The organism is Cutibacterium modestum, from assembly GCF_008326345.1.
Classification (GTDB): Bacteria; Actinomycetota; Actinomycetes; order Propionibacteriales; family Propionibacteriaceae; genus Cutibacterium; species Cutibacterium modestum.
In genome coordinates this window covers 1-55,899 of record NZ_BJEN01000005.1, presented here as the reverse complement: position 1 = coordinate 55,899, position 55,899 = coordinate 1, and the positions used below count along the sequence as shown (strand labels likewise).

Here is a 55,899-nt window from a genome sequence, read left to right as displayed (position 1 = left end):
CCGCGACGGATCTTCTGGTATGGCTTGCGGGGAGACCTCATAGAGATCATTATGGCCCATCCGATGGGTGATATGCGGCTCAACACACCGTACTGCACAGTTCTCAGCTCGGTTTGGTGTCTGTACTTCCTTCATACCCTTGAAGGTGTGAAAGAGAGCCGCGATGTGCGGAACGGCCCCCAAAATTTTTTCTCAGCTGTGAGGACGGGCTGCCTGCAGCCCGTCCCAGGTCTCGAACAGGACTTTCCCGTCAATAGTGAGTGGCTCGGCCTGGTCGACCAACAGGCGCAGCACCTTCAATTGCTCGCTGGATACAACCGGGCGTAGGACAATAGTAGTGGGCGTCCATCACCTCGATCGTGAGCATTCAATTTGTGGGGATCCATTCCGGGCCACCTGAACCGAGCCTCGGCCAAGGCCCGATTTGAAGTCAATGGAGCTAGTAGCCGCTGCGCAGATGTCAATGAGCCATAGTCAGAATCATTTGTTCTATGTCACGAGCGCCACTTCGGTGGTGGTGGGGCCCATCCCTCAAGATCGGCCATCAGCTGATGTATGGTATCGGCGATCACGAGCGAGGCGCGGTCCTCAGGGCGGACGAAGCCTTCGATGGTCATGTGGTTGAGTAGCGCGGTCAGCGGTGCCCAGAAGGTCGAGTCGTACAAGGCCACGGGTTTGCTGTGTACACCGAGCTGCTGCCATGTCCATGCTTCGAATAGCTCGTCAAGGGTTCCGCCGCCGCCGGGTAGCGCGACGAACGCGTCAGCTAGGTCACTCATCCGCTGCTTGCGCTCATGCATAGTCCGCACTACCTCGAGGTGAGTCAGACTAGGATGGGCGATCTCCCCGTCCACCAAGTGCTGCGGCATCACTCCGATCACAGCGCCGCCAGCAGCGAGGGCCGCATCAGCAACAGCACCCATCATCCCGACCTTCCCGCCGCCATAAACCAGGGTGATCCCGGCGTGTGCGAGACCCCGGCCCAAGGCGGTTGCTTCGACACGATAATGAGGGTCGGTTCCATCCTTCGCACCCGTGAATACAGCGACCGACCGGATACGGCGCCGCAGCCACGGGATGACTGCCTCGACCAGCAGCGGGGCCAGGTCCTCAGGCAGGGCGTCGACACTCCAATCGAGCCAACGAATCTGCTCGATCTCAGCAGCTGGCTCACTCACCGCAACCGGGGTGTGGGTGAAAATCGTCGCTACCACCTGATGGCCGGCCTCATTCGCTGCTCGCGTGGTGAACACTCCCACCCGACGCAGGTCGTCGGAAGACAATGCGACGCCGAGCTCTTCGTGCACTTCCCGGACTACTGCCTGACGCGAGTCCTCGCCGGGCTCCGGCTTGCCGCCTGGCAGCATGAATGCCTCGGCGCCTCGTTTACGGACAGTGAGAAGCCGCCCGTCAGAATCTTGGACGATGACAGCACTGACCACGATCGAAGGCATACTCACGCTACCCATGCTAATGATCCGTTGCACCAGTACGCGGCCGGAGCTCCACCGGGGTGGATGAAGTTCTTCAGACGCAACGGGCTGGTCGATCCAGTCCTCGAGTCGTGCGACATCGTCGTAGATGAGGATAACTAGCTCCATGAGGAGGCCAGCTGGGTCAACACCGAATCATCATCCAGCAACGAGGATCATCAGCATCGTCGAGCGCCCACGAGTACAAGATGTGCTCTACGGCGTAACCAACAGCGTCATCAGTAAGGTTGTCGCGCCGATAATGTTTACGAGCCGAGGCCGAGCCACTGGTTAACCGCAGCACGGATCGCGTCAGAACGCGTGGTCAATCCTTCGTCATGGGCTCGTTGTGACAACGCCTTGAGAGTGTCCGCGTCGAAGCGCACAGGGACCACAGTGCCCGGGCCCCTCCCCACCGGTGGGCGACCACGTCGAGACGGCGGAAGCATGCTGAGGTCATAACCAGCTTCTGCTTCATCCGCCCATGCTTGTATCTGACTGTCGGCCACCGGTTCTCCATGCAACAGATGCTCACCCACACTCATATCGTATACGATTGGTGAAGTTATGGCTCCCCTATGGCGCATCGTGGAGCTGGGTGCGGACCGGACACGCCATATACCATTTTTAATTCCAGTCGAAGAGTCTGTATTCCCTTCACACTTTTGAAGGTATGAAGAGGCCCCGATATGCAGGGCGGACCCAAAATTTTTCTCAGCTGTGAGGACGAACTGTCTGTAGCCTGTCCCAGGTCTCGAACAAGATTTTCCCGTCGATGGTGAGCGGTTTGTCTTGGTCGGCCAGCCAGCCGCCTATCTGGTCAACGATCCACGCGGTGTCGGCACCGATCGGATTCCAGCCCCGCATCTCGATGCCACGCCACCCTCGCATCGGCATCCCTAAGGTTGCTACCCGCCGACCGGCTACTACAGCCACCGTTTGCCCGTCAGGAGACCACATGGCCCGCACGGAGGGGATGAGTTCTGCTACCAGTTCCACCGGTTCCATCCATGGCGGGTCAACCTCGGGCATGTCGACCATGTTTCCTGCCCGGCAGGTGCGGGCAGGCCAGGCCATCCGTCGGCGCCACCACCACACTGCGGCGGCTACCCAGGCCACCCATCCGGCTCCCAATACGGCCACAGCCCACGGGTGTCCCCACAGACAGGCGGCACCGATCAAGCCCCACCCCAGCCAGCCGATCCCGGCCATGATGGCCTGTACCCCCGTGATCGCCGCGAGCCATGTCACTGCGGCCACGACCGGAACCGAGGTCATCCACCACGAACCTACGAACCCGGGAGAGGGGGCGAGGGCCTCCAACGCCTCATGCCAGCCGATCCCGGCCTCGACCCCGGCGGCGGCTACCACGATCGCGGCGAGCGTGCCGGGCCGGGTGTGGCGTAGCTGCGGGGTGGCATCGATGAAGGAGACACTCCACGACCACGAGGGGGTCAAGGGGTCGACGGTGTTGTCTGGGGCCTCTACGTCGGGGTCGCCTTCTCCCGCCAGGGCGGCATCATAGGAGGCGCGGGAGCCCGGGTCAGACAACACTTCCCAGGCGTGCTGGGCGGTGGTGAACGCCTGGGGGTCGCCGCCGGCATCGGGGTGGGTCGCTTTCGCGGCGAGGCGCCATGCCGTCTTGAGCTGGGTGTCGGTGGCGTCGGGGGCAACCCCTAACACCTCGTAGAGGGTGGGGCTATCGGGGGTCATCGGTGGGTGACAACCGACTCCAACTCGCCGACCGGAAGCATCTGCCCACCGGCCTTTTCAATATGGACTGACCCGGTGTGGCCCAGCACCGACCACGTCACATCCCACGACGTGATCGCGGTGACCTTGTAGCCCTCTGGCGGGGCTGCCTGCTGATAGGTGTAGCCGCACGTTGGGGAGGGGGTGCCCGGCTCCACCGACGGACTCCAGGGGGTCGTGGCGTCGCAATGGACGGTGTGGCCGTCGCCCATATCAAACGACAGACCGTTTCGTTTGGCGCTCAACGAGACAATCTGTCCCATAAACGTGATCGATTTGTGCGTGGTGGCGGTGGGATCATCAACCGACAGCCACAACGCCTGGCCCACCGCCGCCGAATGCCACTGATTCAGACTCGGGTCAGGGGCAATGACCGGTCGGGCACCGGGCAGGGTCATCTTCATGGCCGCATGGCGTCCCAGCCAGGCCGGGTCAGGGATCGCACTGGCCTTACCTGACGGATCCGTCCGGCATTTCTTAGTGAAATCGGCTTGCCCGCTGGCACGTTCAGCGGCAGTCATATGCGCCGATTCGGAACTATCAAGAAAAGACTTCATCATCTGACACTGATAGTTAGCCGCCGAGGCATACCCGGCATGAGCAGCCCACGCATCAGCCTGCGACAACCCATCAACAGACGTAGCCTCGCCCGGGCCATCATCATGATTCTTCCCATCACCGCCCCGATCCCCCGAGCGAGTATGAGCCCCAGAATGAGGATGGTTCCACACATCTACCCGCACGTCATAGCCAGGACCATTCGTGTCCGTATGGCTACTGAAGTTTTCGTCGTCTGCGAGGGCGGTCAGGGGCATGGCGGCGAGGGCCAGGCTCAGGAGGCCCGCGGTGATTACTTGACGTCGCATGAGGGGACCTCCACTCCGTTACGTGCGATCATTTTGACGGTGCCCTTCTTGTCGCGGGCATACCAGCTATCGAGATGGATGATGCGTCCATGGTCAGCTTCTCCGTGGCGGTCCACAGTACGGATAGAGCGGCCGTCCTCGCAGGACTCCAAAGCGATAGCAGCCTCAGGATAGGTGGTATCACCCTTCTTCTCCCGTACTGCCGTGATTTTTGGGGCCCCTGACTTCCATCGGATGCCTAGGTTGTAGACCTTGCGGTTGAAGATCATGTAGTTCTTGAGGGCTTGGCCGGAGGCGTAGTTGGTGAGCATGAGCGGGGCCGGCTCACCAGGGGCCAGGCCTCCCATCTTCTCCACCTCGAAGTTATTGATGTAGGCGGTGCGGTAGACCTTTTCGGCCTCGGTGACGCTGACGGCCCCCGCTGACGGCGTTGGGGTTGCTGAGGATGATGCCGATGTTGTAGTGGAGGCACTCGGTGTCGGCGTGGGAGCCGACGTTGATCCTGCCGAGTGGCAGCCGGTGAGGGCTGCTACCGCGATGAGGGCAGTGCCGATACCAAGACGATAATGGTGCATAGGAACCTTCCTGATAGGGATGAGTGCAGGAGATCATGACGCTCTCCTGCGTGTATGGGTAATAACGGAGTCGATGATCCGGGTGGTGTCGGCGCTCAAGTCGACACCCAGCCGTCGCGCGGTAGCCGACAGGTGATCGACCAGCTCGGAAACCTTGTCCATGTTCCCGGCCTGGTATTCGGTGCGTAGACACCCAGCCACCAGGTCCTCATGATCGGGAGACACCAGTAGCCCTTGGGTTAGCGCCCAGCGGGCCAGCCCCAGGTCCCCGGCCTCCAGAGCCCGATCCGTCACCTGGAGAGCAGCATCGACGATGCGGGCTTCCACGTGGTACATCGATGCCCGGAACTGGCGAAGATCCGAGTCAGGAACGCCGGCGAAGACCCGTCCGCGGCCCAGTTTCAAAATGGCCACCAGAGTAGCCGTCTCAGCGGTGTTGATACCCCGCCCGGCCAGGGCGGCGTCGATCAAATCCACATCAGTGACGATCCGGTCATCGAGCCGGTAGCCATGCGTGGCCGCCGGCATGTAAGCCACCCCGGCCTCATCGGCCCCCAACCAGTGTCGTAGGTGTGTAGCAATCGAGCGCACCGTCGCACCTGATAGACCCAAATCGTCGGCGATAGTTGCCCCTGATACTCCCGGATGCTCAGCGATGTAGAGAGCTAGCTGCTGGCAGCGCCACGGGGAGCGCCCGGCGGTTCCGGTGGTACCGGTGATGTTGGGGTGGCCGATGATTGATAGGACGGGGTGGCCTGAGTTCAGCGGGTCGATGTCGTCGATGGGGAAGGGGGTATCGGTGCCGGGTTGGTGGGCATTGACACGAACCTGGTCGGTGGGTTCGTCGGCGTTGAGGGCCTGGTTGGCGTCGTCGATGATGGTGTCGATGTCGACGCTGGATAGGTTGATGTCGCCGGTCAGAGTGGTTAGGCGGATATTCGGGCGGGTGTGCCTGCTGATGGCAGTCTTATCTTCGTCGTCCTGGCTGGTGTTTGGTTTGATTTCGGTGTTGTGGTCCCACCAGCTGGCAGGTTCGTAATCGTCGTCAGCGGAATTGGCTAACAGTTCGACCACGCGGCCGTAGAGGTCTGGGGAGAGGGTTTGGGGGTGGACATGCCAGCCGAGAGGGGCCAGCTTGGCGACTAGGGGGTCCCCTGCCAGGGTCAGAGACCATTCGTCTGGGCTGGTGTGGCTGGTTGTTACTGCAGCCACCGCCACTCGGGGAAGGGCTTCGATGAGGTTGGCGAGCCGGTTGCGGTGGTCTTCGGTGAGGTCGGTGTCGAGGAGGATTACTTCGGCGTCGAACCCGTCGGAGATAGCGGGGTCGGCTCGGTGAGCGGTGAGGGGGCTTTCCTCGGTGAGGATGCGCCGCTGGTCGTTGGCGCGAGCTTCCAGGGTGTTTAGGAGGGCGTCAACGTCGGCGGCGCGGGTCAGGGTCGCAGATCCTAACGCCTCTTCTAGGCCTGGGCATATTTGGCCGACCAGGGTGATGTTGACCTCGTCGGACCAGTCGCAGGTGGCTAGTTCTACAGCGATGGCGGCGAGGGCTGTGTCGACTTGGTCGTCATCGGCGATCAGGTGTAAGGTCCCTGCGGCTTCCAGGTCGATAAGAATATGGGCGCCGTCGTCGTCGCGTCCCAGCGTGACCAGAGATGGCCACGGGGCTGCCTGGTCGTCGTCGGCGTGGGCTAGCAGGTCGTCGATCCGCTCGGCGGTCAGGGTCCACACCGATCCGTCGGCGGTTAGGTCTACCGCTTTGGGATGGTCGGGGGTGGACGCCGATAGCAGCAGGTCGATTCGGTCGTCGTCGATGCGGGCAGCCAGCAGGGGTGGCAGCGGGTGCCCGGTGTGGTGGCACCATGCGCCGATCGCGCGGAGCGCCTGGTCGAGGCATGTGATCGTCAGAGTGTCGGTTGCCCTGGTGCTGCGTAGCGCTATCTCAGCGGTTTGGGCGTCTGGGCTGGGCAGGGTCATGGCCGTGCCGCGGGGCTGGCGGGTGAATCGGGTCCGGTAGCGGCGGTTAAGGGTGGTGACCAGCCCGGCGACGAGCACGAGTCCGACGCTGGCGGTCAGCCCCACCTGAACCGGGGACAAGGCCTCCTCGTCACTAATAGCGGCGACGGTGGCTGGGCTGGTGGGGTGCTTGTCGCTGGTTGAGTGGCCGGCAGAGGAGACGGCCGGGGCCTTCGGGTGAGCTGGAATAGACGACGTCGGGGCGGGCGCAGGTGTGGCCTTATGGACAGGCGCAGTCGCGGATGCGGGGACCACCGCGGCATTCGGCGTGTGGACCTTCGGATGGGTTGATGTTGGGGCTGTGGCGTGGTGGAGAGGCCCGGGGATGATGAGTTTTTGGCCCACGGCTAGATCGGAATGGGCGTCGATACCGGAAGCCTCGGCGATTTTATGAAACTGGGAGCCGTCACTGTAGTAGTGCTCGGCGATCTCCCACAGGTACTCCCCCGCCTGGACCGAATGAACCGCGGCTGTGTTTTCGGGAACTGGTAGGACCAGTTTTTGGCCGGCTTTCAGTTCCGAGTGCGGGTCGATACCGGAGGCCTCGGCGATACGACGGAAGTGGGAGCCGTCACCGTAGTAGTGTTCGGCGATCTCCCACAGGTAGTCGCCGGGCCGCACCGTGTGAGTCTTCCAGATCTTCGGAGCCCCGGGGGTGTGAGGGCCATGACTGTTATGGGTGGTAGCCGCGTGGGCTGGGGCCACCTGGGCGGTAACCGCCACATGGGGGGCCTCTGCGGCGTGAGCTATCGACGTGGCCGCCGGTGCGGCCGCGAACGCGGCAATAAGGAGACCGGCAGCCACGCGGGGTACCACGCGGGGGCCAGGCATGTGCAACCGAAGTCGACGCCCCGAGGCCATCGTGACCGCCTCGGCTGCCACGGCCAGGGTAAACCACGCCCAGCAGATCCAGCCGATGAGGCTGACCAGCCACACCAGCACAGACCCGGTCATATCCGGGGTCGTTAGCAGATGCCGTAGATGAGCCCACGACAGACCCGAAGGCATCAGTGGGGCGCCCGCAACCGCCAGCCCGATCGGTAGGCCGACGATCACCACGCATAGCGCCACCAGGGCACGGATACGACGCATCACTGTCATGGACGTTCTCCCGGTCCTACAAGCTGGGCATGAGCCTTCCCGTGCCCGGTCACCTGGCTGATTCCGATCGCCGACAGAAACAGCGTCGGCCGGCTCTGAGACGTGGTCACCGTGATGGTCACCCCGCCCACCTGCACCGATCCACTCACCCCGGCCGCAGACAACGCCTGTCGGGCCGCCTGGACAGCCGCGGCCGCACCGTCGCGGCCGGCCAGTTGCGGGGTTGCTGCCGCATCGGTTCCAGCGCGGGTCGCCGCCACCGCAGCATCCTGAGCCGCCTGGGTTGCTGAGATTTGCCGGGACCCGTCAAAGACCAGACCGGCCACCACCAGGATCACTGGCACCATGAGCAGCATCCACACCGACGCCGAACCGCCGCCACGCTCATCCATCTCAGCCTCTCCTTTGCCGGTAGGTGTCTACCGGGGCCGCCCCTGTCGCGTGCACCGTCCGAGACCCGAACCCGGGTCCTAGCGAAGTGACACACGTAACCGTGGCGTATACCGTGCCCGCCTGACCGGCAGGACGGGTGAACACTGAGGTGTCGACGCTCACACTTCGCGGTCGCCGCCTGGACTGCCGCGGACTGAGCCGACTGGCCCTCACGCTCTAACGACGCCGCCCGGGCCGCCGCCCCCGCCGCGCCCCTCACCGCATCCTGGGCCATCGACATCCGGCCAATGGCTGCGACAAACCCGATGACCACTAGCGCAATCGGCGCCCACATCAGCACCTCGACGCTCAGACTCGCTCCACCGCGCTCGCTGCGCCTCATGACAGACGCTCCTTAGGCATCGACGTCGTTGACGACACAGCCGGCAGATGCAACCCCAACATCGATGGGGCCCGACCCGAGACGGTCACCGTGACGGTGGCCCCGTCATCACTGACCGATATCCGGGTATCACGCACCCCGCCATGACTGGTGATTCTCTCGGCTGCCTCCTGCGCCGACCCCGGATCCGGGTGGACGACACGCTGAGCCTCCGCGGCGCTTTGGGCCGCAGCGAGGGTCGACTGATGGGCGTGATACCACAACCCGATCTCAATCCCGCCGAATGTCATCAGCATGATCGCCGGCACCAGCAGCAGCATCCCCACCGACGCCGAACCACCACCACGCTGATCGGTCCTCACCTTGTCTCGCATCACTTAGTGAGGCATCTTCGACTTGATGAACGCCGTCACCCCGGCGCCCACAGCAATCACCGCCACCACGATGACACCAATCCAAATTAATGTCTCCACGGTGGAACTACCACCACCACGCTCGTCAACAACCCGGGAGCGCAGGTGTGCGGCTAGCCAGGTGATCTGGTTCTTGGCTAGGTCGAGATCGGTCATTATGAGTTCTCCTTCACTTTCGATTTCGATGTGATCGGCATTGTGGTGCCTATGGCCGTCATTATGGATGATTCTTTCGTGGTGTGGGGGCTCGACACGATGCCGATTTATCCGGTTGTGATGAGGGTGAGGGCGGCTGCTCCTAACAAGATGAGCATGACCGAGCCTGCTTGCAGGACTGTCCACAAGCCGAGGCGCTGGGTGATGGTGGTGGATTCCTGCTGGAGGCGCAGCAGGTAGGCGTCGCGCAGCTCGGCGACCCGGGCGCGGAAACTGTCGACCAAGGAGGCGCCTTCTTCTTGGAGGCGGGCGATGGAGACCACATCGGTGAGTTCGGGCAGTTTGATGTCGTCGGCTAGCCGGTCTAGCCCGTTCCACGGGTCGACGTTCTCGAGGGCGGCTCGATTCAGGACTTGACGGATTTGGATGAACAGTGGGGCATCCGAGACATGCGCCGCATTGGTGAGTGCGTCGACGGAGGTTTCATTGGCTAGCCGCTCCAACACGACTAGGTCGATGAATACCAGCAGTGCCTCGAACGAATCATCGTTGGTTGGTCCGGTTGCAGCCTTCAATCGTGCTGCTGGCAGCATCCATCCGGCGCCAGCTAACGCTACACACAGCGCCGCAGGGATGAGCAGGCTTGGGAAATTCGCCCCTACCGCGATGGCTATCGCGTTGAGCAGCCACGGCAGGATCGCCCCGGCCAGCGCGCTCATCAGGCGGCGACCGTAGAACGCCTCGGGGGTGGTGCCCTGGAGGCGTAGTGCGGCCCGCATAGCTGGGGACACCGACAGATGGAACGTGCGGGTCACGCTGCGACCTAGCCGCCCGATTCGGGTCTGGTCGATCTGTTCGTCGACGCTTGAGGTGCGACCTGACACCACCTCCAGGGCGGCTACCAGATCAGGGCCTGGGGCAGGCCGGAACGCTGCTGTGATGACCAGCAGTCCGACGGTGACAACGGCTCCGGCCAGCAGAGACAAAGCAGTGGTGGTCATCGGGTCCTCCTGACCATGATCCGCGTACGACGTCGCGGCCGCGCCATCCGATACATCTGCACTAATGCGGTGACATACATGACCACCGCCGCGGTGACCAGAACCTGACCGGGAGGGGTTGCCAGTGGGGCCAAGAACGAGCGCCCAACAACCAGCAGTACCCCGAACATGGCGATCGTGACCAGCGTGATCTGGCGCACTGCGTTGCGCGGCTTGGACCGTTCAGCCTCCACCTGCCGCAGCACTTTTAACCGCTGCTGAATAGTGCCAGCAATAGCCTTTAATGTCACCGATGCGCCCCGCGGGTGAGTGGCTGCTAATGCCAGCGAGGCCAGCACCGCGTCAGCCTCAGATGAGTCCAGCTCGTCGGCCATCCGCTGGAACGCCTCCCTCGGCTCCATCCGGCCATCGAGGCGCGACACCAGTTGATCCACCGCCCCGGCGATCAGCTTCGGGGCCCGCGGCCGTGAGATCCGCACCGCTGTGATGATGTCTCGCCCCTGTGGCAGCACCGCAGCGACCTGACGCACCCAGCGATCCAACGCCTCCATCAGCGGGATGTCGGTCGGCGGGGCCGCCCCCAGCAGGGTGGGGGCCAGCAGCACGATGATGGGGCCCAGCGCCAGCGCAGCGACCCAGCCAGTGAGCACAAACAGCACGACGCCGACGAGAACAGCCAGCCCCCAGCGCAGGTCCCGGCGGCGCCCGGCCGCTCCTGTGGGACGGTGGGTGAGCCGAGCCCACCTTTGGGCCGGGCTCAGCGGGGCCCCAGGTCGAGGCGGCGCCGGGACCAGCCCGTCGATGGCCAGGATCAGCCCTAGCCCGGCCATGATGAGGGCGCTGGTTAGTGCGGGAGTGTTCATGAGTGGGCCTCGCAGTAATCCAAGTCGCGGGCGAAGTGAGACAGCTCGTCGGCGGCCGATCCGGGCATGAGCGGGGTCAACGGCTGACCGGTCCACGCATCGGCCGTGTACACCTCGCCGAGACTGGGAGTTGTCGCATCGCCAGGCGAGACTGACCGGATCTGCTCAACGAACCGCAGCCGGGTCCCGTCAGGCAGGTCACGCCGACGCACGAAGACGATGTAGTCGATCGAATGACCGATCTGGAGCATGGCCTGATCCAAATTGTAGACCGGGCCCATCGAAATCATCTGGGCCAGTCGAGATGGCACCTCCGAGGCCCGCGGAGAATGAATGCTACTCATGGTGCCCGTACCCGACTGCATGGCCTGAAACATGGCCGAAGCCTCGTTGCCGCGCACCTCACCGACGATGACCCGGGTCAACGCTTGGCGCAGACTAGGCGGAATGAGCTGGGCAATCTCGATGGCGCCATGCTGGGTTCCGGTGGCTGGATCAATCTCGCCGTTACCGTCACGGGCGAACAGCACCAGCGTGTTCTGTCGGCCTGGCATCAGATGAGCGAACAACTCCTGATCGGTCTCCAGGGTGGCAAATCGTTCCCGCATCGGGATGGCGTGGATGAGTGCCCGCAGAAATGTTGTCTTGCCTGCACCCTGCTCACCGGCGACCACGATGGACTTGCCGGCTTGCACCGCCTGGTCCAGGAACCGGGCCACCTCCAGCGGCATCATTCCGCGCTGGGACAGATCCCCCAGGCTGATGTGGGTCAGCAAATGCTGGCGGATCACCACCGATGGCTGTAACGACACTTCCGCAGAGATCGCGTGGATGCGGAATTTCTGCTGGTGCATGATCGTCACATCAGTATGGTCGGCGTCGAAGGCACGCCGCGGGGTCGCATTCCTCGCCATTCGGGCGATCTGGGATTCCAACTCGGCATCCGAATCAGCCACCGGCGGCAACGTCGACCGGGAACCATCGTTGTGATCGACGATCACCTCGTGATTACCCACTACGACGATGTTTTCGGCGTCGCTGATTTCGAACAGCGGCTGCAACCGCCCCATCCCGAACAACTGATCCCACACGGCCTTGCGGTAGCCCTGACGCACCAGGTCAGGCCAGGTCTCCCCTACGTCGATCTGACGCCGGTCAGCGTAGGTGGCTACCGCCGACGCGATAGCAGGTTCGGCGATGGCCTGGCGCATGTCCAACGTCGCCAGGCCCTCATGAGTAGCACTCCACCGGGTGATCTCGGTCTCAATCTCATCCGTGGCCGTACTAGCCAGTTCCGCAACAACAGACCAATCGACCTTCTCCGAACGGGTCATCACCGGGGAAGTCTGAGTCACCTGCTGGGAACTGGTCCACCCCGACGACGTCGAAAACAACTCCGAGGCAAACCTGGGAGAGGACTCCTGCCCCACTGAGGACTCCCCTGCATCTATGTGCCCGGCCATCGACGTCGCCGACGACACCCCAACATCAAGACGGGAACGCAACTTGTCGAACGGATTGTCAGAAAAACTGGCCATCACAGATCCTCCTTGCCCTCAGCACGGCGCTTGTCAATGTCCTCAACCAGGCCAGCCGCCACCTTCGATAACGATCTGCCCAGACGCGACCTGTCGAACCGCTGCCCCACACCATCGGACAGCTGGGCGGCCCCGACCGGGTCATGGACTATCGACCCGCACACCGGCAGTTTCAACGCCGAAGTGATCTCCCTGTCAGTGAACTCGGGGACTCCGCGGGCCGCCCCGCCACGGTGAACCAGCAACCCGAGGCGCTGGTGGGCCCCGGCCAGATTCATCTGCTCGGCTAGCCCCTCGACCATCGTGTGAGCGCCGGCTACGTCTCGTAGCCTCGCCTCGATCATCACCAAGATCATGTCGGCGTCCTCGACAATGGGGGCGGCGATCAGCTGCGGGGTCGACGTCAGCGGCGTGGCCAGGCGGCCCAAGTCAATGATGGTGTCAATACCAGCCTCCTCCAGCCGCCGCCACAACCCCAACATGAAGCCCCACCTAGGGTCGATACCCGCGCGAGACCACGGGGTAGGTGGGCCGAGGATAACCTTGCGCCGCAGCCCGCTGACCGGATCATCGGTGGGCAGGGGCCTGGCAATGGATTCCCACACCGTTTGGGCGTTAGTCGGAGTCGACGTCAAGCTCGCCACCGTAGCCAGATTCGGCTCGGCATGCTGACCGGCTCGCAGATAGCCCGCCAGCATGGCGTGATGAGTATCGTCCTCGACGACCAGACTGGACTGTGGCCACACCCGGCCCAACCCAATCGCCGTCGTGGTCACCCCAGGGGCTCCCGAGACACTGGTTACAACGATGGTGCTCACCGGCTCGAGTCCTTCACCACAGCGATACGGCCCTGGGAGGTCAGCTGGGCGATCCGGGCCGCCTCACCCGATTTCACCTCCACATTGACCAAAGTGACCTGATCGGTGCCCTTGGTGCTGGCCGCCATCGTCGCATCCCACGACTGACCATTGGTATTGGCGGCGTCGGTCGCGGTGGCCGACCCGTTGAGGGCCGACGTCTGGATCAGACGCAGTTTCGCCCCGGCGGTCAGATCCCCGATAGGAACCTGCCCGGGGGCCAGCTTCAACCCAACCAGCGACTTACCCGGGGCTGGAACAGTGTCGGCCGCCCCAATAGCCCCGGCAGACAACAAAGACCCGGAACGCAGATCCACCGCGGCACGCTTGCCGACCAGGGCATCAAGCTGATCGGCGGGAACCGTTGACACGTTGCCGACCTGGCCAACGGTCACCGCCACCAGATCGGTGTCACGAATCACCTCGCCACGCCCCACATCGGAACGGACCTCCAACACGCGATTCTCGGTCTGACCCGCGTGAATCAACTGGGCAATAAGCAGAGCACCGACCACGACGATGGCGATCCCGGCGGCGACGAACACGGGACGCCGCCTGGGCTTAACAGTCGTTTCAAAGTGTCGCCCGGCCGGGGTTTCATCAGCGGACATGGTGGCCTTTCTTCACAGGAACAGGATTAGAGTCGAGATAGTCGCGCACGGCCACGGACACAAGATGACTACGGTCACGGGCCCCACTGATCTGGGTCAGCTGGTCCAAACCGTCCTTGTTGTGGCGGGTCATCCGCACCCCCAACTGGGTCTTGGCGACACCTGTCGGCCGCGACGGGGTCACATCGAACAACCCTCCCCCATCACCAGTAACCGCGTCGACGCGAACATCATCGGCGACCGCCTCGCCCGCGTGATCGGCCACAAAAACCAGAGCCTGCACCACCAGATCCGAGACCGTCACCCCCGTCGCCGCAGACCGGGAGCGCAGCTCGGCGGCCAGTTCGGGGACAACGTAGACAGTGACGTTGATCCGCTGGCGTTCATTCTGGGTGGTTGTGGCCGCCGGGGTTTTCCTTGGTGCTGGTGCAGCAGGAGCAGGGGACGAGACAGGAGTCTGTTTAGCGGGTTTTGTGGAGCGTCCGGGTCGCTGACGCTGAGGCAGGATGCCTACTTTGCGGCCGCTGGTGGTCCACTCCTCAGCCAGGCGCGTGTCGGCGTCGTCGCCCTCGGTGGAGGTGTGGTCGGGCAGGATCGGATCGTCAGTCATGAGTGGACTCCTGCTCGTCGCCGGCGAACATGCGGTCACTGATTTCGGTGGCCAACCGTAGGTAGTCGGTTTCAATGGCGACGGCCGCCTTAGCGACGTTGGGAACCTTTTTGCCCTGGGCTAGGTAGGTGTAGGCGGGCTGGGTGTGGTGGTATTCGCCAGCCAACTCGGCGACGGTCTTACCCTGCTGGCGTGCGAGCACGGCCACTTTTTCGGAGTAGTGAATGATCGCCTCGAAGACGGTCCCCTCCCCCAAGACCGTGTCAATGGCCTTGCGTTTATCGGCCCCGATCCGGGTGGCCTGAGTGCCCACACCAGCCAGCACAACACCGAGCAGGTTCAGGCCGGGGTTGCAGTCGGCGACCTCATCGATGGCGTCCTGAACGCCGACCAGCCCGGTGATCGAGGCGTTATCGGAGCGGGTGGGCACCACCAGGTAACGGGCTACTCCAAGGATGGTCTGGGACAGCACAGTCTGGGCCGGCCCGGAATCGATAAGGATAAGGTCGTAGTCCCAGGCCAGCGGTGCGAGGGCCTGGGCCAGCAGGTCGTAGCGTGCGGTAGTGACCCGCTCGAGGATGGCCGCTAGGGAGGCGGGGTCGGTGAACTCGTGGAGGGCCGGGCCGCCACTGACCAGGTGAAGGTTTTCGCTGAGATGACGCGGTGGGGGAAGGGCCGTCCCCTCACGTAGCGCCTCGGCTAATCCCATGCCCCGTTCACGTTCTCCCGCGGGTATACCGAAGTCAATGTCGAGATTGGCTTGGGGGTCCATGTCGACCATCAGCACCTTGTTGCCACCGGCGGCGAACAGGTATCCCAGGTTCGCCACGACGGACGTCTTGAACGTGCCGCCTTTGTGGTTCCATACCGCGATGGTGCGGTCGAACGGGGATCGGTCAATCGGTCTGGTCGAGGTCATGTCCTGCACGGTAAAGCTCCTTCCAGTATTTCGGGAGGCTGACGCACCTTCCTGTGGCAAGCATGCCATTGGGCTGTCATTTGGGCTGGAGACACAGCTATATGATAGCTAGATCATCAGCTATATACATAGCTAGATCAATTGCTAGAAGATATGCTAGATGCGTTGCTGGAGACATGGCTATGTTTCTAGCAGGTAGGGGTAGGGTGGCGGCAGGCATGAGCAAGAGAGGGATCAGCAGACGGCCAGGATCGTCTCGGCGTTGCGCTGCAACACGGCCCGACCATCACGGCATCGAGATCGCACCGTAGCTGGAGCGCAGCCATGCAGACGACCCGCATCAGCTCCAGTCATACCGTCACAGTAAATATGGCTCATGAGGCGGGCTAGGTCCTCGGTAATCCAGTTGCGGTCCACCGCCAAGGCGATGGCCTGGCTAGCTGTGACGTCCTCATCGGGCTCTGGGGCGATGAGAGTGTCAGGGAAGGGCACCAGACCGTGAGCCTCTTCCTCATCGGGGGAATCAGCACGCCAGAACCGGGTAACCCGGTGCAACGTGTCGAGGGTGAGGTTCGCAGCGATCTTGTCAGGGCGACGATCCAACGGGTACGTGATGATCGTCTCCCACAACCCCGCCAGCAGATCATTGAAGCCGTCATTAGTACGGCGCACCTTGGTGGCCGTGGCCATCAAAATAAGCTTGCCTGTGAACGCTTGGATGATAGTGCGGGTGGCCAACTCGTCACCGCCCTGAGCTCGGGTAATGAGGTAGCCCAGGATGGCGTCGGGGGCGGCAGGAATGACGGCCAACACATCATCAACGTCGATGCAGTGCATCAGTTCGGGGCAGTCATGCCAATCGATCTCGATGGCGCGAATCTGGTCCCATTCATCGTTGAGGGTGTTTGTGGTGGTGAACATCAGCGGTGCCTCTTTCCCCGGTGCGTTGAACTGACGAGACACAGACCACCGCCACGATGTTGTCGAGGATGTTGTCGTCAAGACCCCTGACGTTGTCACTTTGCAAAAACCGCTCTGACAAGGGGAAATGTGACGGGAAAAGATGAGATGACAGACACGCACTTTCCCTGGCGACAGTCTTGGAAGACCTCCGCAGCCCCGCAGTGTCGTCAATCTGTGGGGCGCCGCCTGTCATGCCGGGGGAGAAGGGGTGACTTCAGAAGTAGCGGGGATGGCCTCTAAAACCAGAGTCAGATACATCGGTGGATCGATCCACCTTCGAGTAGTCGACTCAACCGTGGCATCCAGGAAAAAGCTGACATCAGCAAGGGGAGTGCCAGCTCCAGAAAGTGGAAGAGGTGAAGGAAATAAGAGGGGGACGTCAATCGTTAGGCTGTCCGCATTCCTCTGGCCTGCGGCCTTGGATGCTGCCAGCCTAAAGGTGATGTCAACCCGTCTGCTAGACGCCTAGCCATGCCACAGCACAGCGTCTAGCAATGGGTAGTGCATGTCAGCACCCAAAAGCCCTCACACCACGAACCCGGGACTAGCGCTACACATACCCGACACCCTCGCCCTGGCCGCAACCACCGGGACCCACCTAAGAGCTACTCCTACGAGGCCCATACATTTGCGCTGACGCAAGATCTGCTACCACAACGCCGTGATGATGCAGGCCTTCTGTCGTACTTGAGGCAGACCCAGAAAAAAGTTTGAACTTTTTCGGGTTCGACCGCACATGGGCCACTCCCTTCATCCCTTCATCCAGTGAATGAAGGAGGTGACCGATGCGATTGAGACGAGCACGCACCCCAGAAGGTGCATCCGCTAACTCCAAGTCCCGCCGCTGGTCGGCCAAGAAAAAACAGGCACAGGAAAACGTGGGTCCCTGGCCCCACACCGGATCGATGGCCACCAAAGGCTTCCTTGCCCTCGTGCTGTGCGGAGTCGCATGCGGCCCCGTTGCCCTGGTCCGTTCGGCGGCCCCGGCATCCGCTCCCACCACAGCTGTCAGCACTGACACCACCCATCACGACCGCCGCACAGCTCAGATCGCCTCAGCCACCGCGGTCGAGGTGACTACTCTTCTGCTGACCTCCGACTCTGAGCACCTGGACAACTTGGGGCACCTGGTGGCGGCCAAGATCACCGACGCCCGACTGCCCCGCAAACCCGGCCCGGCCCCCACCACAGTCACCGTCGCCGATGCCACCGTCTCCCCGTCTGACCCGAGCCTGTGGCAGGTCACCGTGGTCACCATGGGCGGTCAATCCGGGACCGGACAGGCCTGGTCAGTCCCGGTCCACGTCGATTCCAACGGCAAGGCCATCGCCTTGCGTCTACCTGGACAGATCCCCATGCCTGCACCGGCCTCGGCCCCCACCCTAGACACCTCGGAGCTTCGCACCGCCGACCCGGCCGCCCAAACCTCTTCAGGCTTCCTAACCGCCATGCTGACCGGAAATACCGACCTGTCGAGATGGAGCAGCCCAGGGACCGCTTTCACCGCGGTTGACCCAGCCCCATGCGTATCAGTGAAAACCACTCATGTGGTGGGACCTGACGAGGTCCCCACCCCCTCAGACCGGCAGAAGATTACCGTCACGGTGACCGTGACATGCCAGCCCACCGGCGACGAATCCACCACCCGGACCAGCCAGTACGGCCTGACCCTTGTCAGCCGTGCAGGCCGATGGGAGGTCGCCGCCCTCGACCAGCCGTCACGCCTTCTGCCCCTGGCCGGCACACCCGTGTCGCCCAGCCCGTCAACACCGGGCCCATCCCGGTCGGCCTCCTGAAAGGACAAGCCATCCTCATGCTCGACCAATTTCTCCTGTTCCCACTGGAAACACAGAACCTCTTCGAATGGACCACAACTAAGGCAGGTGAAGGAAACTCCGCAGTGCGAGCCGTCGCCATGCTCGCAGTCATGGCCCTCGCCGCGTTCAACATCTTCCGACACGGCATGAGCCTCGCGAAAATCGTCTCCATGCTGTTCGTCTGTGGCATGGCGTACTGGCTCATCCAAGGCAACGCCATCCAATTCTTCGGACAGATGATGCAGGGACTGGGCAAGGGCTGACATGGACATTCCCCAGCACACAAAGGCCGCTATTGAGGCTCCCGCCCGGTAGAGCCGAGAACCCGGAAGCAAGTCATGGACATCCAGTGGCACACCGAAGCCCGCCAGCAGCCCCGCATCATCGGCAAGGACTCTTCGGGTCGAAAGATCCCCGGCGGGCCTTACACGATCTATCAGGTGCTCGCCGTCGGCGGCGTAGTTCCTGCCGCGATGATGGGCTTCAAAATTATCGACGGGGGCATGACCATCCGCGGTTTCATCTTCGCGCTGGCCGCCGGATGGCTCGCCCAGTTCATCATCGGCCGCATCGACTGGACCTGGTCACCTCTGGCATGGCTGGCGGGCTGGTGGCGCGTGACCACTCACGCCGCCACCACTCCCGCCGGCATGACCCACACACCCCTCTGGGGCCAAACCAAACTCCGCCTCCCCACACCGCCTCGACCCGCACCGGCTATCCCACCTGTGTGGGCCGCATCCACCACCCCCAACCTCCTCGACGAGATGATCGACGAGCTGGACGAGACTACCGACACCCCGGCCACCTGCCTGCTCGACCACGTCCTCGCCGAAGACATCGACACCACCTACGAGCCCAAACCCCTCCCAGACCCGAAACCTGAACCCACCCCCAGAAAACCCCTGCACCCTACCGGGAACGCTGTACGCCGCAGCGGCCTGGAAGCCTTCCTCGCCGCCGCCGAAAAGGAGTCATGATGTCCATCCCCGAACGGTTCCTCTTCGACAACCTCGTCTGGACCTCCACCGGCGACATCTGGGCCACTTGGCGACTCACTCCCCTCCAGCGACCCGTCACCGAGAACGCCTCCCTCACCGTCGCCGCAGCTCACCGCGACCTATTCCGCCACCTCGCCCGCCACGAGTTCTGCCTCAACGGAGCCCTCACCTGGACCGACCCCACAGAAATCGTCGACGCCATGGCCGCCGGCCTCGACCTGAGCGAACACCCCGTGTGGGCCGACGAAATCGACGCCACCCTCGACCAGCCTGAAACCGAATCCCTAGGCCGGCGCGTGTGGTTCCTATCGATCAAACTCAACCAAGACCAGAAAATACGCACCCACACCGCCTGGACCGCCGCCCTCAACAAAATCACCGAAGCCGCCGGACTCATGACCACCGCTCCTGGCCGTGTCGCACGGGAGTGGGCCCTCCGTCAGGCTAAGGAATTCGGTGCGAAACTGCCGGCAGCGTTCCAACCCCGCCCGGTCACCGTTGATGAACAGATCTGGCTTCGGCAGCACCTGTCAGGCCACCCGACCCGGTTGCGTGATGATGCCCCTGGCGAGGGAATCGCCCTCATGGATGAGGCTGGACGTGCCGCGCTGGGGGAGTTGGTCATCGATGAGGCCGCGACCTCCGACCTGCTGGCCAGCGAGGATGACAAGCGAGTCTCCGACATGTCCCGGACGGCTCAGGCGTGGAATCGTCGCGTCCTCAAAATCGGTGCCGACACCGGCGAGACCGTCTACCAGTCCCACATTGCGCTGGGCAAGGTGCCCCGCACGATGACGTGGCCTGCCTACGAGTTCCTGGGCCGTATCGACGACACTGGCGTGCCGGTCGACGTGGCGATCCGGGGAGTGGCCCGGACCCGTCACGCTGCGATGCAGAAAAATCAGCGGGCCATCCGCCAAACCGTCGACCAGCTCGACAACGTCGAGGGCGGTGAGATGACCCAGGCTTCGACCCTCATGTCTATCGAGCATTCCGCTCAGGTGCTCGTCGACTACAACGCCGAGCTGGCCGCCGATGAGCGTGAGGTCGAGATCCAGGCTCTTATCACCGTCACTGTCTCGTCTCCTGACTTTGAGACCACCGAGGAGCTGGCAGGAGCGTTCGTCAATGATCCGGTGTTCGGTGACTTCACGTGGGTGCGTCCCGTGGGCCGTCAGGAGGACTTGCTGTGGGCTGCCCGGCCCGGTGGCCGGTTCTCCTCCTCGCTTAACGCCTACCGTCAGCTGACTCACGCCTCCGCGTTCGCCGCATCTATCCCGGTGGTTGAGTACCGGTTGGGCCGTACCACCGGCATCCCGTTGGCTGTGGTCACAGGCTCCCCGTTGCAGTCGCTGGCCTTCCTTGACCTGCATGCCGACACTCAGGATCAGAAGGGCAACACGGTGGCGTTCATCGGCAAGATGGGCGCGGGCAAGACGATGGCCGAGAAGCGGCTGTGCGCAGCCATCGCGGCCCGGGGCGGGCGCATTATTGCCACCGACAACTCCGATGAGCGGGAGTGGGTAACCTTTGTCAATTCTATCGACGGGGTTAGACGCCAGATCGTCGACACGGCCCACCCCAAGCTGTCGCTGGACCCGCTGCGCATCCTTCCCCCGGAGATGGCCGGACAGGTCGCCCAGTCGTTCTTGCTGACCTTGCTTAACTTGGAGACCATCGGTGTGGCCGGAACCACGCTGGCCAAGGTCCTCAAGCCGGCCTACATGCGTGACCACCAGATCACCTCGTGTGGGCGTTTGGCCCGCCACCTGGCCGAGGAGTGCGACCTTCCCGAGGCCGCCGCGATCGCTGACAGGATTGCCGTGTTCGCTGACATCGAGAACTCGGCCTCCCTAGCTTCGGCCATCTTTGACCCGGACCTTCCTCCCGCCGACCTGAGTGCCGACATCCTCATCATCGGCACTTGTGGCATCGCTCTTCCTAACGCCGAGGAGATGCTGTCAGAACATTTGTTTCGGCAGCTGCCCCCGCACAAGGTGTTTGGCCGGGCTCTCTACGCGCTCATTGCTCGTCTGGCTCGCCTGGTGTGCTTTAGCGACCGGGCCCGCGACGCCGCTTTCATCGTTGATGAGTTCCACCATATGTCGTCCTCGCCGGAGGCCTCCCACGCCATCGATGAGTACGTGCGTGAGTCCCGCCGAGCCAACGCCTGGCTCATTACTGGCTCCCACGACCCCGAGGCCGATTACCCCAACGAGACCGTCCGTAACCTCATTCAGCATCGCATCGTGTTGCTGTGCGACAACATCAACCTCGCCCAGAAAGGTGTCGAGTTCCTGGGCGTGGACCCTAAAACGTCCCCTGAGGAGTTCGCTGACCTGGTCAAGATTGCTCTCAACCCCGGAGGCCCCGGTTGTGGCCTGTACGCCGACCAACACGGCAACGTCGGTGAGATTCGGCTCTTGAGACCTGCCTACGGTCCCCATCGTGAGGCCGCTAGCTCCAACCCGCCCGAGCACGACCAGGAGGCAGCGTGAGCCGTCATCCGTATCGTCGCGGAACCGGGGAGCGGTGGTTCCGTATCATCGTCACCACGCTGGTTCTGGTGGTGGCGTTGGGCAGTGTGCCTGCTATGGCGTCGGGTCCTGGGCTGGGCTGGATGGGTGATGGTTTCAATGTGACTGACTCCAACGGTATTCACTTGTTTCAGTACCAGATGTCGTTGGACGATGGTGGTGTTACGGCCCCGCTGAAGGGTATGTGGGCCTCCATTATTGGTATGTGTTGGAACACGTACCTGATGGTCGTTGCCCTGTTGTGCCGGTTGTTGGACTGGACCGTGGCGATGAGCTGGGTGGGGTGGATTACCGGCCCGCTGGTGGGGTTGCAGAACGACATCCACGACAAGGTTTTGGCTCCGCTGGGAGCGGACAGCTGGGGTGGAACGGTGTTGACGTTGCTGACGACGTGCGCCGGTGTGGGCGTGGTCGTCAAGATGATGAGGGGACGCACGGCTGGGGCGTGGGCTACGGGTGCGCGTGCGGCGATTGCTGCGGCGCTGGCGTTGGGTTTCTTGGCGGCCCCAGTGGCGAAGTTCGCAGGCGATACGACGACGTTGGCTACTCCGTTGGCTCGCACCCAGCAGTTCGGTGTGGCGCTGTCTCACATGATTACTAGTTCGGTTGATCCTGCGACGGCGACCGCTGGTGAGGTCGAGGTTCCTGATGACATGACCTCGACGGGAGACTCGAAGGATCCGAAGCTGTCGGCGATCATTGTGGACTCGTTCGTGGCGCCGGTTCATCAGCAGCTCAACTATGGCCGGATTATTGATGCGAAGTGCCACGACAAGTACATCGAGGTGCTCAAGGGTGGCCCTTACGATGACGTCTCGGATGCTCGCGACGACCTTGGTGACTGTGATGAGGGGTTGTCGGATTACGCCGGCGATATTGCGGATGGTTCGTGGTTGGTGGGGTTCTTCTTTTACTCGTCGACGGTGGCGGGTTTGGCTGTGGTCCTGCTGGTGTTCGCGGGCATGTGCTGGTTCTACGTGTGCAAGTTGGTGTGGTCGGCGTTCATGTCGATGCTCAACGTGTTGCGGGCTATCCCTGGCCGCACAGATCCGCTCATCCGGGATCTGTGTTCGATCTTGTACTCGATGATCGGCATTGTCGGGTCGATGGTGATGTTGGGTGTGGTCATGCTCATCATCAAGTCGGTTTTCGCCTCTGACGGTGATGTCGCCATCAAGGTCATGGTTGTCAACATGCTCGAGCTCGTGGGGATTATCGGGTTCTTGATGTCCATGTGGCGTCGTCACAAGGGCGAGAAAGGGCTGAGGGACAAGATCAACGATTGGATGCGCAGCAAGCGTTCCGAAAGGGGCTCGGTGATCGGCCAGTGGGCTGGGCGGGGTGCTCGCCGGATGGTGCGCAGTGGTGGTCGCAAGCTCACCGGATTGGGTCGAAGGCGGATGGCCTCGACTGTGGTCTCGGGTGCTGCTGCGGTAGCCACGGGTGGCGTGTCGACGGGAGTGACTAGGGCTGCGAAGGTGGCGCGAATGGCGGCGGGTGCTCGTCGCACGTCGGCGGCTTACCGGCAGATTCGTGCTGGGGCAGGGGCCCCGCAGGGCCAGTCAAAAATCGCGACGGCCGGCATGTCGGCGATCGCCCACGCCCACAATCATGTTTCGGCATTGCGAGGCGGCATGTCGGCGATCGCTAAGCAGACCCGCCAGGGCAAGGACGCACCGGTGAGGGCGACGACGGGCCACCCGACCCTCGATGCTGCTGCTAGACGGGTTGGCCGGGCCGAGGCCGGGGCCATCAAGACGCATCATGCAGTCAAGGCCACCGGTGCGAAGGTAGCCGCACCGATGGTTAAGGGCACCAAAGCGGTGATCAAACCGGTTGTCTTGGGTGTCCGGAAGGTCACTAAGCCGGTGCGCCACGTGCTGACTCCTCCCACCGCCACCGAAGTGCCTAGGCATGTGAAACCCCCTAAGGAACCTAAGAAGCCTCCGGAACCTCAACCGCAACCCAATAAGCCGCTCAAACCCAGGCCTGCCAACCGACGGCGGAGTGGATCAACGAAGCCCGTGCGTATCAGCAGGCGAAGCCCCCTCAAACCAGCGAAGGGCGGCCAGCGATGAAGGCGTCTCGCGTGATCGTCGTAGCAAGTGTCGTAGCACTGATCCTTGCGGGCCTGGCAATGTCGTCAGCTGCCGTGATTGTGGTGCCACTACTGTCAGTAGGCGCCGGGGCCCTCGACGACAACTCTGGCGCTGGCGGTGTCGGTGGGGATCCCTGCATAGGAACTGTCACCGGTGGCGCTGTTAGTATCGGAGGCCTCACAGCCAGGCAGAAGCAACTCGTGACCACCATCGTCACCGTGGTCCAACGCGACAAACTACCTGTCCAGGCTGCGGTCATCGCCATCATGACCGCTAAACAGGAATCAGACCTCGGAGCCAACCCCGCCGCAACGAAACCTAACAGTGACGGCGACGCCGGCCCATTCCAACAGCGCGTTCTACCGGGCTGGTACGGCACCTTGGACCAAGTCAACAATGATGCCTACGCCACGGAGACATTCCTGAAAGGCCACACCATCACCTATGCTGGCCCCACATCGGCCGGCGGCCCCGGCTACCACATTCCCGGCCTTGTCGACATCGCTGACTGGCAGAAGATGCCGCTGACGCAGGCAGCTCAGGCAGTGCAAGGCTCAGCCCTGCCCGATGCTTACGCCAAATGGGAAACCATGGCCAAACAAATAGTGGGAGCCACCACCACAGGGCACCTGTCAAACAACTGTGCCACAGGAGCCGCTAACGAAACCGGCGTCTCAAAGAACCTGACCAAAGCCGTGGAATGGGCCAAATCGATCGCCGCCAACAACTCCTACGCCTACGTGTGGGGCGGTAATGGTGCGAGCGATGGCGGCTACGACTGCTCAGGCCTGACCTCGGCACTGTACCGACGTATCGGCATCAACCTTCCCCGCACCGCTGCCGAACAGCAAAAAGTCGGCACCCCAGTCAACCGCAACCAGCTCAAAGTCGGCGACCTTATCTTCTGGGGCATCCCTGCCCACCACGTAGCCACCTACATCGGTAGAGGCCAGATGATCAGCGCCGACAACCAAGCCCGCGGCATCAACGTGGAGAAGATCTACGGCAACCCCTCGAGCTACCGAAGGATCGTCACATGACCTCACTACGGTCCGTCAGCGCGGCCGCCATCCTCATCCCGGCCAGTTTGGCTGCCTTCACCCTGATCCCACGCCCTCAACACCACCCCCAACCAGTCTCGTCTCCCACCACCGGGGCGGTAGCCCCATCGCCACATCGGACCCTAAGCCCCACACCTGACCCCACTCCGACCCGCTCGATGTCGCCAGCGCTACCGCGCGTATGGCCCTCCTCAACGGCCCACCCAGCCGCCACTCCAGCCCCACTGAGCCCCGATATCACGTCGGCTGCGCTCACCTTCACCCGCGGCTGGTTGACCCGCGATCCCGCCGCCCGCAAAATCGCCCTCGTCCAGGTCGCCGCCCCGACCCTCATGGGCTCCCTGATGGCCGCGAAACCCAACCAGATTCCTGCCACCACCGTGGCCGGACCCCCCACCTTCGCTGGGGCAACTGCCGACGGACCCCTGGTCGACGTGCCCTTGGCCGACCACACCGTGGTGCACCTGACCCTGGTGCCCGAACCCACTGCCGCGACCGGCTGGCTGATCACCGCGATCAAGCACTGACAAATTCCTCCGCACATCCAGGAGCGTGCAGACACCTTCACCAGTGAAGAGGAAGGAAGCCCCCATGCGTGTATCCCGCTCCGTCAACCTAACCCGGGAACAAGTTCGCGCCCAGCTGCGACTGTTCACCGCTATCAGTGCTGTCCAACAGGATGGCCTGGTTGTGCCGTGCACCGATGATCCGCCGTCGTGGGACAAAGAAAGCATGAACCCGGCGGCCTGTAATGGGTGCCCCGTGTTCAAGCTATGCACGGTCTATGCGGCCACCGGGGCGGTGCGTCACGGCATCATTGCTGGACATCATGCCTATGAGCTGACCTGCCACAAGGAAACTGCGGCATGACCATCCGGTCTCGTCCCTCAGTTGCGGCCGCGAAGAAGACACCCTCCGCCCAGCTCGCTGTCAGCGTGAAACCGGCGTGGACGAACACTGCGGCCGGCTGGTCGGGTGCGGTACTGGCCACAGGAGGCTACGCCGCGGCCGCGGATCCCCGCTGGTGGCTGCTATGTGTGGGCTGCGCTGCGGCGGGGACTCTTCACGCCAGTCGTGCGTTGCGCGCCGACCGGCGCACTGAGACCGCTGAAACAGCCCGCCTGGCTATCCAGGCGACGCTGAAGGTGCCGGTGTCCCAGAAAGTTACGTGGGATCGCAAGGGCAAACACCCGCGCCGACTGATCCTCACTATTCCTCCTGAGGCGGCCGCGGGGGAGACCGTGTCAATGACGCTGACCCAGGCAGCTGCAGCTGCCTGGCCGCCAGGACAATTCACGGTGGTTTCCGCAACGATCCCGGCCGGACGGTTCATCCTGGCCTACCGTGACCCCACCCCCGAGCCTGACAAGACTGATCTGGATCGGGCCACCGAGCGCGCCAAAGACGTGGCCACCCAAATCTATGGGTCGGCGGTCACTGTCGATTCCTGGAGCACCGATCAGGGGAAGCTGGACGGGTTCACCATTCACCACCAGCGTGGCGCTCACCTGTCCAGCCCCAACATTCAGCTACGCCTGGCCGCGGTAACCTCGGCGATGATGCCCGGCCAATGGCGCAGCGACTTCGACTTGGAGCACGACACCATCACTGTCACTCGTCGACGCCCTTTGCCCTCGGTGGCGGCGCGACCGGTGGCCCTTCCTGCCCCAGATTCCCCAGATTGGGAGAAGATCCCTCAAGCCGTCGACGAGGACGGCAACACCTGCTACTGGGACATCTCTGGTGTCATGGCCCACCAGCTCAAAGCCGGCCGTACCCGCACCGGGAAAACGGTATCCATGATCGGTGACGCCGTCGAGGCCGCCCGCCGTGACTGGCGCGTCTTCATCGTCGACCCCAAACGCATCGAATATCTGGGCTTGCGGGAGTGGCCCAACATCGAAATGGTCGCCACCACCGTGCCCGACCAGGTCGCCCTCATCCACTGGCTGTGGGCCCTCATGGAGGACCGCTACCGACGCATCGAGGAAGAAGGAGCACGAGAAACCGACTTCACCCGAGTGCTCGTCCTCATCGACGAATACCGCCAGTTCTACGGCAACACGAAAAACTGGTGGTCGACGATCAAAGTCTCCGGAATGCCCGGAGAATGCCCCGTCTTCGGCTGGATCGGCTCCCTGCTGCGCATGGCAGCAGCCTGCCGCATCCACGTCGATCTAGGAACCCAACGCCCAGACGCCGAATTTCTGGGCGGCGAGATCCGAGACAACTTCTCCGGCCGAGCCGCCACCGGACCCCTGTCCTCCGATGGCGCCCGCATGATGTTCGGCTCCGAACACGTCGGCGTGGGCATCCCGTTCGGCAAACGCGGCCGCGGCACCTACCTATCCGGCGAATCAACCCCCAAAGAAGTCCAGTTCTTCTACACCCCCGACCCCCGCAAAGCCCGCTCCCCGCAAGACCTGAAGCTGCTGGAACAGCTGCGACCCGCCACCACGACCTGGACCAAGAAGAAGTTTGTGTGGCCCACTGACAAACAGATCGCTAAGGCCATGGCCTCAGCGGGCAAGAAAACCAGCCCGCAGTGGGAGCGCATCCTGGGAGCCGACCTGGCCGACGACACCGAGACAGCCAGGCCCGCCCCGCCCCCGGTAGTCGAGGAACCCGACGAAGATCCCGTTTGCGACATCGACCGCTTCTACAGCCCACCCCACCCGGTGGCCGCCACCGAGTTGACTGCTGGGATGCTCATCGACATAGACGGAGATTGGGTGACCATCGCCGAGTCCAGCGTCGACGGTGAGCAGGTCATCGTCGATTGGGAATCGGCCGGCGACGATTCCGGAACCCTCATGCTCGGCGCAGGAGAAGCCACGGCCACCCGCACACCTCTCGACGGCTGAACCCATGTCAGCCCCCCCATTTTCGGCATTGATGGGCCATGATGAGACCCATGCAACATATTGTGTGGGTGGTCGCCGTGATGGCTATCGCGGCCGCAGGGTGGCCTGCCCTCACCCGCGTCTTGCCAGAACCAGCTACCGCCAGCCCCGACAAAATCGCCTACCGCGACACCTACAGTCTCCGAAGCATGATCGCTGTCTGTGCTGCATCTGCGACAACCATGATCGCCGCCGTAGCGTGGGCCCCAGCACCCACCTGGCCGGCCTGGGCTCTGCTAGCCACCATCGGGGCATGGGTAGCCGTCATCGACGCCATCACCACATGGATACCGGCAGTCCTCGCCTGGACCGGCTGGGTTGGATGGATCGGGGCTGTGGCCATGATCGCTCTCGCGAACCAGACTGCGGCGATCCGTGCTGCTATCGCTACTGTCGTCATCTCCGCGGCGTGGATGATCGTCTGGGTCATCTCCCGAGGCGGATTCGGTTTCTCTGATGTGCGCATCACGCCGCTGTGGGCGGCCCCGGCCGCCGCAACCGGGATCACCACGATCCACGCCACGGTCATCGCCGGGCTGACTCTGATCGCCCTCTACGCCCTCATCGACCGCTGCCGACACCACACCACCCGATTCCTTCCCTGGGCGCCCAACCTGTGCAGCGGCGCCCTCGTCGGCCTGGCCATCGCTCACTGACCGTCAAAAGCGCTGGGCTTGTGCTACGCCGAAGCCCAGCCCGACGCCATGATCGTGTTCCTTTCAGCTCAGTGTTTGTCGTCGTTGAGGTTTGGCAGATCGGGGTATGTGGTGATGTCTCCGTTGCCTGCCGGGGTGTCGATGATGATGATCTTGTCGGGATTAGAGCTGAGATGTTGCAGCGGTGACGTGTTGGCCGGCTCAACGGGGAATCCCAGTGGGTCGGCGTTGCTGAGGATTCGTTCTGTCCATGCGGAGGCTGGCCCTTGTGGGCGACGTCCTCAAGCATCTAGGCACCACGGCCCGTCAGCTCATCATCGACGCGCTGGAAGCCACTTACGGACGTGACAATATCGCTAATCGAGCAGACGGGACGGTACGACTTCGTCCACCACGGCATCAGTGGAGGGCGCACAGAAGCCAACTAAACTGTAAATAGGGGGTTGTCTTATATGTATAGTGGGGCTATACTATAATGTATGAAGCCGCAGAAAACCAAGGACGTCCTCAAGCTGCTCCGTTCCCAGGGATGGGACTATCTGCGTGACGCGAAAGGAAGTCATGAAATCTGGGGGAGGTCTAACGGGGCCGAGCGTGTATCGATACCAACAGGTCACCGGCTCATGTCCGCTGGTGTCCTGGCGCAGCTGGAGCGAGCAGGCGTGACGATTCCGAAGGAGTGGAAGTAATGAGCATGACAGCAGAAGCTGGGACGGTCTATGACGTGATCGCCCATCGTGAGGTCTCACCTGAGGCGAATTTCTGGGTATTCGAGATTCCGGCCCTCGGGGCGGTTGGGCAAGCAGTGAAGTTGGGTCAGGTCGCAGACGAGGCCCGCGGAATCATTACCGCCTGGGATGAGGATGGACCCGATGAGAAGGCGTTTAAGGTTCACGTTCGCTTGGATGGTGAGGCCGACGCCCGCCGCATGTGGGAAGAAGGTGAGGAGGAAGAGCGCCAAGCCCGGAAGGTGCTTGATCACGCGGCCACACGCAAGCGTGAGGCCGTCACTCTGCTGAGGGTCGAGAAGAAATACAGCGCCAACGACACCGCCCGCGTGCTTGGGGTGACCCGCCAAAGGGTTTACCAACTCACCCGCTGATGCCCCTCTGAATACTTACCAGCTGCTCGTAAACGGCCGTTTTCGGGCGCGTCGAGGGGTGGCGTGTAGTGAGGTCGACCGCTCTGCCGTGCGGGTTGTCGCGCGGTTGGATAAGAGTCTCGGTGTCACGTCAGGGTCTCAGTGTATTCAGGGTGATATGGCGCCCCATCAGGTGTCTACGGGGTCGTCTTTGCTTTCGGTGCTGGTGATCCGGGGACGAAGTTGCCGTATCGGCGGATCAATTCGTGCTCGTGGTGGATCGGTGATCCCACTGCCCCTGATTACAACCGGTGGCGTCAGGACTGTCGCGCGTTGTCGAAGTCGGATAACGAGCACTTGGCGGACTACGTGGGCCGTCAGTACCGGCAAGCAGCCGTACTGGATTTCAACTATGGCTCGCTGGCGCGTCATGGTGCCGAGTCGGGGGCAGCGATCTTTTTGCATTATGCGACGCGTTACACTGCTGGGTGTGTGGGTATGGACTCACTGTCAGAGCTGACTAGCACGCTGCGATGGATTGACCCGGCTCAGAATCCCAAGATCATTATCTTGGGGTGAGATCGTGATTCATGCTGTCGCCTGCATGACTTCCTTGTAGCGCGTGCATGTGAGGTGATGTTAGCTTGCGGCATCGAGGTAGTCGATGAGGGCGGTGCGCATGATGTCGGAGGGGCTGCGCCCGGTCTCGGCCGCCATTGCATCGAGGCGTGTGTTTGTCTCAGCGTCCAGACGGAGTTGACGGCGTGGTGAGTGTCCCTTGCCAGTGGCATGGTCCTCGCCAAGGGTCGGGCGTCCACGCTTCAGCAGCGCTTGGCTGGCGTGCCGGGCATCCTTACCCCAAAACACAGGGCTGGTTTGCGGGTCATGGGTGGCGTTATCGGTCTCGGCCCAGTCGGCCAGTTCGGTGAAGTCGATCCCGTAACGGATCTCGTGGCTGTTGCTCATGATTGTTCTCCGTTCAGTTTCTCGCGGGTTGAAGGTCGCACTTCCATGCAGTGAAAGACCACGACTGTGTGAGGTCGGATCACCGTGGCGAACACCTCAATGGTGAGCCCTCCTCTCGCCGGGCCAATCCATGCCGCCACATCAGGACTCCCAGTACGGGAATGATCAAAGTGGGGCGTGAACACCTCGGGAGTCTCCATAGCGTGAATTGCGTCGTCACGGGTGAACCCATGTCGAGCGGCGCTCTCAGTAAAAATGATGGCCATGCCAAATATTGTACTACAATAATAACTTGTTATACAAGCGACCGTAAACGACCACTAACGGTTATGTCTGGATGTCAGATAGTGGCATCTCAGTCTCAAAGTGCCGTTGCCAATGCCCGGTTCCCCGAGGGGAAATGACGCTTCATTGCCAGCAGCCGCTGCCTCGGAGGGTAGACGGACCTCCTGCCCCGGGCCGCTCTCCTGTGCCCATCGTGGCTAGCGAGCGGGGCTGACCGCGGCGTTGATGCCGCGGTCCAGGATCATCCCGCAGACAGTGCACACGCATGTGCGTTCAGACAGGGGCAGCCCCGCCACAGGTTTGGACGAGTGGGAGCGAACCTTGGTGCCGTTCTAGCCGAATTTTCCTGACTCAAACGACTTGATGCGGAGCATCTTTCTTAAATCACCGCACATCGGCCGGACCCAGGGAACCTTTACCAGTGAAGGCATCCCTGGAAGGAAAACACACCGTGACTCCCGTAGCTTTACCGAGCATCGCTGATCTCGACCATGCCGTCAACAACCTCACCGACGCCCTTATCACCGCCACCGACGCCGCCGAGACCAGTACCGACAGCGGCTGGTACATCGAAAGCGCCATCGAGGAGCTACGCACCGCCTTGACTGAAGTCGCTTCTCTCAGCCGCGCAGCAGGGGCCCCGGCATCACTGCTGGCCGGCGCATCGCGCGCATGGCAGGCTGGACAGGTCGAACTGATCGAAACCTCAGGACAGGTCGCCGACAACCTCATCGGCTGGCTGGCCGTCCACCCCGAGAAGGCAGCATGAACGGCCCCACCGGAGAAGGAAACAACGGATGCGAAGAAATCCTCGCCTTCATCGTTGTTGGTATCGGAGGGATAGCCCTGCTGAAGAAGATGGCCCCTAAAATCATCGGTCATCTCGGAGCATGGCTTCGCGATCACGGGCTGCTCGGCGTTCCCGGGCAGGGCCTGTTTGATCTTGGGTTGTTGGGGTCGGTTAGTGCTTCCCACCTGGTGGTCGCCGTGGGTGTGCTGATCGTGGTGGGCGCATTGGGGGCTTGGTTCGCTGGTTGGGTCTTCGCGAGGGGCAGTCGGGGGTGTAGGTGACTGGTGAGTGGGCCCGGTGTGGTGCCGCGAATAGGTTTTCCCGGTCAGTGCTGGCTAGACACGTGTGGGAAGGCTCCACGGCCGGGCTGTCGCAGGAGGTGTGAGGATCACTCGTCGCCCAGGCTGAGTGCTGTTTTCTCGGCTCGGGTGAGCTGGGAGGGGTCTTCGCGCGGCTGGTCGGTGTGCCTCATAGAGTTGATGGTCTTAGCGCTGCGTTTGTAGAAGGCAGCTCGGGACAGTCCGGCGGCCTGGGCGAGGAAGGTCACGGAAAGGCCGGCGTCGGCGGCGTCGCCGAGGATGTCGGTGAGGATGTTCTCGGCGACGCGCAGCTGGTTGGCTTGGTGGTTTCGGGCAGCGAGGGCGTGGTCGACGAGGGCCTGCCAGTTCTCGGGGATCACAGTCACCTTGGTGAGGGTGGTGGGGTCCTCGGGGGTGGTCCATCCGTGTCGGTGGAGTTCGTCGGCCAGTTGGGCTGGTGTGGTCGGGGTCGGGTCGGGGGTCCAGGTGTCGAGGGGAGTCCAGGTCCAGTCGTGGTCGGTGGTGCTCCAGATGCGGACGGTGATCTGGATGTCGGTGTGGGTAAGAACAGCGCGGTATAGACGCACGGGGACTCCTGGTAACTGGCTGCTGGCTGAGCCCTTCGATTCAACCATGTTTGTGTGGGGTCTCATGCGCAGTCGGCTAGCTCGAACAGGGCGGGCTGGAACGTTTCGGCATCCTCGGGCCCGGGCTGGGGCGAGGTAACCGGAGTCTGGGACGAGATAGGCGGGGTGCGGGGGTGGCCGCAGCGGCGGACGGGTTGGCTGATGAGCATGTCGTAGGTGGCCTGGATGCGGGCGGCGGATAGCCGGGTGACGTAGAGGGCCTTGGGGGTGGTGGCCAGGTCGAGGTCGGAACTGGTCAGCCAGCGGCTTAGATGCTCATCGGTCCAGCCGAGGGTGTGCAGGGCTACCAACAGCTCGCGGGATTCGCGGGCCGGGATACGGTCGGTGGACGCTGAGGCGAGATCATCGATGCCGATATCCATCAGGGCGCGAGCATCATTGATGCCGATCCATTCCACGGGTCGACCGTTGCGGCCGAATAGAAGCCGGTGCATGGAGGTGGGGGAGACCCCGGCCAGGGCGGCGACGATACGCCAGGGCATCCCGGAGACGTGCACGAGTCTCCTGGCCCAGGACCGGTAAAGAGGAGCCTCGGCGCGGTCGTCGGGTTTGTGGGTCCGGTCAATGTCAATGTCGCTGGTCATGTCGTTGTACCTCCGTTCACTGATGAAGGGTCCGGTAAGGGGCCTGAATGTGCGGAGGCGTCGCGTGATGCCATCCATTGGTGATGCGGGCGGCCTCGATAAGGGTGTCGAGGAAGCCGGGGTTGTCGGCGACCTGGTCGAGCCAGCGCCGGGCAGTCAGCTCGGCGTCCTTACTGAGAGGACGCACGCGGTGGCCGAGAGTGGGCCCGGTCAAAACGGTGACGTCCCACACCAGCAGCAGGGCCCCGGAAGGAAGGGACCTCATGGGGGACCGGCCGTGTCGGCGCAGTGCGATGCTGGGAGGCTCGCCCCAGAACCGTGCTGGCCCGCTGGGGGAGATGATGGCCACGCGGGGCGTGGTGGAGATGGTTGTGGGTTCGATCATGCCCCAAATGTGTAAATCATGGTTTACACATTTGGGAAGGGGTGAGACCGTGGTGATGGATTGGTGATGGATTTATTGAAAAAGTGGCTGTGGTTCCGCACATCAACCCCGGCTGTGGCACCTTCATCTATGAAGGCGCAGAAGCAAGGAGAGACCATGAGGATCAACGCGACCCGGACCCCGCTGCCGCCGGTGCGAACCATGACCGCCAGCCAGTTGAAGATCGGGGACCTGGTTGCAGGCCACACCGCGGACGGCTCCTACCCGTTCCATGTCGAGAGAGCCGACAGCTACGACGGCATGGTCCACCTCCGTCTGATCGAGATCAGCCACGCTTCGGGACTCACCGATGAGCAGCACCCGGGCATCGAGTCGGTTCATGCTCCCGACGAGCCGGTCATCACTCTCTCGCGCCACTTCGGGGTCTGCTCCGAGTGCGGCAGGCTGTCGCCGTGTCCCGACGAGCTGGCTGAGCGTCGTTTGGAGAAACTATGGCAGGGCGAAGCCGAAGAAGCCGTTCACACATCAGCATGATTCAAGAGTCGTGGGAATTCTCCTTGTCGTGGCATCGCAGCGAGATCACCGAGATCATGGCAGGACACCGTCGTTCTGCCTTGCTCATCCCGATCGCAGCAGGCGTGGAAGCCGCGATCATCTGGGCGTTAAGAGACTGGATCATCTGCGGGAACTGGCCTGGCCAGGGTGAGCTGGCCATGATCGGGGCCGCAACGCTCGTCGTCGTCGCGGTGATCATGGTGGCCCTCGAAGCCCACCACTGGCGTACCGCGACATGGCGAAGCTGGCAGACCACACCGGACTGGCATGGCGGAGCCTACGTGGCCCCGCCAGCGCGCCGCCACGGCCCCATGCTCATGTGCGTCCACGCCGTCCCCCGCACTCAAGGCCACGGCTCACAGATCCTCACACAAGTCTGCCAATGGGCCGACGAGCACGGTCTCACCCTCGAACTGAAGCCCTCCGGGCCCGCTGCGGAGCGGTTCTATAAGCGGTTTGGTTTCGTTAAGACGTCGCGGCGGGTCATGAGACGTGAGTGCCTGTCTGGGCGGGCGGATCCACACAAAGGCGTCTAGCACACTTGACTTTGCGTCAAATTAAATAGACACTGTGTCTAGCTCATTTGACAGATAGGGGAGGGTGACATGCCCAGCTACCGAACCACCCCAGACGGGAAAGATTATCGTCTGGTCATCACAGTCACCGACGAGGTCACCACGTGCGTCATCGAACGCATCCGAGAAGGGACGTGGGTACCAGTCCAGACCTGGAACACCGACGTCACTGCCCGCACCCGCGCACCTGAGCGACGCCTCAAGATCACCGAGTCCGCCGCCAATCACGGCTGGCAAGTCCCCGCTGATGCATGGGGCCCCATCCGCCACAACCGAATCGTCGTCAAGACCATCCACCCCACAGGGTGGGCCTCCGTAGTGGCTGATGCCACCCGCCGCCGCGACGAAGCTCTAGCCCAGCTGGGAACCATTGACCTGGCCTGGCGTGACGTCCTTGCCGACGCTGCCGCCATCGGCCACCTGCCGGCCACCACCATCGCCGAGGCAGCAGGAGTGTCACGAGGCCGGGTCTACCAACTACGCGAAGAACAACGCGAGCGCATGAACGCCCTCGACGCCGGCCGCTCCCTGGCCCAAAGGAGGAAACCATGAGAGACGACCAGGAGCAGCGCCGTCCCGCCCCACATCGGCCACCCGACCCCGAAACAGTGTGGCTAGACATCGACACCGCCCGGGGAGTCGACGCGGCCGGAAACGAGATCCTGCCAGTGCTGGGGGGACGACGCACCAAGCACGCAACCCTGTCAGACCTGCTAACAACCGCGCTACACCACAACGCCCGACGCCTGATCGTCTGCGGTAACATCCCCGACCAGCCTCAATCCTGGCTGCTGCCTGACACCCCCGCTCACACCCGCGAGTTCAACCAGGACTGGCACGTGCGGGGCCTGTTCATGCTGTCCGGGCGGCCCGCCCGAGGCCGGTTCACCCACAAAGAAACCGACCGCAACCTCGACATTCTGGTCGCTGATGAATGGTTCCCTGGCCAGACCCTCACCCCAATCCAGGCCCGCTGGGCATGGCGCGAATTAACCCACATCATCGCCACCAGAATCGACCGCGACTGGGCCCTCATGGACCGCCCCGGAGCAGAAGGAATCAACCTCTGGAAGCTACGGACCCCCGAGTCCTATCGCATGGAGCCGATGGACCCCGAACTGGGCGCACTCATCCAACACACCTCCCCTCAGCACCGCTACGAACTATGCGTCGACGACGGCAACCCCGAGGACCGCGAAAAGGGCTGGCGCCCCACCGTGCCTGCCGGCCCTATCCCTAACTTCGTGTACATCGACGGCCGATTCATGTATGCCGGATCAGTGACCGGAGAGATCGGTGCCGCACCCGCCACTCTGCTCAGCGCCACCGAAGCCCGCGACCTGTTCACCAACAACCCCTGGCACCCGGCCCGCTACCACATCCGCTTCACCGTGCCATCCTGGTGGGACGACATCGGCCTACTACCGGTCAAACGCACCAAAGGACGAGCAGGATGGTTTTGGCCCAACGTGCCCGGCACCACCCACGAAACATGGGTCGATACCGCCGAACTGAAACTAGCCATCGACGAAGGCTGGGACACCGAAGCCGGACCAAATGGGCCCATCACCCAGCCCATCGAGTTCCTCGAAGGGATCAAACTGACCAAAGTCGATCCCATCCGAGGATGGGTCAAAACCATCCAAGACATGATCGACATCGCCGAGAAACGCTGGGCAGACAAAAACCCCACCGCCACGACAATCCTCACCTCCGCGTTGAAAAACATGCTGCGCGTGACCATCGGCCAAATGTCGGCCTCCAACCCCGTCACCACCACCGTCGTCTACGACGCCGACGACATCCCCTCCGACATCGAAGGCTTCGACGTCATCCGCAACAAAACCGGTGACACCATCGCCTACCAATACCAAACCGCCCGCCGCCGCCCCGACCCCGACACCTGGCACCCCGAAATCGCCGCCCGCATCTGGGCCCTGTCCCGCGTACGCACCCTCAACACACCCATCGCCGACCCCACCACCGGAAAAAACGCCACAACCAAGGGAGGAGCACTACGCATGAACTCCCGCACCCTGCTGGCTATCCACGGCGACGCTATCTACACCAGCAACGTGCCCCCCTGGGCGCTCCCTGTGGCCCAGGGGGGCGGCGATGACGGCAAGGACGGGCGGCTGCGTGTCAAAGGTGTCTTGCCGGGCCCTTTGGAAGCGCCTCAGACCGGATCGGAGCGGGCTGCTCTATCAGAGCAGGCCGAGCAAGTAGGACTCCCCGAGGAGGCGACCAGTGACTGAGCGTGACAATCGGGCTCAGGACCTGGTGCGCACCCTGTTAGCCGAAGGGTGGAGCCAAGCCGAGATTGCCCGACGAATCGGCCGAGACCCCCGCCTGGTGCGGTTCGTGCTAAAAGGGCTTAAGCCTGGCACCAACCTGGTCGAGGCGTTAACACAGTTGGAGCGGGGCGAGGAGGTTACCCCGCCGCGGCGTCGGCATGATCGCAAAGGCCGGACCGCGAAGGTACGCGATAAGCGCGGAAAACCATCTCACCGTCCCACCGAACCGGATGCCGAACTCCTGCACCCGAGACGAAGCCGCGCACCACAACAGTCCGACGAGGAGGTGCTGGGCGAGGAACACATTGAAACCCTGCCGAGGAAACGCCGCCACGGCACAACCCCGTCAACGAGTCAGCCCGAGCGCCTCGAACGGCAGATGCGCAAGCGCAACCTGCTGCGTCACGAGGTCACAAACCTGCCCCACCACCGTTCTTCCCACACACTCCAATTCCCTCGCGACAACGAGGATGCGCGAGGACAAGCCTCCGATCTGCTCACCGAGATCCTGTCAGAAGGCCGAGGCCAGCGGATGCACGCGAAACTATGGATCGAAGTCGATGAAGGTGGCCGTCGGGAGCGCCAGATGGTGCGGTTGGGGGATAAGGGCGGCTACGACTGCGGTTTCGCTTTGGAAGACGTGCGGATGTTCCGGGATGCGTTGTCGTGGCTAGAGGACCAGGCGGGTCAGCAGTATGGCAATGTCGCCGATAGGGGTCGGCTAGTCGGTGTAGAAATCGATGTTTGGTGAAAGCCATGATTTTGATGGGCAGACTTAGGCCTGCGAGCTTTGCGTAGGGATTGAGTTTGGGCACCGTACGGGGGTATGCGAGATGCCCAAGAGCATCATGATGCCTATGTATTTTTGTATTTGTGCATCGTGTGGTGGCGGGTTCGCCTCTCTCCCACCGTCCTCGATGCTGGTGTGGTCTTGGTGAGGGTACAGTGCTAAGTGTCAATCTGGTAATGGATTGATGCCCCGGATGATCTGGGGAAGCTGACGAAAGTCGGAGCATCAGACCGTGTGGGGCAGTTTCAGGTTCCGTTGTGGATTCACGGACATCGGTGCCAAGGTGCCAATGCCGTCTGCGAGCCCCCGGAACGCTTCTGCGAAGGAGCGATATGGCATCAACAATGGTACGTAAGCTTGTGTCAGAACTGGTGGTAGCGGCGGATCGGTTTTGTAAACCTATCCTGCAGGCCTTGTTCGATGTAGTGATCAACGACGGTCTCTTAGCTCCCAAGGGGGGATGATCCGGACACCGCCCATGCCTACCGCATCTGTGCTTCTGCGGTCATCAGTTAAGTATGGACAAGGATCGGAAGAGCATGATCTGTCAGGCATTGCCAATGCGATGCGTTCCATCCCAAAAAGAGATAGTGCGGGTCCAGGGCTGTCGAGAATCATCGTTGGTGCCTCGACAGACATCGCTGTAGTCGCCCATAATTTATCGGTTATAGAAGTCGGTCGATCTACAAATTTCAATAGTCGTGATGCGGAACTATGAGATATCTTTCCCTAAGGTAAAATTGAAGAAAGTTTTCCCTTATTCGTAGTAAACATACTAGAAACTGTCTTACTCAATGAAAAAGTGGTCCGAGTCATAGATCGGATATCTCAAGACCAGGTTGCCATTAATAGTGCATTGAGAGTTGATGAAATTGATGAAAATTAGTAGTAGCTGTGAGTTATCATCGTATCTTCCGCTAAACCAACTCGTATGGCATGAGGAATGTGAGACTTTGCGTCTCAAGCGTCTTACAAAATTGCTAGAACATGAAGCATTACGAGAAAGCATCCACGTAGCCCAAGGGGCACCTTACATCATCCTTGATGGAGCCCACAGGTGTCGAGCAGCTTTTTATTTAGGATTCGATTCCATACCAGCACATGTTGTCCCGATGGCTCCAGAGCAATCCGTATCTGGTTGGGTACATGTCTATAATACTCGGAAATTTTCTTCCATGCCACCATTGGTGCATGGGGAGGATCGGGGATCCACTATCGCTATTTTACACGATGGTGACTTGCGACAAGAAGTCCATTCGAAGAGCGATTTGGCCTCGGATCTATTTTATGCTTATTGGGATCTTGCGGAGCTCTTGGGTGGATTTGATTATCGACGTTCAGCGGATGTACCTGCTCAAGGACAGTCTGTGGAATGGGTTCTTCCTTCATGGGGAGCTATAGCCAAGATAGCTACTAATTACGGGCCACTACCAGCAGGTATAACTCGTTTCGGATCAGTTTTTTTCAAAAAGTGCCCACGATGCATTGCTGAGCACGAAAAATCTATCATGAGTGATCCAGTACTTGATCGTGACGAGGTGAAGAGCCTAGCTGTCATGAAGGATTGAAAGAGAAGGTTATTTAAGCCGCATCTCTCCTGGTGAGATATGATCTCTGTTAATGCTTTTCTCGAGGCGACTTGGAATTTTGATAATTACAAAATGATCTTAACTAAGATTGGGCAACCAACGAAGTTGCTCTTGAGGTTCTTCTGAACAGTGAGATGGTGGCAGTCCATCTAGTAATTCTTGCCCGCTGACGCAAGAGATGACGACTTCCTCGCCGTGGCCACAGACAGAGATCACATGCGAGTTATCGGCATCGCACCAACTATAAAACTGAATACCGTCTGTCATCCCTTCAGCTGGCGACAGCAAGGTTTGATCTATTACTGAAAAAGAATCTAACTGAACAGTGAGACCCAACCCCAGATATTTGAGGTATGCCTCCTTCCGTGTCCAGATCATCGCTCGAGCGATGGAGAGGGGAGCCGTAGCGGTCGTCCGCAAGGCCTCCACTTCTTCCACTGAAAAATCGTTCGAGACCACCGCTAAACCTGGCTCAGCGACTGCCTCGACGTCTACGCCTACAGGATGTGGGCTTGTGGCACAGACAATCCACTTCCCATCGTGCGACAAGTTGAACTTAGGACCATCGCGGTTTGCTAGTAGCGGCTTCCCGAAAGCGTTCTTCGATACCTCTGACTGTACTGGCACCTTGTAATCAAGCTTCAATGAATAGGCCCGGAGTTCGTCAGCTATGAGGCAGCGCAAGCAGTCATCGATTCGCACGTATCTTCGTGCTCTATCTCGTCGTTCAGGACTAGCTCTTTCCATCAGCTGTGGCAAGGCACTCTTGGGGAATGTATCGAGTGACACACGAGAAATGTAGATCAATTTTTGGTCCTCTCTTTTATGTGGTCCTATAAGGAGATAGACTAGCTCATGAAGTAGGTGACAAGTTACTTCAGCGTGTATCACTAGGGAGGTCACGCATATGTGTTGTTGTCTCTGTCATTCTATCAACGCCATTCGTAGGCAGGATCAACATGATCAAGATCCTTAACTTCTTGCCTAAACCTCTTCTAATAACGCCCATAGCCTGTACAAGACTCCTCATTATAATTTGCTTGTATGTTATGAAAACTTCCGATGTCATGTCATGCGCAGTAGGAGCAAATAAATGATTGCAGGATCTATTGAAGAACTAGATGAAAACTCTCAATTTGTCCGCTTGAAAAATTCATTTCCTAAACATGATGTTTACGCAAAATTAGAAGGTTTAAACACTGCTGGTTCCGTAAAACTCAAGACGGCTATTGCACTCGTCGATAGCTTAGAAAAGCTTCATGGTCTTCAGCCAGGAGGTTGGGTCGTAGAGTCTTCTTCTGGGAGTTTAGGCATAGCACTTTCCGGTGTATGTGCGCGCCGAGGATACAAATTAACAATTGTTACAGATCTGAATGCAAATTCAAGGTCGATTTCGCATATGCGTGCACTGGGCGCGGAAGTGGAAGTTGTTCAATCATTGGATGCAGCGGGCGGATTTCTTGGGACGCGACTTGCTAGAGTTCGCGAATTAGTAGAGATGCCAGGAGGGCCTTTATGGACAAACCAGTACGAAAATGTAGCCAATCCTGAGGTTCATTCCAAAAAGACATATAGAGCGATCGTCGAAGAGTTAGGAGATCCTGATTACCTATTTGTAGGTGCTGGTACCACTGGCACGCTTATGGGTGTATCTAGGGCTGTCATGAAGCGTGGTTCATGCACCAAAGTTTATGCTATTGATAGCACTGGTTCAGTGACTTTCGGAGGAGCTCCTTCGCGGCGATATATCCCTGGTCTAGGCGCTAGTGTAAAGCCACCAATCTTTGACGAAAAATTTCCTCTAAAACGGTATTATATTGATGAAATCGATACCGTGAGACAGTGCCGACGCATTGCGCAGGTAGAAGGATTTTTACCGGGTGGATCGACTGGCACTGTGCTAGCAGCTTTTGATGCTCTTCGAGATAAAATTCCCGAGGGAAGCCGCGTTGTCATTATTGCGCCGGATCTTGGTGAAAGGTATCTGGATGGAGTATATAACGACGATTGGGTTATGGAAAACTTTGGGGAATCAGCATTTAATTATGCCATTCGTCCTGTTGCGCACGAAGTGAAAGAAACGGAAGGTATTTAAATGACGAAATATGGTGAAATGCTAATTATAGACGCCAAGCTTGTCGAAACATTTTTAAAAGGCAGAGAGTCGTTTCTCATCGATCTTGTTGAACGTGTTTATCGAGCACATCACGCTGGAAATACAGTATGTCCCGATAGTTATTTTCTTCGGTTTCCAGATGCTCCACGAGATCGTATCATAGCGTTGCCATCTTATATCAATGATCAAACCTGTGTGTCGGGAATTAAATGGATTTCTAGCTTTCCTGAGAATGTTGATCATGGGCTACAAAGAGCTTCAGCAGTCATCGTGCTAAATAACACAGATAACGGCTATGCTTATGCGTTCATCGAGGCCAGCCGCATTAGTGCGGCTCGTACAGCTGCCTCGGCTGCGCTTGCAGTTCGAGTTCTTCACGGTGCTCCTACGAGTATCGGTGTAGTAGGCAGTGGCCCTATCGCACAGACAACTTTACATTTTATTAAGTCGCTATACACGACAGCGGTTCCAGTGAAAATTCACGATTTAAATAGTGAATTAGTCGCACGTATAGTCACTCGCCACGGCCCCGAGTGTTCGGTAGTCAGTTTAGAAGAAGCTCTTGGCTGTGATCTCGTGCTATTAGCCACCAGCGCCGGAACTCCTTATGTGCCGATGAGTGTACGTTTCCAACCGAACCAGCTCGTTCTCAATATCTCGCTTCGTGATTTACACCCTGAGACCATTCGAACGGCTAATAACGTGTTTGATGATGTTGAACATTGCCTGAAGGCAAACACTACACCCCACCTCCTCGAACAATTGAACGGAAATCGAAATTTCATCACAGGCACACTGGCGGAATTCATATGCTCTGAGAAGCAGCTTGACCCTGATCATCCAACCGTATTCTCTCCTTTTGGTTTAGGAATTTTGGACCTTGCTGTTGCTCAAAGCTTGTACGAGCACGTTCAAATATCCGGCGATGGATTACGTGTTCCAGACTTTCACGGAGACATGAAACGGTGAATATAGAGTGATAAACCTTACCAAAAGTTTGGAAAAAAATGGGTTGAGCTTGCTCGCTACCCGGAGTGCACTGGTCGGGGAAAACGTCGACTGGCCTTTAGAACGCACACTCTACTCGTATTTAGTTGAATGGGCCCAGATCACTTCACATCACGTTGCCGTAATAGATATTCATGATGAAGAAATCACCTACGAAATGTTATTGAATCGAGTTAACAATCGAGCCTATCTCTTGGAAAAGAAACATGCCTTTGGAAGAGTAGTCATTTCAGAGCACTCGCGCGGTATCGAATGTCTTGTCGATATCCTAGCTTGTAGTGCCGTAGGTGCCATCTATACACCCATTGATCCTCAGTGGCCAGAGGCTCGTCGTAAACATATTAAGACAATCACGAACGCGGTCGCCATTTTCACTGAAAATACCTCGCACGTAACGGAAGCAAAGGCACCATTAGGAGTCACATTTCTGGAGCGTGTGGATGATCCTTTCAACGCTCCAAGCTACTGCTTTTTCACCTCGGGTAGCACAGGTGAACCGAAAGGTGCGCTAATCGCGCATATGGGCATGATGAATCACTTGCATAGCAAAGCCCATCTCCTTCATCTTGGTGTTGACTCAGTTGTGGCCCAGACGGCACCTACCACCTTTGATGTATCCATTTGGCAATTTTGTTCAGCTTTACTGGTAGGCGGTGCAGTACGTATCGTCCCCAACGGTATTTCACAGGATCCACATGAGCTTTTTTCTTTACTGGAAGAGAAACATATAACACACATTGAACTAGTTCCGACAGTATTTCGTGAACTTATTCACGAAATTGGGTCAAGCGTGTCTTTCTCTGGGCTTGAGTATGTTCTGGTGACTGGTGAAGAATTACCCCTTCGGTTGGCTAGAGACTGGGCAGACAAATTTCCGTTTGTCCCGTTGATTAATGCGTATGGTCCTACGGAATGTTCTGATGATGTAACGCATGCGATCGTGGATGGCGAATCGCTTAACTCAGGTGAAGTTCCCATCGGAATTCCAATACCTAATACGTCTTTATACGTCCTAGAGTACGCAGAAGGTACTTGGCGTCCAGTTTCTCCTGGAGCGCAAGGCGAGCTTTTTGTTGCTGGTCTTTGTGTGGGTTTAGGTTATATCGGAAGCCCAGATAAAACCGCTCAAGCATTTGCCAGGATTGATGGATACCCATTCCGAATATACCGCACCGGAGATCTCGTTCACCAGCGAGCGGATGGTCAGCTGGTTTACGATGGCCGCGCTGATCGACAGATAAAAATTAGTGGAGTACGGATTGAGCCCGGTGAAATCGAGAACCGTATCCTTCGAGAAATCCCAGAGCTTGAAGACGTTGTAGTGGTTAAATTCCACCCTCGTGTCCGTGAACGTCGCGCAATGGTGCTCCGAGAAACGACGCACCAGTTTCTTCGCCAAGGAGACGCTAGCTTGGCCGCATTCTATCTTCCTCGCGCCGATTGTTTAGTTACTCCCAAAATGCTTAATAATCGCGCGAAAAGCAGTCTCCCGAGAGTGATGTGTCCATCCCGTTGGATAGAGGTTACTGATATTCCCACTACTTCAAATGGCAAGGTAGATATTAAGTTATTAGAGCGCCGTGCCGGGGAACTGTTACTGAATGAAATTCAAGAGTCAAGAGAGGGATCCATTCCCGGTAGAGTTGAACAGAATCAGGACTCTTTCATTCTTCTCGTTCAGGACGTGCTTGGCACTCCTGTGAATCCAGAACTAACATTCATCGAATCCGGAGGCGATTCTCTTCGAGCAATTCAGCTAGCCAATATTGTCCGCTCACGAGGATCTTACGTAAGAGTACGAGATTTGCTTTCTTCATATACGTTAGGCTCTCTAGCAAAAGAATATCAAGCACAACAGATATCTCCGAAGAAATCGACCTCTGCAAAAAGATCTCCTTCCCGCTTTGATGACGTCAAAATTCCTTTGACTTGTGATATGAATCCGGCTCAGCAAGGAATTTATTTTCAATGGCTACTGGAGCCTGAAAGCCCTTACTATAATTATCAGATATTGTTAGAATGCGCTGGGTCGAACACCGATAGAATCCGTCGTGCTCTTGGCCAGGCATTACGGGCGAATCCACAGCTAATGGCGAAGTTTGGAGTGGATTCAACTGGGAGATTTACACAGACGTTTCCTATCTCTGCTATCGATATGGATGAAATCTCAATACACGAAGTGGCCTCTGCGCAAGAGGCTCGTGAGATCTGTTGGATGAAAGCAGCAGTCCCTTTTAACCTGGAGGAAGGTCCCGCTATCGCCGTGGACGAGATCCGTATAAATGGATATTCTACCTGGTTCGTTTTGACCATGAACGAGATCCTTATCGATGGCTGGGGAGCAATGAAGTTCATGGAACAGTTAATTTCTCTTTTTGAGTGTCGTAACATGGACGATCAGGAGATCGAAGTCAAGACAGCTATGACTTCAGCTCTGGAATATTTCCAACATCTGTCGAAACCTGAAGAGATATCCGCTGAAGCACGAGAATTTTGGTCAAAATCACTCGATGGAGTGAAATCATGTTTCCCATTGCGCGATACATTAAATAGTTCGTGTGATCCCTACGCTGCTTCTGTTATAGAGGTCTCTCTAGATGACGAAGCGACTGCTGAGATCCGTTCCACTGCGCATGCATTGAGTACAAGCCCATTTGCAGTATTCGTGGCTGCTTATTCGTTAGCGTTGGCAGCGGTCTCTGACCAACATGATTTTGTTGTCGGTGCACCAGTAGCAGGGCGAAACGATGAGTATGAAATTGGCGTCCCAACTCTGATGCTTAACATGATTGCAATACGAACTCGTATAGATGTCGAAAAGAAAATTAGTGACACAGTACGTTCGATGATATCTAATGTGACTGAAGCTGTCTCATTCGGTGACAGCGTATTTAGCAAGGTTGTTTCTGAGTTCGCTGATCACACGAACGAGGATCCATTGTTTAGCACGATGGTGAATATGCTTACTTACCCGTCTCTGGAGTTTTGGGATGGTGATCGAAGCCTTCACTTAACTGAATTGAATACTGGGTTTACGAAATATGATGCGTCTCTTTATATCCAGCGACACGGCGAAGATTATACCTTGCAACTTGCTTATAAAGTGGCGTATGTGACACCAGAACGCGCTAATAAAGTACTGGCTCTTACAGCGTGGTTCCTTACCTCTGATTGGCTCTCGGGGAAGACGACTGTCGCTAATGCCATAAAAACCGCCCTTAATGATTGTGATACATCTCAGATAACAATGCTCAAAAGCTATTGATGTAGTATGAAGGGAGATAAAGATGCAACCGTCACATGATTTGCTGGAGGGGTTTCGTAATATAGTCATTCAGAAACCAGGTGATGTCTGTCTGACCGGTCCCGCCGGCGAGCAATGCTCATGGGAACAGCTAGTTAAAAATATCCTTGCGTGGAGAAGGTGGTTCAACCGAGAACAAAGTGAGGGCGTTACTTTTGCTGCTCGACTCGATTTATCCGCCAAATCTGTTGCCCTTGTAATAGCAGCTGTGACGTTGCCTGTCAAGATTGCTTGGATTCCGTTGAATATTCCGGCTTCACGAGAGCGGGACATGATTATTAATCTTGGGTCTAAAACGGTTCTGATCGACGACTCAACAGCGGAAGAAGCAATTTTTGCAGGGAACTGGATAAGTGATGTCAGGTCCTTGACCTGGAGCGATAAATCAAAATTCTTATATTTCACATCTGGATCAGAAGGAGTTCCGAAAGCCGTCCAAGTAGGAATGGATGCGGTGCGGAACCGTATCACGTGGATGTGGAACGCCTACCCTTACGAGTCAAGCGATCTTGTGGTCGTCCAGAAGCCACTCTCATTTGTTGCTTCATTTTGGGAAGTGTTGGGGACTCTGCTGGCAGGTGTTACTGGTGTTTTGATTACTAATATCGAGCGTAGCAGACCTGACGTGATGTTCGATCGACTTGCGTCTAGTGGTGCTACCCACCTTTTTACGACACCTCCAGCACTAGCCAGCTTGTGTGACATTGCCACAGAGCAAGGGAGCACTCTTCCTCAGCTCCGTCTAGCGTGCAGCAGTGCAGACCAGCTGATGGCAAGCGTTGTCCGTCAATTCTTCGAGATCGCGCCCCGTGCGCGAGTAGTGAATCTTTACGGAGCTACTGAGACGTCGGCTAACACAACAAGTTTCGAGGTTTCTCGGTCAGGTAGCATTCCGGACCCTATCCCCCTTGGCGAGCCGATCTGTGCTACGAAAATTGTAATTCGGGACATGAAAGGTAACGAAAAGTTATCTGGGGAAGAGGGACAGATATGCGTACAGGGTGCCCCAGTGGCCGATGGATATATCGTTAATGGTCAACTCAGTCCAGGGGACGATGCGTTCTTTACACTTGGAAGTGGACAACGTGAAATACGGACTGGTGATCTGGGAATCATCAAGGATGGTGTCCTTTCACTGGTTGGCAGGCTCGATAATGCGGTAAATATCGCTGGACACAAGATCCACTTGGAAGAGGTTGAAAGAGCTGCAGCTCGAGTTGCTAACTCCACGAAACAATGTGGTGCAGTTTATCACCAAGGCAGTGGTGGATTTTTGGCGCTCGTGATTCCACGCGAATGGGAGTCTCAGGTCACGACTTCTCGTCTTGCCGAATTTCTACCTTCCTATATGATTCCTCTCAAGATCGTAACTACGCAGAATGTTCCTAGATCAAGAACGGGAAAAATAGATCGGTGCGAGTGCCTGAAATTGGTAGCACAGAGCGAACTCTACGATCACGACAGAATATCCCAAGGACAAATGCAGCGTAACAGTGTTCACGATCAAGTGCAAAATATCTGGGATATGGTCCTTGGAAAGAAGATCCACGGTGAAGATCGTGATTTTTTCTCCGCAGGTGGAAATTCGTTGCGCGCTGTTCAGCTTTTGACCGCCATCGGTAAACAGTTTGGTGTTCGTGTCCCCTTGCGGAACTTCTATTCCAATCCAACGATTTCCTGCTTGGTCAGCTTGCTGATGCCTGTTGAGGAGCGTGAGCATTGAATCCGGAAGTTTGGCAGCGTATTAGTTCAGCAACTACCTCTTGTTGCTCCACAGTCCTGATATTCCCTCCTACGGGTGCCGGAGCTCCTGCCTTTCAATCGATGTCTGTCTTAGAGGGGGATACTACAGTTTGGGGTTACTGCCCGCCTGGCAGGGGTCAACGATTACTTGAACCCGGCATCAGAACCATGGGAGAGTTCGTCAGCAAGTTTCGATCATCCTTCGAAATTCCGACTGGGCCGTTGATACTCGCCGGGGTTAGCTTTGGCGCGATGTTGTCGTTCGTAGCTGCTAATATTTTAGAAAATGACGGAATTTTCGCGACTCGTTTGGTTGCCTTATGTGGGCAAAGTCCTAAGAGTTACAGGGGGGAGCGAGAGGGATGGAACTTGGAACGTGCACGGCAGCGTATGCGTAGCTACGGATTGACTCCTAAAAGTATTCTGAACTCCGATGAATCCGATGATCTGTTTGTTCGCCCTACGCTCGATGATCTCTTACTGGCGGAATCGTGTTGTGGTAACCAACTTAAGCAGATTCATGTCCCTATAACCTGTGTTTCCGCTATTGATGATAAGATTGTTTCTTCCGAAGAGGCCGTCCAATGGCGTGAAGCTACGAGTGAGACGTACAGATTGATCGAAGTGACCGGAGGGCATTATGCACATGAAGGTTTTGGAAGAAGGGAATGGTTAAATGTTTTCTCGTGACAGCGTAGTGGCTGAAAGAAAATGGGCGGTTTTGGTAGGTGTCACCACATCTGGATCTCATGCCTCAACGCATTGGTTTAAAAGCTTCTATGAAGCGTGCCAGAAGCGCCACATAATGATATGTGGCGTAGATTTCGAGGAAGAACTAAAGAACAAAATTCCGCCGATTTCTGTCGATTGTTTAATTAGAATATCCGGACCCTACAGGAGAAGCTTAGATGCTGATGAGATCGCTAAAATAGCGACAGAAATTGAAACCCGATGCCCTGGAAAGATAGCTCTTTCAACGGCACTGCGCGAAAATTATCAGTTGCAGAATAGTCTTTTAGCTGAAGCTATTGGTGTTGCTAGAAATACTGCTGATTGTATTGAACGTATCCAAGATAAACCAGCGTGCCGCGATGCGCTTCGAAAAGCTGGTATCTATCAGCCACAAAGCTTGCGTATTGTTGGAGTGACTTCTGATGGGTGCCTACAATTTAGTGATGCATCAGGCGCTGTCGTTGAAAAACCAACCGATAGCCCAAGAGGCTGGATTGTTAAGCCATCCATAGGAATGGGCAGTGTTGGCGTTAGACACATCTTAAATGTTGAAGATACTTCTGGACTTGATGCTGTCGTTCTCGAGGGGAATTACTGCTTAGAAGAGTTTATCACGGGTATTGAGTACTCAGTTGAGGGTATTGCTATAGATGGACGGGTATGCATCTACACAACCACAGCAAAAACAACCAACGAAGATTTCGTTGAAATTGGTCATATCCAGCCAGCTGATCTGAACAGTATATCCAGCAAACTTGAATTTGAAGAACAGCTTCAAAGCTGTGTAAATGCGCTTGGAATTGAGTGTGGAAATCTGCATGTTGAATTTTGGGTCACACCTGAGAAAAAAATTGTATGGGGAGAATTTCACGTGCGTCAAGGCGGAGATTTTATTGCGCCGGATCTTGTGTCAGCTGTGCGACCAGGGATCGACTACTATGGAAATCTGATTGATTCTTTGTGTGGACTTCCTCTCCATCCTTTGCCTGAGATAACCCAGTGTGCTGCTTCAAAGTTTATCGAAGCCTCGCCTGGAGTGGTATCAGAGGTTTCGCTCTATGACAGTGTCCCTGAAGAAATCGATTTGTATTGGGAATGCTTCCCAGGAGAAGTAGCACATGCAGTAAATGGTTCGCATGCAAGGGTAGCTGCTATTGTTGCCCGTGGTAATGACGAGCATACAGTGACTCAGTTATTGGATCGCGCTGCTAATGCTTGCGTAGTGCGTGTCGCTCCTGTAAGCAGAGATTAGTTGCGTGGCAGTAGATTTTACGGCGAGAAGTGAAACACACACCATGACTATATTATGCGGCACGCTACGATAACCTTGTTCGCAGCTTTAAACATCGTCGTCAGTCGCGTGGCTGGAGTTGTCAACGTCCAATATCGCCATCAAGGGTTTTCTGTCTACTCTAGGAAGGATTGCACCTAATTATGAATAATTTCTCTACGCACAAACATGTTGAGATGCGTGATTGGGTCGCTGCTAATATGAGTTCCGTGTTCACTATTCCCACAGCGGCTCGTGGTTGAGCTCTCGGTCGAGGTGTGTTCTGGCGTCATAGACCGACAGGCCATCAGCTATGTGAATGATCGGAACCAGTGAAGACAGCACCACTATTCGCACCCTTCGCCAACCTCTGGAAAGACCGATAATCTTCGCATGAACCAAGAGCATAGATATAATGTCTAATATTCACTAGAGAAAGCTTTATGCATCGAATATGTCATACCAATATGAGCATTAAACTCGAAGATTCGTGCGGGAAGATAAAGTTTGTGATGAAGCGATTAAAGAAGCTGTTAGCGTCGTTGATTGGACTCAAGTCTAGGGGTGCCAGTGAAGACAATAGGGACACGAAGTAAACCGTCAAAATCGCGGCTTCCTGGGCGTGTATTCAACCTCATTATGGCAGACCAAGTTCTCAGCCAATCATCTTACTTTGCGTTGCTACCGGTCCTCCCTCTATTGCTTACATTGAAATTTGGAAGTACGCAGGAACGGCTCATCGCGGGGTCGGTAAGCGTGCTTACACTGATGACTCGTGGTGGTGCTCTATTTCTTGCTTCGCCACTTCACCGTTTATCAGTGCGAAGTTGCGTAAGAATTGCTCTTACTCTGATCTCGGTTTCTTACGCTGTTGTGGCGCTTACGGCAAACCCCTATGCGATAATTGCTGCTCTGGGCGCTGCGGGCCTAGGGTTCAGTGTTAATGGTACTGGTGTGCGAAGCTTTATAGCGCTAGCAACTCCTGATAGAGCTTCCCAGAACCGCGGTTTCGCTGTCATTCAAGTTGTCGCGAATTGCACTGCGGCGGTAGGTCCTATTCTCGGTAATATGATACTTGATAGAAATATTTATGAGCAGTTTCTATTAGGAGTCAGTGTAGCGCTCTTTATCGCTGCGATATTAGCGCCAATGGCTGCCCCGAAAGGCGTGATGATGAGCGAAGGTTCCCTGAGGTCGCCGATGGGGATCAGAATTTTTCGTGAATTATTCAGGACGGCTGATGCGAGAAAAATAACGATTATAGCGCTGATAGGCAGTATCCTGATAGGGCAATTCTTTTCAAGTTTTTCCCTAGTCTTTTCTGCAATAGCGACAAGTTCTATGATGAGGTCTCTGTTCTATACAACTAATGGAGTGCTTGTCGTGTTGATTCAAATTCCGATATCTTTGCTTGTGGAACGCCAGCTAAAAATTGGAGTGAAAGTCCAGAAGATCATGATGTCAGGAGTGTGTACTCTTGGCATATCGATGCTATTCTTTAATGCTTCAAGGGGATTGCTTGGCGTAGTCCTTGTATTCTGTGGGGTGTTTATCTTTTCGTTGGGGGAGACGGTATTCACGCCAATTCTTAATGTTGCTTTTGCTAACCTCACCGAGGGCCGACCTGTCGTGGAATCGATGAACATGAGGCAGCTCACCTCTGCTGTAGGTGAGACGGTCGGTGTTTGGATAGGACTGTCCGTCTACAGCCAGTTGGAGCATGCCCATCTTGGCCTCATGTACTGGATTGCTTTGACAGCCCTGGCTGCTCTGTCGCTGCGTTGCAAATGATGATGGACAGTCCGTTCGATGGTTCCCAGACAGATCCTGTACCGGGCGGCTTTCTGGAAATTATGCTCGGAAGAAGCTACCGCGAGTCCTTCCACCAGATTGGACCATAATCGTACGGTTGTTTCGGAATGCTTTGTCGAACAGGGGTAGCTCTTAGAACTTTCCTCGGTTTACCGCGCCCGTTTTTATAAAGGTGTGGTTAAGGAGGTGCTATTAATGGCTATGGTTTCCTTTGAAGAGTGTCCTCAAGGGGTTGTTAGTGTCAGTGGCACGGTGCTGTTTCGAGGGTGGTCTGAATATGCTGCTTAATGGCAGTGTGAAGCGTGTCGGTGTTGGTGTGGGCTGTGTTGAAGTTGAATGGGCCGAATGTATCGAGACCGATTATTTGAGGTGTCTTAACTGATGTCGGCCGTTTTCGCCTTGGCCGGCTCGGGTGCGTCGGGGTGATGAGGATGTTGAGCCGGTGCGGTGGGCCACGATCGGATTTGATGGTGCGGGGCGGGTAATCGAGGTGGTGTTTGTTCGTGGCGCTGACGGGTCCGTATTGGTGATTCACGCGAATTGGTTGACGAAAGGGTTTCTGGCTTAGATGAGGAGGGCGAGATGAGTGAGTTTGTTGCCGACAATGGTGTTCGAGTTAGCGATGAGATGGTCAGTCGGTGGGCTGGTGAAGCTGAGTCAGGGTTTGAGGGGTTGCAGGTCGACCCCTTCGGGGGTCGAGCTTGGGAGGAAGTGGAGACTGAACCCCTGGAACCTTGCACGATCCGAGTGAGTGCCAGCGTGTGGAGGCTGATCGAACGGGATGCGTCCCGGCAGGGCATGACCGTGTCTGCGTGGACTTGTCAAGCGCTCACCCGTGAGGTCACCCAGACCCTCAAAGCTAACTGAGGGTCCAAGAGTCAGGGGCGCGTGGAGTCGTTGTGGGGCCGTGGTTTCCGTCGAGGCTGACGTGGGCCAGGTGCTCGAAAACGGCAGACCAGATGTGAGGCCTGCTGGCCGAGGTGCGAAAGTATCGAGATGCGCACTGGCTCGTGCTCAGACCGCAGAGGGAAAACTCGCCAAGTCCGACCTCGGACGTGCCCGACTTATCGACCAGAACCGGGCTTACCGGACACAGTTGCGACACGATTCCTGGACATAGACCCCCCGAGCCGGCGACCCGTTGCCCCTTCATGTACTAGTATCTTACTGCCTTTCGATTAAATCGACAGAAAGAAAAACAGTGAATCTCATTTCATCCGTCTGTGCATTCATTAATCCTCCGTTGAACTTTAGCTCAATTTCTCTCTACTGATAAATTTATGAGCAAACGAGAAATTCTCCGCAGGGAACAAGAGCGCGAATCACTCAAGATGAAGCGCCGTAAGATCACCTATGTCGCCGTGGGCGTACTGGCCCTCTCTCTTATCATCGTTGGTACGATACTTGCTATTAATAAGTCCCGCCAGGGTCCCGCTATAGAGACTTCCCAGGATACGATCTCTAAGGCGATTGTTTCCATTCCTAAAGGCGTTTATGACAAGGTTGGCCCCGGTTCTTCGGAGCTCCAGGTCACCAAGACTGGGAATAAACCTGACAAGGACGGCAAGGTAAAGCTCTTTTATGTGGGGTCTGAGTTCTGCCCCTTTTGTGCGATGGAACGGCTTCCTCTCGCGGCAGCTTTGTCTCGATTTGGAACTTTCAGCGGGCTAAAAGATATCCTGTCAAGCCCGGCGGAAAAGGAGCTTTCCAACATTCCTACGATTACTTTTAGGAACTACAAGTATAGCAGTAAGTATGTTGATTTGGACGCCTATGAGTTAGCCGATAGGGAAGGTCGACAAATAGCAAACTTGCCGGAATCTAAGCAAGATATATTTAGCAAGTACAACCCAGGACGAGGCATCCCTTTCTCCTACTGGGGCGACATCACCACATCGGGTCCCAGCTACATGCCTTGGATGGCGAGGGAAGATCCGAAAAACGTGGTAAAAGCTCTTTCTAATCCAAATTCAAAAGAAGCGCAGGCGATCGTAGGAGGGGCGAATCTCTTCACTGCCGAGATTTGCTCCAGGACTGGTAACAAACCTGCGAACGTCTGCACGTCGCCTGGCGTGAAGGCAGCAGCTGAAAAACTGAGGTGATTCGCAGCCTTGGTCTAGGCGCATGGCAAGACAAAACCCCTCCTGAGCAAGTCCAGTTCAGGAGGGGTTTCTGTGAGTGCAGGCTTGAGGCTGAGGGTGTGGTTCAGGCCGTGATCTCATCGCTTACGCGGTGTCTTGATCGGGTCGTGTCTGGAGCTGGTCACGAAGGGTGCGCTGGTAGGGGGTGTGGGGTCTTGACGCGGATCTGGTGGGCTCCTGTGAGGGGTGCAGCTCCTGTGGGAGTTGTCTCTTCATAAGATCTCGGAGTTGGTGTCGGCTGGGGGATCGTTGTATGTGGGCTGGGTTTTCTTCTCACACCACGCCGATACATAGATGTACTGATGCACTGATACATGTGTGTAATGATGTATTTATGGTGCGTATTATTTCTATTGTTAACACCAAGGGTGGGGTTGGGAAGACGACCACGGCGGTCTACCTGGCTACGGCCCTGTCTTGCCAGGATCGGGTCGTCTTGTTGGATGCCGATCCGCAAGGGTCAGCGACGTCTTGGGCTACTGATGCTTTTGAGGCCGGTGACCGGCTGAATTTCGAGGTCCGCCCGGCTAATGCTCCTATCGTCAGGCGTTGCCGTGACATCGATGCTGACTTGGTCTTTATTGACACTCCTCCTGGTGACTCCCAGACGATTACCGCCGCCCTCGAGGTTGCTGATGTGGTTATTATCCCGACTGAGTCGGGGGACCTGGATATGGACCGGGCGTTGATGACCTACCAGGTGGCCCACGGCACGCGCCGGGCCCTGCTCTTCAACAAGGCCGATCGGACGAGGCAATACCGTGACGCCTATGAGGGGGCCGCCGCTGTCGAGGGCCTCGACATTCTCGATGTGCAAGTTCATCGGCGGGTCGCCTACCGGCAAGCCATCGGGACCCGACCAGACGACCTCGGAGAATTCGCCCAGGTCGCTGCCCAGATCAAGGAGATGCTGAAGTGAGCAAAAACCACAAGCCCACCGCCGCAGACAAGGCCAGCCGTTACACCGGTCGGATGGCGGCAAGCCAGGGGGCCAGTGTCGCCGAAACTTTCCAGTCAGCCAAGACCCCGATCACCGCGTTCAACGTCAAACTGCCTACCGCCACCCATACGGCGTTAAAAATGAAGGCCGTTGCCGACCACACCACCATGAACGACCTTTTGCGCAAGGCCCTGGAACACACTTACGGCTTCCCTTACGACCCCTACCAGTGAAGGACGAGACACCACGCCATGACCTGGGAGCGGCTTTAGCTGGTGGTGGTGGGCTGGGATTGTAAGGGTGTTGCGGGGTTCGTGTTGGTGGTGGGTGTTACAGGTGTCTAGCAGGGTAGGTTGGTGCACATGATGATAGGTGTATAGCTGTATGTGTATTTATGCACCGGGTTGGTGGTGGTTGGGGGTGGTGTGGGCTTAGCGGTAGATGTCGCGGCGGTGACCGATTGACAGGGCAAGGATGATGAGGCGGTTATCGTTGAGTGTGCATATGAGGCGGTAGTCGCCGATGCGGTACCGCCACAGTCCGGAAAGATCACCGGTGAGGGGTTTACCGTGCTGGCGGGGGTTAGTGGTGTTGTCGATGTTTTTCGTGATCCAGCCGTGGATGAGTTTTTGGGTGTAGCGGTCCAGTTTTTTGAATTCTTTATCGAATCGGCTGGTGGTTTCGAGCTGCCAGCTCATAGGTCACACTCGTCCCATAGCTCGCTGATGGGGCGAGACTGGTAATTGTCGCGGGCGTAGTCGGTGAGAGCTTCGTGTGCTATCTGAAGGTCGAACTCGTCGGCGATGCGGTCGAAGAGGGCTTGCTTGAAAGCCTCACTCAGGGATTGTGAGTGCAGGCGGGCGTAGGAGTCCGCTACGCGGCGCTCATGGTCGGTTAAACGGATCGAAAAACTCATGACGTCACCTCTATCCTCAATGACTGTGTAGTACATTATACTGCTCAGGGTGTGTGTTGTCATCGTGATGGTGGGGAGGTTCAAGGAGTGGCCTTAAAGGGCACGATTTTGGCTTGTATGACAGTCAAGGGTGGTTGTTTTGGGTGGAAGAAATAATCTACGGGTTAAATAAGTTTCGCCGTCTCATTTCGGGTTGCTGGTGGATGATGAGGCGCGATCCAGATGTGTTAAATCAGTCCACCCGTGTATCGGGAGTTCTTGGCCTTGCATAAGTTCGTGCTGTGCCGAAAACCGAGAACCCGACTCATCCTGTAATTCGATAGGCAGATTGTTGTCGAAAGGGCTCGACTGGTGTTGGTTTGGTTATAGGAGTTGGTCATGGGTGCCGGTGCGGGCCAGGGTGAGGGTGTTGTCGTTGTTGATGGTGTAGAGGAGGAGTCAGTCGGATGCGATATGTAATTCGTGGTAGGCCGTGAGGTTGCCTGTGAGTTGGTGGTCGCGGTGCTGTTTGAGCCAGT

62 protein-coding genes and 3 pseudogenes (1 of these 65 only partly in view) are annotated in these 55,899 nt (G+C 58.3%); 37 read left to right on the top strand and 28 right to left on the bottom strand.

Annotated elements, in window-relative coordinates; all coding sequences use genetic code 11:
• The 19 genes and pseudogenes from F1563_RS13200 to F1563_RS13110 all read right to left on the bottom strand — a co-directional run.
• Positions 1-41, bottom strand: partial view of an antitoxin HicB gene (locus F1563_RS13200; RefSeq protein ID WP_235695372.1) — the start only. Its footprint begins 292 nt before the window's first position; only the first 41 of its 333 coding nucleotides appear in the window; the start codon lies at positions 39-41; its stop codon lies off the left edge, out of view.
• 453 nt (positions 42-494) lie between these two features.
• The gene (locus F1563_RS13195; RefSeq protein ID WP_235695373.1) at positions 495-1,454 is read right to left on the bottom strand and encodes a TIGR00730 family Rossman fold protein; all 960 of its coding nucleotides are present in this window, start codon (positions 1,452-1,454) and stop codon (positions 495-497) included.
• Between the two features lie 284 nt (positions 1,455-1,738).
• On the bottom strand, positions 1,739-2,017 hold the full coding sequence (locus F1563_RS13190; protein ID WP_036973651.1) for a ribbon-helix-helix domain-containing protein: 279 nt from the start codon (positions 2,015-2,017) through the stop codon (positions 1,739-1,741).
• 169 nt (positions 2,018-2,186) lie between these two features.
• Positions 2,187-3,185 (bottom strand): J domain-containing protein, encoded by a 999-nt coding sequence (locus F1563_RS13185; protein WP_002546680.1) that lies wholly within the window; start codon positions 3,183-3,185, stop codon positions 2,187-2,189.
• A complete protein-coding gene (locus F1563_RS13180; protein ID WP_002546681.1) occupies positions 3,182-4,090 on the bottom strand; it encodes a hypothetical protein in 909 nt (302 codons plus the stop codon). Before F1563_RS13180 ends, F1563_RS13185 begins: the two co-directional genes overlap by 4 nt.
• Entirely contained in the window at positions 4,075-4,665 is a 591-nt protein-coding gene (locus tag F1563_RS13175; protein ID WP_149302752.1) for a hypothetical protein, read from the bottom strand. Before F1563_RS13175 ends, F1563_RS13180 begins: the two co-directional genes overlap by 16 nt.
• A gap of 33 nt (positions 4,666-4,698) precedes the next feature.
• Positions 4,699-7,779, bottom strand: a complete 3,081-nt coding sequence (locus tag F1563_RS13170) for a LysM peptidoglycan-binding domain-containing protein (protein WP_149302749.1) — start codon at positions 7,777-7,779, stop codon at positions 4,699-4,701.
• Positions 7,776-8,171, bottom strand: a complete 396-nt coding sequence (locus F1563_RS13165) for a TadE/TadG family type IV pilus assembly protein (RefSeq protein ID WP_002527243.1) — start codon at positions 8,169-8,171, stop codon at positions 7,776-7,778. Before F1563_RS13165 ends, F1563_RS13170 begins: the two co-directional genes overlap by 4 nt.
• A 1-nt stretch (position 8,172) precedes the next feature.
• A pseudogene (locus F1563_RS14530) lies at positions 8,173-8,506 on the bottom strand (ATP/GTP-binding protein).
• A 44-nt stretch (positions 8,507-8,550) separates the two neighbouring features.
• Positions 8,551-8,928: a TadE family protein gene (locus F1563_RS13155; protein ID WP_002546448.1), complete on the bottom strand. Its 378-nt coding sequence runs from the start codon at positions 8,926-8,928 to the stop codon at positions 8,551-8,553.
• Positions 8,929-8,931: 3 nt separating this feature from the next.
• On the bottom strand, positions 8,932-9,126 hold the full coding sequence (locus tag F1563_RS13150; protein WP_172623726.1) for a hypothetical protein: 195 nt from the start codon (positions 9,124-9,126) through the stop codon (positions 8,932-8,934).
• Between the two features lie 104 nt (positions 9,127-9,230).
• Entirely contained in the window at positions 9,231-10,124 is an 894-nt protein-coding gene (locus F1563_RS13145; protein ID WP_002546449.1) for a hypothetical protein, read from the bottom strand.
• A complete protein-coding gene (locus tag F1563_RS13140) occupies positions 10,121-10,987 on the bottom strand; it encodes a type II secretion system F family protein (RefSeq protein WP_002526549.1) in 867 nt (288 codons plus the stop codon). The genes F1563_RS13145 and F1563_RS13140 overlap by 4 nt, the downstream gene beginning before the upstream one ends.
• Positions 10,984-12,525 carry a TadA family conjugal transfer-associated ATPase gene (locus F1563_RS13135; protein WP_002526550.1) on the bottom strand — a complete coding sequence of 514 codons (1,542 nt, stop codon included), beginning with the start codon at positions 12,523-12,525 and terminating at the stop codon, positions 10,984-10,986. Before F1563_RS13135 ends, F1563_RS13140 begins: the two co-directional genes overlap by 4 nt.
• Entirely contained in the window at positions 12,525-13,343 is an 819-nt protein-coding gene (locus tag F1563_RS13130; RefSeq protein ID WP_002526551.1) for a hypothetical protein, read from the bottom strand. The genes F1563_RS13135 and F1563_RS13130 overlap by 1 nt, the downstream gene beginning before the upstream one ends.
• On the bottom strand, positions 13,340-13,927 hold the full coding sequence (locus tag F1563_RS13125) for an SAF domain-containing protein (protein ID WP_007433911.1): 588 nt from the start codon (positions 13,925-13,927) through the stop codon (positions 13,340-13,342). The genes F1563_RS13130 and F1563_RS13125 overlap by 4 nt, the downstream gene beginning before the upstream one ends.
• 55 nt (positions 13,928-13,982) lie before the next feature.
• Positions 13,983-14,603, bottom strand: coding sequence for a hypothetical protein (locus tag F1563_RS13120; RefSeq protein WP_002526553.1), 621 nt, complete (start codon positions 14,601-14,603; stop codon positions 13,983-13,985).
• Positions 14,596-15,522 (bottom strand): ParA family protein, encoded by a 927-nt coding sequence (locus tag F1563_RS13115; protein WP_002526554.1) that lies wholly within the window; start codon positions 15,520-15,522, stop codon positions 14,596-14,598. The genes F1563_RS13120 and F1563_RS13115 overlap by 8 nt, the downstream gene beginning before the upstream one ends.
• A gap of 234 nt (positions 15,523-15,756) precedes the next feature.
• Positions 15,757-16,443 (bottom strand): RNA polymerase sigma factor, encoded by a 687-nt coding sequence (locus F1563_RS13110; protein WP_002546452.1) that lies wholly within the window; start codon positions 16,441-16,443, stop codon positions 15,757-15,759.
• 947 nt (positions 16,444-17,390) lie between these two features.
• Here F1563_RS13110 and F1563_RS13105 point away from each other — a divergent pair.
• The 6 genes from F1563_RS13105 to F1563_RS13080 all read left to right on the top strand — a co-directional run bounded on the left by F1563_RS13105 (position 17,391) and on the right by F1563_RS13080 (position 24,979).
• Positions 17,391-18,281 carry a conjugal transfer protein gene (locus F1563_RS13105; protein WP_002526502.1) on the top strand — a complete coding sequence of 297 codons (891 nt, stop codon included), beginning with the start codon at positions 17,391-17,393 and terminating at the stop codon, positions 18,279-18,281.
• Positions 18,282-18,298: 17 nt separating this feature from the next.
• Positions 18,299-18,565 (top strand): hypothetical protein, encoded by a 267-nt coding sequence (locus F1563_RS13100; RefSeq protein ID WP_002526503.1) that lies wholly within the window; start codon positions 18,299-18,301, stop codon positions 18,563-18,565.
• A gap of 75 nt (positions 18,566-18,640) precedes the next feature.
• Complete coding sequence (locus F1563_RS13095) at positions 18,641-19,282, top strand: hypothetical protein (RefSeq protein ID WP_002526504.1); 642 nt, start codon at positions 18,641-18,643, stop codon at positions 19,280-19,282.
• Positions 19,279-21,801, top strand: coding sequence for an ATP-binding protein (locus F1563_RS13090; protein ID WP_149302745.1), 2,523 nt, complete (start codon positions 19,279-19,281; stop codon positions 21,799-21,801). The genes F1563_RS13095 and F1563_RS13090 overlap by 4 nt, the downstream gene beginning before the upstream one ends.
• Positions 21,798-23,918, top strand: a complete 2,121-nt coding sequence (locus F1563_RS13085) for a TrbL/VirB6 family protein (RefSeq protein WP_149302741.1) — start codon at positions 21,798-21,800, stop codon at positions 23,916-23,918. The genes F1563_RS13090 and F1563_RS13085 overlap by 4 nt, the downstream gene beginning before the upstream one ends.
• Complete coding sequence (locus F1563_RS13080; protein WP_149302738.1) at positions 23,915-24,979, top strand: C40 family peptidase; 1,065 nt, start codon at positions 23,915-23,917, stop codon at positions 24,977-24,979. The genes F1563_RS13085 and F1563_RS13080 overlap by 4 nt, the downstream gene beginning before the upstream one ends.
• A 76-nt stretch (positions 24,980-25,055) precedes the next feature.
• On the opposite strand, the gene F1563_RS14820 is transcribed toward F1563_RS13080, so the two are convergent.
• Positions 25,056-25,334 (bottom strand): hypothetical protein, encoded by a 279-nt coding sequence (locus F1563_RS14820; protein ID WP_002526508.1) that lies wholly within the window; start codon positions 25,332-25,334, stop codon positions 25,056-25,058.
• 10 nt (positions 25,335-25,344) lie between these two features.
• Between F1563_RS14820 and F1563_RS14815 the strand changes: the two genes are divergently transcribed.
• The 7 genes from F1563_RS14815 (at position 25,345) to F1563_RS13035 (ending at position 30,219) form a co-directional block, all read left to right on the top strand.
• A complete protein-coding gene (locus F1563_RS14815) occupies positions 25,345-25,527 on the top strand; it encodes a twin-arginine translocation pathway signal sequence domain protein (RefSeq protein WP_308479492.1) in 183 nt (60 codons plus the stop codon).
• A gap of 64 nt (positions 25,528-25,591) precedes the next feature.
• Entirely contained in the window at positions 25,592-25,870 is a 279-nt protein-coding gene (locus F1563_RS13065) for a hypothetical protein (protein WP_002526510.1), read from the top strand.
• A gap of 167 nt (positions 25,871-26,037) precedes the next feature.
• On the top strand, positions 26,038-27,864 hold the full coding sequence (locus F1563_RS13060; RefSeq protein WP_172623724.1) for an FtsK/SpoIIIE domain-containing protein: 1,827 nt from the start codon (positions 26,038-26,040) through the stop codon (positions 27,862-27,864).
• Between the two features lie 38 nt (positions 27,865-27,902).
• On the top strand, positions 27,903-28,559 hold the full coding sequence (locus tag F1563_RS13055) for a hypothetical protein (protein ID WP_002526540.1): 657 nt from the start codon (positions 27,903-27,905) through the stop codon (positions 28,557-28,559).
• A 479-nt stretch (positions 28,560-29,038) separates the two neighbouring features.
• Positions 29,039-29,248, top strand: a complete 210-nt coding sequence (locus F1563_RS13045) for a type II toxin-antitoxin system HicA family toxin (protein WP_002526537.1) — start codon at positions 29,039-29,041, stop codon at positions 29,246-29,248.
• Positions 29,248-29,661: a hypothetical protein gene (locus F1563_RS13040; protein WP_002526536.1), complete on the top strand. Its 414-nt coding sequence runs from the start codon at positions 29,248-29,250 to the stop codon at positions 29,659-29,661. Before F1563_RS13045 ends, F1563_RS13040 begins: the two co-directional genes overlap by 1 nt.
• Positions 29,662-29,883: 222 nt before the next feature.
• Positions 29,884-30,219 carry a hypothetical protein gene (locus tag F1563_RS13035; protein ID WP_227432029.1) on the top strand — a complete coding sequence of 112 codons (336 nt, stop codon included), beginning with the start codon at positions 29,884-29,886 and terminating at the stop codon, positions 30,217-30,219.
• 60 nt (positions 30,220-30,279) lie between these two features.
• Here F1563_RS13035 and F1563_RS13030 read toward each other — a convergent pair whose 3' ends face one another.
• Positions 30,280-30,606 (bottom strand): ribbon-helix-helix protein, CopG family, encoded by a 327-nt coding sequence (locus F1563_RS13030; RefSeq protein WP_002526534.1) that lies wholly within the window; start codon positions 30,604-30,606, stop codon positions 30,280-30,282.
• Between the two features lie 449 nt (positions 30,607-31,055).
• Here F1563_RS13030 and F1563_RS14810 point away from each other — a divergent pair, with 449 nt between their 5' ends.
• The 3 genes from F1563_RS14810 to F1563_RS14520 all read left to right on the top strand — a co-directional run bounded on the left by F1563_RS14810 (position 31,056) and on the right by F1563_RS14520 (position 31,962).
• A complete protein-coding gene (locus F1563_RS14810; RefSeq protein WP_002526532.1) occupies positions 31,056-31,241 on the top strand; it encodes a hypothetical protein in 186 nt (61 codons plus the stop codon).
• 101 nt (positions 31,242-31,342) lie between these two features.
• Positions 31,343-31,660, top strand: coding sequence for an IolC protein (locus tag F1563_RS14805; protein WP_036958142.1), 318 nt, complete (start codon positions 31,343-31,345; stop codon positions 31,658-31,660).
• Positions 31,657-31,962 carry a hypothetical protein gene (locus F1563_RS14520; protein WP_002533784.1) on the top strand — a complete coding sequence of 102 codons (306 nt, stop codon included), beginning with the start codon at positions 31,657-31,659 and terminating at the stop codon, positions 31,960-31,962. The genes F1563_RS14805 and F1563_RS14520 overlap by 4 nt, the downstream gene beginning before the upstream one ends.
• A gap of 107 nt (positions 31,963-32,069) precedes the next feature.
• Here the strand turns inward: F1563_RS14520 and F1563_RS13005 are convergent, their stop codons facing one another.
• From F1563_RS13005 to F1563_RS12995, 3 genes are read right to left on the bottom strand one after another with little or no spacing between them, the layout of a single operon-like run.
• Entirely contained in the window at positions 32,070-32,615 is a 546-nt protein-coding gene (locus tag F1563_RS13005; protein WP_007434384.1) for a hypothetical protein, read from the bottom strand.
• Between the two features lie 14 nt (positions 32,616-32,629).
• Positions 32,630-33,211, bottom strand: a complete 582-nt coding sequence (locus tag F1563_RS13000) for a hypothetical protein (protein ID WP_002513404.1) — start codon at positions 33,209-33,211, stop codon at positions 32,630-32,632.
• A gap of 16 nt (positions 33,212-33,227) precedes the next feature.
• The gene (locus F1563_RS12995) at positions 33,228-33,476 is read right to left on the bottom strand and encodes a hypothetical protein (RefSeq protein WP_002526528.1); all 249 of its coding nucleotides are present in this window, start codon (positions 33,474-33,476) and stop codon (positions 33,228-33,230) included.
• A 249-nt stretch (positions 33,477-33,725) separates the two neighbouring features.
• Between F1563_RS12995 and F1563_RS14800 the strand changes: the two genes are divergently transcribed.
• From F1563_RS14800 to F1563_RS14795, 6 genes are all read left to right on the top strand, one after another.
• Entirely contained in the window at positions 33,726-34,130 is a 405-nt protein-coding gene (locus tag F1563_RS14800; RefSeq protein ID WP_002526526.1) for a hypothetical protein, read from the top strand.
• Positions 34,127-34,687, top strand: coding sequence for a GNAT family N-acetyltransferase (locus F1563_RS12980; protein WP_002526525.1), 561 nt, complete (start codon positions 34,127-34,129; stop codon positions 34,685-34,687). The genes F1563_RS14800 and F1563_RS12980 overlap by 4 nt, the downstream gene beginning before the upstream one ends.
• Before the next feature lie 69 nt (positions 34,688-34,756).
• Positions 34,757-35,278 (top strand): hypothetical protein, encoded by a 522-nt coding sequence (locus F1563_RS12975; RefSeq protein WP_002513409.1) that lies wholly within the window; start codon positions 34,757-34,759, stop codon positions 35,276-35,278.
• A complete protein-coding gene (locus tag F1563_RS12970; RefSeq protein ID WP_002546406.1) occupies positions 35,275-36,981 on the top strand; it encodes a hypothetical protein in 1,707 nt (568 codons plus the stop codon). Before F1563_RS12975 ends, F1563_RS12970 begins: the two co-directional genes overlap by 4 nt.
• Positions 36,974-37,771, top strand: coding sequence for a helix-turn-helix domain-containing protein (locus tag F1563_RS12965; RefSeq protein ID WP_149302730.1), 798 nt, complete (start codon positions 36,974-36,976; stop codon positions 37,769-37,771). Before F1563_RS12970 ends, F1563_RS12965 begins: the two co-directional genes overlap by 8 nt.
• A gap of 914 nt (positions 37,772-38,685) precedes the next feature.
• On the top strand, positions 38,686-39,378 hold the full coding sequence (locus F1563_RS14795; RefSeq protein ID WP_002526555.1) for a ParB N-terminal domain-containing protein: 693 nt from the start codon (positions 38,686-38,688) through the stop codon (positions 39,376-39,378).
• A gap of 99 nt (positions 39,379-39,477) precedes the next feature.
• Here the strand turns inward: F1563_RS14795 and F1563_RS12950 are convergent, their stop codons facing one another.
• Positions 39,478-40,302: a 4'-phosphopantetheinyl transferase family protein gene (locus F1563_RS12950; protein WP_002526556.1), complete on the bottom strand. Its 825-nt coding sequence runs from the start codon at positions 40,300-40,302 to the stop codon at positions 39,478-39,480.
• Positions 40,303-40,492: 190 nt separating this feature from the next.
• Between F1563_RS12950 and sbnA the strand changes: the two genes are divergently transcribed.
• The 3 genes and pseudogenes from sbnA to F1563_RS14510 all read left to right on the top strand — a co-directional run.
• Positions 40,493-41,494 (top strand): 2,3-diaminopropionate biosynthesis protein SbnA, encoded by a 1,002-nt coding sequence (sbnA, locus tag F1563_RS12945; RefSeq protein ID WP_002526557.1) that lies wholly within the window; start codon positions 40,493-40,495, stop codon positions 41,492-41,494.
• Complete coding sequence (gene sbnB, locus F1563_RS12940) at positions 41,495-42,484, top strand: 2,3-diaminopropionate biosynthesis protein SbnB (RefSeq protein ID WP_002513415.1); 990 nt, start codon at positions 41,495-41,497, stop codon at positions 42,482-42,484. It begins immediately after the preceding gene.
• 7 nt (positions 42,485-42,491) lie between these two features.
• Positions 42,492-43,565: pseudogene (locus F1563_RS14510) on the top strand (AMP-binding protein); the annotation flags it as partial.
• Positions 43,566-43,616: 51 nt separating this feature from the next.
• Here F1563_RS14510 and F1563_RS14505 read toward each other — a convergent pair.
• Positions 43,617-43,922 carry a hypothetical protein gene (locus tag F1563_RS14505; protein WP_002526559.1) on the bottom strand — a complete coding sequence of 102 codons (306 nt, stop codon included), beginning with the start codon at positions 43,920-43,922 and terminating at the stop codon, positions 43,617-43,619.
• Here F1563_RS14505 and F1563_RS14500 point away from each other — a divergent pair.
• The 12 genes and pseudogenes from F1563_RS14500 to F1563_RS12885 all read left to right on the top strand — a co-directional run.
• A pseudogene (locus F1563_RS14500) lies at positions 43,884-44,303 on the top strand (phosphopantetheine-binding protein); the annotation flags it as partial. The gene F1563_RS14505 and the pseudogene F1563_RS14500 sit on opposite strands and share 39 nt — an antisense overlap.
• Before the next feature lie 156 nt (positions 44,304-44,459).
• Positions 44,460-45,788, top strand: a complete 1,329-nt coding sequence (locus F1563_RS14495) for a condensation domain-containing protein (protein WP_227432037.1) — start codon at positions 44,460-44,462, stop codon at positions 45,786-45,788.
• Positions 45,789-46,098: 310 nt separating this feature from the next.
• A complete protein-coding gene (locus F1563_RS12930) occupies positions 46,099-47,550 on the top strand; it encodes a non-ribosomal peptide synthetase (protein ID WP_002546410.1) in 1,452 nt (483 codons plus the stop codon).
• Positions 47,547-48,260, top strand: coding sequence for a thioesterase II family protein (locus F1563_RS12925; protein ID WP_002521523.1), 714 nt, complete (start codon positions 47,547-47,549; stop codon positions 48,258-48,260). Before F1563_RS12930 ends, F1563_RS12925 begins: the two co-directional genes overlap by 4 nt.
• A complete protein-coding gene (locus F1563_RS12920; protein WP_002526520.1) occupies positions 48,247-49,554 on the top strand; it encodes an ATP-grasp domain-containing protein in 1,308 nt (435 codons plus the stop codon). The genes F1563_RS12925 and F1563_RS12920 overlap by 14 nt, the downstream gene beginning before the upstream one ends.
• 657 nt (positions 49,555-50,211) lie before the next feature.
• Complete coding sequence (locus F1563_RS12915; protein WP_081414819.1) at positions 50,212-51,363, top strand: MFS transporter; 1,152 nt, start codon at positions 50,212-50,214, stop codon at positions 51,361-51,363.
• Positions 51,364-51,826: 463 nt separating this feature from the next.
• Positions 51,827-51,952: a hypothetical protein gene (locus tag F1563_RS12910; RefSeq protein WP_002516831.1), complete on the top strand. Its 126-nt coding sequence runs from the start codon at positions 51,827-51,829 to the stop codon at positions 51,950-51,952.
• A gap of 59 nt (positions 51,953-52,011) precedes the next feature.
• Positions 52,012-52,251 (top strand): hypothetical protein, encoded by a 240-nt coding sequence (locus F1563_RS12905; RefSeq protein WP_036958124.1) that lies wholly within the window; start codon positions 52,012-52,014, stop codon positions 52,249-52,251.
• 40 nt (positions 52,252-52,291) lie between these two features.
• Positions 52,292-52,504, top strand: a complete 213-nt coding sequence (locus F1563_RS12900) for a hypothetical protein (RefSeq protein ID WP_002526517.1) — start codon at positions 52,292-52,294, stop codon at positions 52,502-52,504.
• A gap of 160 nt (positions 52,505-52,664) precedes the next feature.
• Entirely contained in the window at positions 52,665-53,486 is an 822-nt protein-coding gene (locus F1563_RS12895; protein ID WP_002526516.1) for a DUF929 family protein, read from the top strand.
• Between the two features lie 373 nt (positions 53,487-53,859).
• The gene (locus F1563_RS12890; protein WP_040695670.1) at positions 53,860-54,444 is read left to right on the top strand and encodes an AAA family ATPase; all 585 of its coding nucleotides are present in this window, start codon (positions 53,860-53,862) and stop codon (positions 54,442-54,444) included.
• Entirely contained in the window at positions 54,441-54,698 is a 258-nt protein-coding gene (locus F1563_RS12885; protein ID WP_002526513.1) for a hypothetical protein, read from the top strand. Before F1563_RS12890 ends, F1563_RS12885 begins: the two co-directional genes overlap by 4 nt.
• A gap of 198 nt (positions 54,699-54,896) precedes the next feature.
• On the opposite strand, the gene F1563_RS12880 is transcribed toward F1563_RS12885, so the two are convergent.
• Both F1563_RS12880 and relB read right to left on the bottom strand, forming a co-directional pair.
• Complete coding sequence (locus F1563_RS12880; RefSeq protein ID WP_002526512.1) at positions 54,897-55,163, bottom strand: type II toxin-antitoxin system RelE family toxin; 267 nt, start codon at positions 55,161-55,163, stop codon at positions 54,897-54,899.
• Positions 55,160-55,381 (bottom strand): type II toxin-antitoxin system RelB family antitoxin, encoded by a 222-nt coding sequence (gene relB, locus F1563_RS12875; RefSeq protein ID WP_007434368.1) that lies wholly within the window; start codon positions 55,379-55,381, stop codon positions 55,160-55,162. Before relB ends, F1563_RS12880 begins: the two co-directional genes overlap by 4 nt.
• Positions 55,382-55,899 lie beyond the last annotated feature (518 nt).

Bases quoted from the DNA above. Each gene is read 5' to 3' on its own strand.
- F1563_RS13135 (WP_002526550.1), bottom strand. From the start codon at position 12,525: ATGGCCAGTTTTTCTGACAATCCGTTCGACAAGTTGCGTTCCCGTCTT.
- F1563_RS13155 (WP_002546448.1), bottom strand. From the start codon at position 8,928: ATGCGAGACAAGGTGAGGACCGATCAGCGTGGTGGTGGTTCGGCGTCG.
- F1563_RS13165 (WP_002527243.1), bottom strand. From the start codon at position 8,171: ATGGATGAGCGTGGCGGCGGTTCGGCGTCGGTGTGGATGCTGCTCATG.
- F1563_RS12975 (WP_002513409.1), top strand. From the start codon at position 34,757: ATGCCCAGCTACCGAACCACCCCAGACGGGAAAGATTATCGTCTGGTC.
- F1563_RS12980 (WP_002526525.1), top strand. From the start codon at position 34,127: ATGATTCAAGAGTCGTGGGAATTCTCCTTGTCGTGGCATCGCAGCGAG.
- F1563_RS14495 (WP_227432037.1), top strand. From the start codon at position 44,460: ATGAATCCGGCTCAGCAAGGAATTTATTTTCAATGGCTACTGGAGCCT.
- sbnB (WP_002513415.1), top strand. From the start codon at position 41,495: ATGACGAAATATGGTGAAATGCTAATTATAGACGCCAAGCTTGTCGAA.
- F1563_RS14815 (WP_308479492.1), top strand. From the start codon at position 25,345: ATGGCCGCGAAACCCAACCAGATTCCTGCCACCACCGTGGCCGGACCC.
- F1563_RS13195 (WP_235695373.1), bottom strand. From the start codon at position 1,454: ATGCCTTCGATCGTGGTCAGTGCTGTCATCGTCCAAGATTCTGACGGG.
- F1563_RS12920 (WP_002526520.1), top strand. From the start codon at position 48,247: ATGTTTTCTCGTGACAGCGTAGTGGCTGAAAGAAAATGGGCGGTTTTG.
- F1563_RS14795 (WP_002526555.1), top strand. From the start codon at position 38,686: ATGAAAATTAGTAGTAGCTGTGAGTTATCATCGTATCTTCCGCTAAAC.
- F1563_RS13030 (WP_002526534.1), bottom strand. From the start codon at position 30,606: ATGAGCAACAGCCACGAGATCCGTTACGGGATCGACTTCACCGAACTG.
- F1563_RS14820 (WP_002526508.1), bottom strand. From the start codon at position 25,334: ATGAGGGTCGGGGCGGCGACCTGGACGAGGGCGATTTTGCGGGCGGCG.
- F1563_RS13110 (WP_002546452.1), bottom strand. From the start codon at position 16,443: ATGTTCACCACCACAAACACCCTCAACGATGAATGGGACCAGATTCGC.
- F1563_RS13175 (WP_149302752.1), bottom strand. From the start codon at position 4,665: ATGCACCATTATCGTCTTGGTATCGGCACTGCCCTCATCGCGGTAGCA.
- F1563_RS12995 (WP_002526528.1), bottom strand. From the start codon at position 33,476: ATGAGGTCCCTTCCTTCCGGGGCCCTGCTGCTGGTGTGGGACGTCACC.
- F1563_RS14800 (WP_002526526.1), top strand. From the start codon at position 33,726: ATGAAGGCGCAGAAGCAAGGAGAGACCATGAGGATCAACGCGACCCGG.
- F1563_RS13080 (WP_149302738.1), top strand. From the start codon at position 23,915: ATGAAGGCGTCTCGCGTGATCGTCGTAGCAAGTGTCGTAGCACTGATC.
- F1563_RS13045 (WP_002526537.1), top strand. From the start codon at position 29,039: ATGAAGCCGCAGAAAACCAAGGACGTCCTCAAGCTGCTCCGTTCCCAG.
- F1563_RS14520 (WP_002533784.1), top strand. From the start codon at position 31,657: ATGAACGGCCCCACCGGAGAAGGAAACAACGGATGCGAAGAAATCCTC.
- F1563_RS13170 (WP_149302749.1), bottom strand. From the start codon at position 7,779: ATGACAGTGATGCGTCGTATCCGTGCCCTGGTGGCGCTATGCGTGGTG.
- F1563_RS13145 (WP_002546449.1), bottom strand. From the start codon at position 10,124: ATGACCACCACTGCTTTGTCTCTGCTGGCCGGAGCCGTTGTCACCGTC.
- F1563_RS13180 (WP_002546681.1), bottom strand. From the start codon at position 4,090: ATGCGACGTCAAGTAATCACCGCGGGCCTCCTGAGCCTGGCCCTCGCC.
- F1563_RS13065 (WP_002526510.1), top strand. From the start codon at position 25,592: ATGCGTGTATCCCGCTCCGTCAACCTAACCCGGGAACAAGTTCGCGCC.
- F1563_RS13055 (WP_002526540.1), top strand. From the start codon at position 27,903: ATGATGAGACCCATGCAACATATTGTGTGGGTGGTCGCCGTGATGGCT.
- F1563_RS13190 (WP_036973651.1), bottom strand. From the start codon at position 2,017: ATGAGTGTGGGTGAGCATCTGTTGCATGGAGAACCGGTGGCCGACAGT.
- F1563_RS13185 (WP_002546680.1), bottom strand. From the start codon at position 3,185: ATGACCCCCGATAGCCCCACCCTCTACGAGGTGTTAGGGGTTGCCCCC.
- F1563_RS12905 (WP_036958124.1), top strand. From the start codon at position 52,012: ATGGTCAGTCGGTGGGCTGGTGAAGCTGAGTCAGGGTTTGAGGGGTTG.
- F1563_RS12930 (WP_002546410.1), top strand. From the start codon at position 46,099: ATGATTATTAATCTTGGGTCTAAAACGGTTCTGATCGACGACTCAACA.
- F1563_RS13100 (WP_002526503.1), top strand. From the start codon at position 18,299: ATGCTCGACCAATTTCTCCTGTTCCCACTGGAAACACAGAACCTCTTC.
- F1563_RS13040 (WP_002526536.1), top strand. From the start codon at position 29,248: ATGAGCATGACAGCAGAAGCTGGGACGGTCTATGACGTGATCGCCCAT.
- F1563_RS13140 (WP_002526549.1), bottom strand. From the start codon at position 10,987: ATGAACACTCCCGCACTAACCAGCGCCCTCATCATGGCCGGGCTAGGG.
- F1563_RS13115 (WP_002526554.1), bottom strand. From the start codon at position 15,522: ATGACCTCGACCAGACCGATTGACCGATCCCCGTTCGACCGCACCATC.
- F1563_RS13120 (WP_002526553.1), bottom strand. From the start codon at position 14,603: ATGACTGACGATCCGATCCTGCCCGACCACACCTCCACCGAGGGCGAC.
- F1563_RS13105 (WP_002526502.1), top strand. From the start codon at position 17,391: ATGGCCACCAAAGGCTTCCTTGCCCTCGTGCTGTGCGGAGTCGCATGC.
- F1563_RS12915 (WP_081414819.1), top strand. From the start codon at position 50,212: ATGGCAGACCAAGTTCTCAGCCAATCATCTTACTTTGCGTTGCTACCG.
- F1563_RS13005 (WP_007434384.1), bottom strand. From the start codon at position 32,615: ATGGTTGAATCGAAGGGCTCAGCCAGCAGCCAGTTACCAGGAGTCCCC.
- F1563_RS12890 (WP_040695670.1), top strand. From the start codon at position 53,860: ATGGTGCGTATTATTTCTATTGTTAACACCAAGGGTGGGGTTGGGAAG.
- F1563_RS12895 (WP_002526516.1), top strand. From the start codon at position 52,665: ATGAGCAAACGAGAAATTCTCCGCAGGGAACAAGAGCGCGAATCACTC.
- F1563_RS12880 (WP_002526512.1), bottom strand. From the start codon at position 55,163: ATGAGCTGGCAGCTCGAAACCACCAGCCGATTCGATAAAGAATTCAAA.
- sbnA (WP_002526557.1), top strand. From the start codon at position 40,493: ATGATTGCAGGATCTATTGAAGAACTAGATGAAAACTCTCAATTTGTC.
- F1563_RS13000 (WP_002513404.1), bottom strand. From the start codon at position 33,211: ATGACCAGCGACATTGACATTGACCGGACCCACAAACCCGACGACCGC.
- F1563_RS12970 (WP_002546406.1), top strand. From the start codon at position 35,275: ATGAGAGACGACCAGGAGCAGCGCCGTCCCGCCCCACATCGGCCACCC.
- F1563_RS13095 (WP_002526504.1), top strand. From the start codon at position 18,641: ATGGACATCCAGTGGCACACCGAAGCCCGCCAGCAGCCCCGCATCATC.
- F1563_RS13090 (WP_149302745.1), top strand. From the start codon at position 19,279: ATGATGTCCATCCCCGAACGGTTCCTCTTCGACAACCTCGTCTGGACC.
- relB (WP_007434368.1), bottom strand. From the start codon at position 55,381: ATGAGTTTTTCGATCCGTTTAACCGACCATGAGCGCCGCGTAGCGGAC.